This window comes from Microbacterium sp. NPDC056234, from assembly GCF_042267585.1.
GTDB lineage: Bacteria > Actinomycetota > Actinomycetes > Actinomycetales > Microbacteriaceae > Microbacterium.
In genome coordinates this window covers 336,120-392,652 of the sequence record NZ_JBHJTE010000002.1, presented here as the reverse complement: position 1 = coordinate 392,652, position 56,533 = coordinate 336,120, and the positions used below count along the sequence as shown (strand labels likewise).

The following is a 56,533-nucleotide window of genomic DNA, read 5'->3' as shown; positions in this document are numbered from 1 at the left end:
CGAGGGTCTCGACGAGATCGATCTGACCAGCCAGGACGTCGCGATCGAGATCATGCGCGGCCTCGAGAAGGACCGCTGGTTCCTCGTCGCCCACGTCGCCGCGTAACCACTGACTCGAATGCCCCGGGGATGCTCCCCGGGGCATTCGTCGTATCGGGCCGCGGGCGCACCTGTCAGCGGACGTGCGTGATCCGGCCGCCCAGAAGCGTGGCCTGCACCGGCATGCGGCGCAGATCCGGGCCGTCCGCCGTGCGCGGGTCGGCGCCGCACACCACGAGGTCGGCGGGGTCGCCAGGCCGCACGGCCGAGCGCACGCTCGCATCGATCGCCTCATCGACGTTCAGTCGTTCGTCCGGCTGCCAGGGTTCCCGATCATCATCCGTTCGCGTCACGGCGGCGGCGATCGCCGCCCACGGCTCCAGCGGCGATACGGGAGCATCGGACCCGAGGCGCACCTCGATACCGGCGCGCACAAGCGACGCCATCGGGTAGGCGAGCGCGGTCTGCTCGGCCCAGAGGCGCGCGACCATGTCGCGGTCGTCCAGCGCGTGCTGCGGCTGGATGCTGGCGGCCAGGCCGAGCCGTGCCATGCGCGAGAGGTCCGCGTGGCGCAGAAGCTGCGCGTGCTCGATCGTCCCGGCGGCTCCCGCGTGCGAGAAGGCCTCCAGCGCCGACGACGCCGCACGATCACCGATCGCATGCACTGATGCTTCGAGTCCCGCCCCGGCCGCGCGCGCGAGCAACTCGATCAGTTCAGGCTGCTCCACCGTCATCACGCCGCGCCCCTCCCCAGGGTACGGGTGCGAGCAGGCCGCCGTCCTGGTGCCCAGCGACCCGTCGCTGATGACCTTCAGCCGCCCCACCTTCGCGAGGCCGCTGGAGCCGACCGCATCGCCGGTCCGCAGGCCGGTCGCTGTCGCGCGCTCGAGGTCCGAGGGATAGATGGCGAACTCGACGCGGTGGGCGTCGAATCCCGCTGAGAGCCGCCGCGCCCAGGCATCCGCGTTCCACGCCATGTCGAAATCGACGATGCCGGTGATTCCCCGCGCGGCCGCCTGTTCCCCCGCAGCGCGCACAGCCCTGTCGGCGTGGGCGGGGTCGACGGCGTTGAGTCGCCGGGAGATCTCGAACGCATCCTCCTCGCGGAGCACCCCGTCGGGCGCCCGGAATCCTTCACGAGCGAGCGCCGCCGAGTTCAGCCACACACTGTGCACGTCCGCGTTGATGAGATACGTCGGAACGCCGGCGGTCGCCGAGTCCAGAATCTCGAGGTCCGGCGCGTCCGACCAGAGCGCGTCGCGGAATCCTGTGCCGATGCGGCGTCCGTCGGGACGCGTCGGCACGGCCGACATGAACGCTGCGGCCTCCCGCGCCGATCCCGCATCCCCCAGCCAGGTCCGCTCGGACGCCAGCGCCCATTGCACGGCGTGCACATGATGGTCCCAGAGCCCGGGAACGACCCAGGCCCCCTGCGCATCCAGAACCTCTCCGTCCAGCGCGACCGCACCCGTCGGCGCGATGTCGGCGATCCGGCCGTCGCGGATCAGCACATCGACCGGTTCGTCGTCGAAAAGGAACTCGCGCCCCGGCCCGGCGATCCGCACCGCTCGCAGCGCGTCGGCATGCGCCCCGATCACGAGACCGCCCTGATTCGAGCATCCTGCGCCCGGCGCATCTCGGCGGCCAGCGCCGGGTTGGCGTACGCGCCGTCGCCCTGCAGCTCGGCGATCACGTTCTCGATCGTCGCGGCATCCTTGTTCTGACTCAACTTCCGCTTCGCGACCACTCTGGTCGGTGTGAGGCGGAACCCCACGGTGCCCGCCTCCAGCCGGCGCACGAACGCCTCGTCATTGGGGCGCTGCCACATGAGACGAGGATCGGGCATCCGGGACTCGAAGCGTTCGACGAGCCTGTCCAGGATGCGGAGGTTCTCCTCGGTGCCGAGGATCTCCGGAACTCCTGAGAGGTGCACCGCTGTGTAGTTCCACGTCGGAACGCTCGCGGTCTCCTGGTCGTACCATCCCGGTGAGATGTACCCGTGCGGGCCCTGGAAGGCGACCAGGAGTTCGCGTTCGCCCATGCCGTGGATCATGTCATCGGGCCGGCCGACGTGTCCGACGACGGTCAGGTCGTCGCGGTCCTCGTCCAGCATCACGGCGTAGTGCGACGCGACGAGTCCGGCATCGCCTGCGCTGACGAGGGTCGCCCACGGGTTGAGCTCGATCACGCGTCGCATCTCGACGATATCGGCGAGGGTGAAGCTGGGGTTCTGACGCATACGACCAGACTACGACCGGGTGGCCGGACCGACGGCCGACCCCCCTCGCGGCTACTTCGTCCCGACGACCGGGATGGCCTGGGTCTTCCACTCCTCGAAGCCCTTGTCGCCGGCCATGAAGGCGTTGACCTCTGCCGTGCTGGCTCGAAGCTTCGGATCGTTCGCGAGGTACTTCTTCGTCTCGCGGGCGATGAGGCCGGAAAGCACGAGAAGGCCGATGAGGTTCGGCAACGCCATCAGACCGTTCATGACGTCCGAGAACGCCCAGACGACGCCCAGCTGGACCGTGCAGCCTATGAACACCACCAGGGAGAACACGACCCGGAAGGGCATCACGGCCTTGCGCCCGAGAAGGCGTTCGATGCAGCGCTCGCCGTAGTACGACCACCCGAGGATCGTCGACCCCGCGAACATCACGAGGCCGATCGTGACGATGTAGTGGCCCCATTCGCCCGGAAGCCCGTGCGAGAAGGCCTCGCCGGTCATCAGCGCCGGGCTGATCGGCTCGCCGGTCTCCGGGTCGGTCATGTTCCACACGCCCGTGGTGATGATCACGAGCCCGGTGCAGGTGACGACGATGATCGTGTCGATGAATGTCTGCGTCATGGAGACCAACCCCTGCCGCACCGGATGGCTGGTCTTCGCGGCGGCGGCCGCGATGGCCGCCGAGCCCATGCCCGACTCGTTCGAGAAGATGCCGCGGGCGACGCCGAACTGGACGGCGATGATGATCGCGGATCCGGCGAATCCGCCGATAGGCGCGGTTCCCGTGAACGCGTCGGTGAAGATCTGCGCGAAGGCTGCGGGGACATCGGCGATGTTCACGATGAGGATGTAGAGGGCGCCCAGCACGTAGAAGATGATCATGATCGGCACGAGACCGGCGGTCACCCGCCCGATCGACTTGATGCCGCCGACCAGGACGACCAGGGCGAAGGCGGTGAGCACCAGCCCCGTGACCCAGGTCGGCACAGCGAAGCTGTTCTCCATGTTGGAGGCGATCGAGTTGCCCTGCGTCATATTGCCGATGCCGAACGACGCGATCACCGCGGCGATCGCGAAGAACAGCGCGAGGAACTTGCCGAACCGGTTCGGAATCCCTCGTTCGAGGTAGTACTGGGGTCCACCGGACTTCTCACCGGCGGCATCCGTCTTGCGGAACCGGACGCCGAGGAAGGCTTCGGAGTACTTGGAGGCCATGCCCAGCAGACCGGTGATCCACATCCAGAACAGGGCGCCGGGCCCTCCGATGCCGATCGCGGTCGCCACGCCGACGATGTTGCCCGTGCCGACCGTCGCCGCCAGGGCGGTTGTCAGCGCCTGGAACTGCGAGATGTCACCGTCCGAATCGGGGTCCTTACGGGTGAACAGGCCGAGGCGCAGGGCAGAGCCGAGCTTCAGGAACTGAAGCCCGCCCAGACGGATCGTGAGGTACAGGCCGGTGCCCAGCAGCAACGGGATGAGGACGAACGGCCCCCAGATGATCCCGCTGAGCCAGGAGAGGAATCCTTCGACTCCGGTGAGGTCCATGGAAGCTCCTATCGTGCGTCGGTGCACGAAATAGTCGCACAGCGAACGCTCAGGGTCGAGTACGACCTGCCGTCGCGTCGACAATCAGGCCTGGCAGGACGGACACCAGTACAGCTTGCGCGCGCCGATCTCCTCGAGGGCGATCTCGGTACCGCAGATCCGGCACGGCAGCCCTGCACGGTGGTACACCCAGTGCCGATCGTCCCGACTCGCCATCGCCGCACGGTACTGCTCGGAGGACAGATCGTCCATCGTCATCATCTGGCCGGTCTCGACCCCGATCGCCAGCAGACGCACCCAATCACGCCACAGTTCGCGCACCAGCTCCTCGGGCACCGCGCGGCCCGGCGTGTGCGGATTCAGACGAGCGCGGAAGAGCATCTCAGCCCGGTACACGTTGCCGATGCCGCTGACCACGGCCTGGTCCATGAGCAGCAGCGCGATCGCCGTCGATTTCCTGCCCACGGCCCGCACGAACCGCTCCTCGCCCTCATCCGGGTCTCCGACGAGCGGGTCGGGGCCGAGTTTCGCGACGGTGGCGAGCATCTCCTCCGGCGTCTGCAGCACGCACGCGGTCGGACCGCGGAGGTCGGCGCACGTGATGTCGGTCATCAGCCGGAGCCGCACCTGCCCCACCACGGGAGGTGGCCATTCGGCCCCGTCGTCGGCGAGCCCCCTGGTCTGCTCGGACATCCGCACGTGCACGCGGGCGCGCCGAGGCGCGCCGATCGACGCCAGCGAATTCTCCCCCGCATCATCGAGGATGGCGTCGTCTTGCGCTGCTTCGCCGAGCTCGGTGCCTCGCTGATTGGTCTGGCCCATCCGACCGTTCGCCGATGCGATCGTCGGATCGACCAGGATCTCCCCGGCGAAATCCCACGCGCCGTACAGACCGAGGTGCACACGCAGCCAGACATCGCCCTCGGCTTCGAGGAACATCTGCTTGCCGACGGCCTGGACGCTCAGCGCCTCACGTCCGTCGAGCACGGCTGCGCCATCGGCGAAGCGCCCCTGAGGGCTCGACGCTGTCAGCCGCTTGCCGACGAAGTTCCGAGCGAACTGGCGCGCGATCCGGTGGACGGAATGCCCCTCGGGCATGTCAGCCCCTCGGGTCCGGAAGCAGCGACCCGTCGCGCTCGTAGTCCGCGATCTGCCCGATACGGCGGACGTGGCGCTCATCGTTCGAGAACGGGGTGGCGACGAAACGATCGATGAAGCTCACGACCTCGTCGAAGGAGTGCTGACGCGCGCCGATCGAGATGACGTTCGCATCGTTGTGCTCGCGGGCGAGCTCGGCCGTCGACAGGTTCCACACCAGCGCGGCTCGGATCCCCTCGACCTTGTTCGCAGCGATCTGCTCACCGTTGCCCGAGCCGCCGAAGACGACACCGAGCGCCTCGACGCCGTCACGCTGGTCGCTCACCACGGCCTGCGCCGCCCGGATGCAGAAGGCGGGGTAGTCATCCAGTGCGTCGTACTCGACGGGCCCGTGGTCCACGACCTCGTGACCGGCACCGCGGAGATGGTCCTGCAGCTGGGTGGAGAAGTCGAGACCCGCGTGATCGGTGGCGATATGGATGCGCATGGTTCCCATCCTATTGACGGCCCGAAGGCGCTGAGGATGCGCGTTACGGGACGAGACCGGCGGCCGCCGGCTTGAAACCGGCGCGGATGTTCTCACAGCATCCTGGGCGGCAGACGTCGTACCAGGGTCCGAGCTCCGTCACGTGCGCACGATCGGCCGCAGCGCGCCCCTCGAGGCGCTCCTGCACGAGGTCGACGATGCCCTCCACGAATGCGGGCGAGACACCCGGGGTCGGTGTCCGCACGAATGCGAGACCGGCCTCTTCAGCGGCCTCGGCCGCCTCCGTGTCGAGGTCCCACAGCACCTCCATGTGGTCGCTCATGAATCCGAGGGGCACCACGATGACGGCGGTCTTGCCGCGTCCGGGCAGTTCGCCGATCACGTCGCAGACGTCGGGCTCGAGCCACGGCTGCGTCGGCGGCCCGGAGCGGGACTGGTAGACGAGTTCCCATGCCACGGCCCCGGCGCTGGGAGCCTCCGCCTCGATGCGGTCCATCACCCACGCTCCGACGGCTTCGTGCTGCGCGGCGTACGCGCCACCGGGCCCCCAGTCGACATCCCTCGGGCCGGAGCGCACGGCGTCATCCGTCGGCACGCTGTGAGTCGAGAACAGGACCTGGATCGCGTCGGCGGCGATGCCATCGGCGAGGAACGTCTCGATCGCCGAGCGCACGCCCACGAGGAACGCCTCGACGAAGCCGGGATGGTCGAAGAAGGGCCGGATCTTGTCGATCGTCACCGTCTCGCCCAGCTCTGTCTCCTCGAGCACCCTGGCGAAGTCCTCGCGGTACTGCCGGCAGCTGGAGAACGAGCTGTAGGCGCTCGTCGCGAACGCGAGCAACGAGGTGTCCCCCGCCGCGGCCGCGTCGCGGACGGCATCCGCCAGGTAGGGCGTCCAGTTCCTATTGCCCCAGTAGACCGGAAGATCGATCCCCCGGCGATCCAATTCCGCCTCGAGTGCCGCCTTCAGCTCTCGATTCTGGGCATTGATCGGGCTTATCCCGCCGAAGTGCCGATAATGATGGGCGACTTCTTCGAGACGCTCGTCGGGGATGCCCCGGCCGCGGGTGACGTTGCGCAGGAACGGGATGACGTCGTCCTGGCCCTCAGGCCCACCGAACCCGGCGAGCAGAATGCCGTCGTACGCGACGGCGGTCTCGACGAACGGGACGCCACCGGCCGCAGCAGGCGAAGCGAAGGGAACAGGAGAAGAGGCGCTCGCAGTCACCCCTCCATCCTTGCACCTCCGGGCGTTCGCCTCGGCCGTGTCCTGGCGTAGGCTGTCATGGTTGCCGTCGGCGCCAGCAGCGTCGTGGAGCGGTCGCACCCCCTGACCCCTGGGAGAAAAGCTGTGCCTGGAGAGAATCTCACCCGTATCGAAGCGCAGGAGCGTCGAGCCCTCATCGACACGCAGTCGTATCAGGTCTCGTTGGACCTGACCAAGGGCGAGGAGGTGTTCGGATCGCGCAGCGTGGTGCGATTCACCGCCCAGCCCGGCAGCTACACCTTCATCGATCTGATCGCGCGCGAGGTCCGCGAGATCTCGCTGAACGGTGAGCAGCTCGACCCGAGCGAGGTCTTCGCCGAGTCGCGCATCGCCCTGGCCGACCTTCAGGACGAGAACGTGCTCGTCGTCGACGCCGATTGCGAGTACACCAACACCGGCGAGGGCCTTCACCGTTTCGTCGACCCGGTGGACGGCGAGGTCTACCTCTACTCCCAGTTCGAGGTGCCGGACTCCCGCCGCGTGTTCGCCGTGTTCGAGCAGCCGGACCTCAAAGCGACGTTCCAGTTCACGGTCACCGCGCCGGGCGCATGGAAGGTCGTCTCGAACTCCCCCACTCCTGAGCCGATCGTCCACGACGACAAGGGCACCGCGACCTGGGGGTTCGAGCCCACCCCGCGGATCTCGTCGTACATCACCGCACTGGTCGCGGGTCCTTACGAGGCGACGTTCTCCGAACTGACGAGCGCGTCGGGTCGCGTCATCCCGCTCGGCGTGTACGGGCGCAAGAGCCTCTGGCAGCACCTGGACGCGGACTACATCTTCGAGAAGACGCGCCAGGGCTTCGAGTACTTCGAATCGAAGTTCGGCGTGCCGTATCCGTTCGCGAAGTACGACCAGCTCTTCGTCCCCGAGTTCAACGCGGGCGCGATGGAGAACGCGGGCGCCGTGACGTTCACCGAGACCTATGTCTTCCGCAGCAAGGTGACGGATGCCGTCAAGGAGCGTCGCGTCGTCACGATCCTGCATGAGCTCGCGCACATGTGGTTCGGCGACCTCGTCACCATGAAGTGGTGGAACGACCTGTGGCTGAACGAGTCGTTCGCCGAGTGGGCGTCGACCATCGCCACGGCCGAGGCCACCGAGTGGACCGAAGCCTGGACGACTTTCAACGCGATGGAGAAGACCTGGGCGTACCGCCAGGACCAGCTGCCCTCCACGCACCCGATCGTCGCCGAGATCAACGACCTCGAGGATGTCCAGGTCAACTTCGACGGCATCACGTACGCGAAGGGCGGGTCCGTCCTCAAGCAGCTCGCCGCCTGGGTGGGAATCGAGGCGTTCTTCGCCGGCGTCTCCCAATACTTCCAGAAGCACTCGTGGGGCAACACCGAGCTGAGCGATCTGCTCACGGAGCTCGAGGCGACCAGCGGCCGCGAGCTCAGCACCTGGTCGAAGAAGTGGCTGGAGACGGCCGGCGTCAACACGCTCGCGCCGATCGTCGAAGAGGATGTCGACGGCAAGATCAGCCGTTTCGCCGTCACCCAGACCGCACCGGCCGATTACCCGACGATCCGCCCGCACCGCCTGGGCATCGGATTCTACGACCTCGTCGACGGATTCCTCACTCGCACGCACTTCATCGAGATCGATGTCGACGGCGACCGCACCGAGGTGCCCGAGCTCAAGGGCATCAAGCGTCCGGATCTCGTGCTGCTCAACGACAACGACCTCGCGTATGCGAAGATCCGCCTCGACGACCGCTCGCTCGCCACCGCTGTGGCGCACCTCGCCGACATCGCGGACCCGCTCGCGCGTTCGCTGGTCTGGGGTGCCGCCTGGGATCAGACCCGCGACGCCGAGAGCGCTGCGTCCGACTACATCGACCTCGTCCTGGGCAACATCGGCCGTGAGACCGAGTCGACGACGGTACGCACAACGCTCGCCCAGCTGCGCACGGCCGCGACCCTGTACGTCGCGCCGGCTGACCGCGCCGCCGCGCGTCAGAAGGTCGCCGACGGTCTGTGGGAACTCGCGCAGAACGCGCAGGGCGGCAGCGACAGTCAGCTGCAGTTCGTCACCGCCTTCGCCGGCAACCTCGTCACGGGCGAGCACGCCGGCATCGTCGGTCGCCTGCGCTCGGGTGAGGAGACCCTGCCAGGTCTCGAGATCGACACCGACCTGTCGTGGCAGCTGCTCGTCGGACTCGCGACGATCGGTGCGACGGATGCCGCATCCGTCGACGCCGCTCTCGCCGCCGACAACACGTCCAAGGGCGCCGAGTTCGCCGCTCAGGCACGGGCTGCACTGCCGACCGTCGCCGACAAGAAGGCCGCGTGGGCTTCGCTGGTCGAATCGGATGACGCGCCGAACACGATCATCCGCGCCACCGCGCTCGGATTCGTGCACCCGGCCGGCGTCGAGGTGCTCGGCGAATTCGTGCCGGCCTACTTCGACATGCTGCTGCCGATCTGGGAGTCGCGCACCTACCAGATCGCGAACTACCTGGTCGTCGGGCTGTACCCGACCGCTCTCGCGAGCCGCGAGCTGCGCGACGCCACGCGTGCGTGGCTGTCCGCCAATGCCGATGCCGCGCCGGCGCTGCGACGCCTCGTCAACGAGAATCTCGCGGACGTCGAACGCTCGCTCGCGGCTCAGAGCCGCGACGAGGAGCGCTGAGCGCGACCTGCTCGAATCGGGCCTCTGCATCGCTGATCCAGCCGATGCAGAGGCCCGATCGGTAGGATCGGGAGGTGCCTCTGCTCCCTCTCCAAACCGCCCCTGAACCGGCCTCAGACGCCTGGAGCGCCTTCCTCGCGTTTCTGATGCCGATCGGTGAGAAGGCGCTCGGCGTCGGCATCATCGTGGTGGTCGCGCTGCTCATCGGCCTCGCTCTCCGGTTCGTCGTCCACCGTGTCGTCAGCCGCATCGTCGACAGCGCGAAATCCAAGGCGAACGTCGATGACACGCAGGCGCTCGAGCGCTCGCCGTTGGCGGACATGCGGCTCGTGCAGCGCACCCGCACACTCGGCTCGATCCTGCAGAACATCATCAACGTCGCGGTGACGATCATCGCGCTGCTGATGATCGTCTCCGTCATCTCGCCTGATCTCATCGGCTCGCTCACTCTGCTCACCGCCGCGCTCGGTGCCGGGCTCGGCTTCGGGGCGCAGAACATCGTCAAGGACGTCCTCAACGGCCTGTTCATCGTCGCCGAGGACCAGATCGGCATCGGCGACGTGGTCGACCTCGGACTCGCTTCGGGAGTCGTCGAGTACGTCAGCGTGCGCATCACGCAGGTGCGCGATGTCAACGGCACGCTCTGGTACGTCCGCAACGGCGAGGTCACCCGCATCGGCAACATGTCGCAGGGGTGGGCGCGCGCGATCATCGACCTCGGTGTCGCACCGGATGCCGACCTCGAGGCCGTCGAGAAGGCGATGCTGGAGACCGCGCAGGAGCTCGCCAAAGACCCGAAGTGGCGCACCAGGATCGTCGAGCGCCCCGAGATCTGGGGCCTGGAGTCGATCACCGGAGATGCTCTCGTCGTCCGCGTCGTGATGAAGACGCGCGCCAATGCCAAGGACGATGTCGCGCAGGAGCTGCGCGCGCGGCTGAAGAAGAGCCTCGACGCGCTCGAGATCGGCGTGCCGAGCATGACGACGGTGACCCCGACCGGGCTCGACGGCGCGCGACGCGTCCGCGGCGCCAATCCCCCTCGGACGCGTCCGAACGCGGTGACCGGAGTGCCACCGGTCGCCGAACGAGGCATCTGGCGACGCAAGAAGTCCGGCGGATCAGACGGAACGACCGGCCGGGAAGGCGAGAAGAAGTGACGTTCTACGACGAGGTCGGCGGCATGCCGACGTTCGAGAAACTGGTAGGGGCGTTCTACCGCGAGGTCGCCATCGACCCTGTGCTGAAGCCGATGTACCCCGAGGAGGACCTCGGCCCGGCGGCCGAGCGCCTGACCCTCTTCCTCGCGCAGTACTGGGGCGGACCGACCACGTACGGCGACACACGAGGGCATCCGCGACTGCGCATGCGCCACGTCGCGTTCCATGTGGATCCCGATGCCAGAGATCGTTGGTTGCGCTGCATGCGCCTCGCCGTGGATGAGGTGCAGTTGTCGCCTCTGCACGAATCCACGCTCTGGGACTATCTGGAGCGCGCCGCTTATGCCATGGTGAACACATTCGAGTCGTCCGGCATCGGCGCCGCACCGGCCGGACGACCGACGCTCGAGACCCGCAGTCAGGATTCGACGGAGAACTGATGACGACCACGCCCCTGTCCGCAGACGTCCTGGTGATCGGATGGGGGCTGGCCGGTCTGGTCGCCGCCTCGGAGGCCGCTGCCGCAGGAGCGCGCGTCGTCCTGATCGATCAGGAGCCGCTCTCGAACGTGGGTGGGCAGGCGTGGTGGTCGTTCGGAGGCCTCTTCTTCGTCGACTCCCCCGAGCAGCGCCGCATGGGGATCAAGGACTCGCTCGAGCTCGCCACGCAGGACTGGTTCGGCAATGCCGGCTTCGACCGGCCGGAGGACGCGTGGCCGAAGAAATGGGCCGAAGCGTATCTGGCGTTCGCCGCAGGTGAGAAGCGCGCCTGGCTGCGCGAGAAAGGCGTCGGATTCTTCCCCGTGGTCGGCTGGGCGGAGCGCGGTGGCTACGGCGCACTCGGCCCCGGCAACTCGGTCCCCCGATTCCACATCACCTGGGGCACGGGCCCCGGGATCGTCGGCCCCTTCACCACGGCCGTCCGTGCGGCCGAGGATGCCGGGACCCTGACGATCCTTCCTCGACACCGTGTGAGCGAGCTCGTCGTGTCGGGCGGTGCGGTCACCGGCGCGCGTGGAGACATCCTCGAGCCCACCTCTGAGCCACGTGGCGTGGCGAGCAGCCGTGACGTCATCGGAACGTTCGAGATCGCGGCCGGCGCCACGATCGTCGCCTCCGGAGGCATCGGCGGCAACCACGACCTCGTGCGCGCTGCGTGGCCGGCGCGGCTGGGGGAACCGCCATCGCACATGCTCTCCGGGGTACCCGCCTACGTCGACGGATCCATGCACGCCGTGTCGGCTGCCGCCGGTGCGCACCTGATCAACGGCGACCGGATGTGGCACTACGTCGAGGGCATCACGAACTGGGACCCGGTCTGGCCCGGCCACGGCATCCGCATCCTGCCGGGCCCGTCGTCACTGTGGCTCGACGCCACGGGGAAGCGGCTGCCCGTTCCGCTGTTCCCCGGGTTCGACACGCTCGGCACGCTCGCGCACCTGCGGAAGACGGGGCACGACCATTCGTGGTTCATCACGACGCGCCAGATCGTGGAGAAGGAGTTCGCGCTCTCCGGCAGCGAGCAGAACCCCGATCTGACCGGTAAGGACGTGCCGCTGCTCCTGAAATCCCGGCTCGCCAAGGGCCCGACCGGCCCCGTGCAGGCGTTTCTGGATGAGGGCGAGGACTTCATCGTCGAGAACGACCTCGAAACGCTGCTCGAGCAGCTTCGTCGAGCGCCCGACGGCGATCTGCTCGATCTCGCGCACGTCCGACGGGAGATCGTCGCCCGTGACCGCGAGATCGACAACGACTTCACCAAGGACGCGCAGATCGGGATGCTGCGCTCGATGCGCTCCTATCGCGGCGACAAGCTCATCCGCACCGCCGCCCCGCACCGGTTGCAGGATCCGGCGGCCGGTCCGTTGATCGCCGTGAAGCTGCACGTCCTGACCCGCAAGTCGCTGGGCGGCATCCAGACCGATCTCGACGGGCGGGCGCTCGGTGCCGACGGCTCACCCATCACCGGCCTGTACGCCGCCGGTGAGGCGAGCGGATTCGGCGGCGGCGGGGTGCACGGCTATCGCGCCTTGGAGGGGACGTTCCTCGGCGGATGCCTGTTCTCCGGCCGCCAGGCCGGCCGCGCCGCCGGGCGGAGCGTCTAGACCGCGGTACCTGTTGCGCGAATCGGGGTCAGGCCGGAGGCCACGGGTCCGCGGGCCAGCACATGCCCGCGTCGGAAGGCGATCCTCGTCCATCGCCCCGAGCGCATCACGGGGATCTCCTCTTCGCCGGAGATGAAGCCGAGAGCGTCCGCGGCGAAAGCCATCCCTCGGGGCAGGCCGCCGAGATCGGGGTCCGGTTCGCCCCAGATCGCCGCCCGCAGTGCGCGGACCGCCTCCTCCCCTGCACCGGGTGTCGTCCCATGCGCGACGGCGCTGATGCCCCACTGCGCACGCTGCGCGATGCCGGATGCCGTGAGCGATGCCTCGCGCTCCCAATCGCCTCGCGGCGGAGCGATGCCCGCCCAGGACGGCGACAGAGCGGTCTCCGGCAGCTCCAGCATCCGATCGTCGTCGGTCGCGGCCAGGGAGGACACCACCAGGTCGCACTCGAGTTCCGGGTCGGCGCTGACGATCCGCATCGCGAGAACCGTGGGCGTCTGGTCGAACAGTCCGTGCGGGGCGAGCACGGCGGTCGTGAGCGCGAGGACACCGCTGCGAGCCTGCAGCCGCACACCCTCGTCGGAGATGCGGGTGGCGCGACCGACGAAGGTCAGGACGTCTCTGGCGGTTTCGGGATCGGCGAGCACGAGGCGGGGAGGCACGCGCTCTAGACTACCGAGGTGCGGCGTCGGGCCGCGGGAAGGACCGTCATGAGCGAAGACGCGCGCGCCGAGGCATCCGTCGACCTGCTGCTGGACGTGCTCGATCTGGACGAGAGTTCGGCGCGCACGACGGAGGACATCTTCACTGGTCGTTCCCACGCGATGCCCACCGGCCGCATCTACGGCGGGCAGGTGCTGGCGCAGTCCCTGATCGCGGCAGAGCGGACCATGCCGCCGGAGCGCGCGGTGCACTCGATGCACGGCTACTTCCTGCGGCCGGGCGACGCGTCTCAGGGATTGACGATCGCCGTCGATCGGATCCACGATGGCCGGTCGTTCTCGACGCGGCGTTCGCAGGCGTACCAGAACGGTGTGCCGATCTTCTCCATGATCGCGTCCTTCCAGGACGAGAGCCCTGGCGTGGAGCACGCGGAAGCGATGCCCGGCGGCATCCCCGCCCCTGAGGACGTCGCGCCGGATGAAGAGCTCGTCGCCGGCGTGCATCCGCTGTCGATGCGGATGCTGCGCGACCGCCCGGCCGATGTCCGCCACGTCGAAGGGCCGCTCTATCTCACGGTCGAGGGCGAGCGGCGCCCGCACCAGGCGGTCTGGATGCGCATCCGGTCGCAGATGCCGGACGATGAGCGTCTGCACCGGGCCGCGCTGGCGTACCTCAGCGACATGACGATCCAGGAGTCGATCCTCCGAGCGCACGGAGTGTCCTGGGCGCTCACCGGACTCAAGGTCGCGAGTCTCGACCATGCCATGTGGTGGCACCGTCCCGCGCGCGCGGACGAGTGGCTGCTCTACGTCCAGGAGTCGCCGAACGCCCGTGGCGGACGCGGGCTCGCGTCCGGGCGCATCTACACGCGGGACGGCGCGCTCGTGGCGAGCGTCGCGCAGGAGATCATGATCCGCGTGCCAGAAGGTGGCGCCGCGAACTGACCGGCGTCAGCGTTTCGGGTCAGCGGTGCGCGTAGACGATCGATTCGCCGGTGTACGGCTCCCACGCGGTTCGCATCTCCGGCGTGAGGCGCGTCGGACGGCCGGTCTGCGCGTCCACGAGGACGATCACCGCGGTGGAGCGCGCGTAGATCACGCGCTCCGCTGACGCGGGGTCGTTGTGGACCTCGTAGCAGACCTCGACGCTCGATCCGCCGAGTCGACCGAACCACATCTGCACTTCGAGCGGATGCCGCTGGTACGGCACCGGCGCGAGGTACTCGATCTCCTGTCGTGCGATGAGCGTGAGCACTCCCTGCTCGATCCCGGAGTCCAGCACCGCCGTGGCTGGTGCCTGTTCGCCCGGACCCGGCTTCCAGAAGGCGCGCACGCGCGCCTCCTCGAGAAGCTTCAGCATCGACGTGTTGTTCACGTGGTTGAACGCGTCGAGATCGCCCCACCGGAGGTGGATGGGGATGTGCAGCCGCATGCTCCGGCCGGGATCAGTCACGCGTGAGCTTGCGGTGGGTCGTGCGGTGCGGGCGCGCGGCATCCGGGCCGAGGCGCTCGATCTTGTTCGCCTCGTACGCCTCGAAGTTGCCCTCGAACCAGTACCACTTCGCCGGGTTCTCGTCCGTGCCCTCGTACGCGAGGATGTGCGTGGCGATGCGGTCGAGGAACCACCGGTCGTGCGTGATGACCACGGCGCATCCGGGGAACTCCAGCAGCGCGTTCTCGAGCGAGCTCAGGGTCTCGACGTCGAGGTCGTTGGTCGGCTCGTCGAGCAGCAGCAGGTTGCCGCCCTCCTTGAGCGTCAGGGCGAGGTTCAGTCGGTTGCGCTCGCCACCGGAGAGGACTCCGGCCTTCTTCTGCTGGTCCGGTCCCTTGAAACCGAACTTCGACACGTAGGCACGCGACGGGATCTCGGTCTTGCCGACCGTGATGATGTCCAGGCCGTCCGAGACGACCTCCCACAGGGTCTTGTTCGGGTCGATGCTCGCGCGGGACTGGTCGACGTAGCTGATCTTGACCGTCTCGCCGACCTTGAGGTCACCGCCGTTGAGCGGCTCGAGGCCGACGATGGTCTTGAACAGTGTGGTCTTTCCGACGCCGTTGGGGCCGATGACGCCGACGATGCCGTTCGGCGGCAGGCTGAAGCTGAGACCGTCGATGAGGGTGCGGTCACCGAAGCCCTTCTGCAGCTTCTTCGCCTCGATCACGACGCTGCCCAGACGCGGGCCTGCGGGGATCTGGATCTCCTCGAAGTCGAGCTTCCTGGTGCGCTCGGCCTCCGTGGCCATCTCCTCGTAGCGGGCCAGACGCGCCTTCGACTTGGTCTGGCGGCCCTTCGCGCTGGAGCGGACCCACTCGAGCTCTTCCTTCAGACGCTTGGCGAGCTTCGCGTCCTTCTTGCCCTGGATCTCGAGGCGCTCGCCCTTCTTCTCGAGGTAGGTCGAGTAGTTGCCCTCGTAGCCGATCAGGCGTCCGCGGTCGACCTCGGCGATCCACTCGGCGACGTGGTCCAGGAAGTACCGGTCGTGCGTGATCGCGATGACGGCGCCCTTGTAGGCCTGCAGGTGCTGCTCGAGCCAGAGCACGCTCTCGGCGTCGAGGTGGTTGGTCGGCTCGTCGAGCAGGAGCAGGTCGGGCTTCTGCAGCAGCAGCTTCGCCAGAGCGACGCGGCGGCGCTCACCACCCGAGAGAGGTGCGATCTCGGCGTCCGCCGGCGGAGTGCGCAGAGCATCCATGGCCTGCTCGAGCTGCGAGTCGAGGTCCCAGCCGTCCGCGGCGTCGATCTCCTCCTGCAGTGTGCCCATCTCGGCGAGGAGAGAGTCGAAATCCGCATCGGGGTCGGCCATCTGCGCCGAGATCTCGTTGAAGCGGTCGACCTTCGCCTTGATCGCGATGCCGTCCTGGATGTTCTCGAGGACCGTCTTCGACTCATCCAGTTCGGGCTCCTGCATGAGGATGCCGACGGAGAACCCCGGGCTGAGCTTGGCCTCACCGTTGGACGGAGTGTCGAGCCCCGCCATGATCTTGAGGATCGTCGACTTACCTGCACCGTTCGGGCCGACCATGCCGATCTTCGCGCCGGGGAGGAACGCCATCGTGACGTCATCGAGGATGAGCTTGTCGCCCACCGCCTTGCGTGCACGGACCATCGAGTAGATGTACTCTGCCACGGAAAACCGCTCCTTCTGTTGGCGTCGTGAATCGACACTCCAGCCTACCGGCTGAGCGCTGTGCGGTTTCCGGTCACCAATCGATCGGACGCGTCGTGCCGATCAGGCAGCGCCCTTCGGCGAGCTGGTCCGTCACGGTCGTCACCGGATCCCCCGTCGACGGACCCACCTGTCCGACCAAGCACTCCGCCTCACCCCAGCGGACAGAGAACTGCAGGCTCTCGACAGGATTGCCCACCGTCGTCTCATCCGCGGTCACCTGCATGGCTGTCCTGTCGAAGCCTGCGGCGACCAACGCGTCGACGTAGGCACGCCCCAGCGCGCGCTGCTCGGACGCCCACACCTGCGCCGTCACCGCAGCGAACAGAGGCAGGTTGTCGGCCGCTGTGCCGTCGGGCGTGAGAACGGGTGCGTCGGGCTCGCTCGCCTCCCCCGTCGACTCGGGCGCCGGAGCAGCTGAGGCCGACGTCGGCGGCGTCACGGGCTCCGTGGGCTGCGGGAAGCAGGCCGCGAGCGGGAGCGCGAGAAGTGCTGCAGCAGAGAACGCGAAGGCGCGCGCTGCGAGAGCGGCAGGTCGGCGAGGCACAGCTCGAGTCTAGGGGCATGCATCGCCGACCCCCCGAGTGACGTCAAGCGGCGCTGTGGGTCGGTTCGAGCCCCCAGGCAGGGTCGACCTCCTCCGCATCCCCCTCCCGAACAGGCACGTCGTCGAGATCCGATTCCGATGCCGGGTCGCCTTCCTCGGGCATGGACTCCACTGCGTCGCCGCTGGATGCACGGGTGGCCGCCGGCCGGTTGCGGACGAAGGCGCTGGTCCCCCAGCGCAGATCGTGCCCGATGGCTTCCGCGTCGATGTCCAGGCTGGTGCCGCGTGCGGTGCCGTTGTCCCAGTCGCGGGCGCGAAGCCGCCCCGTCACGATTACCGGATGCCCCTTCTGCAGCGAGGCCCGCGCCTGCACGGCGAGCTGCCGATAGGCCGACACGTTGTACCAGTTGGTCCCTGTGTCGATCCATGTCTGAGTCTTCGCGTCGTATCGGCTCTGGCTGCTGCCGACCCGGAAGTTCACCACGGGCACACCGCTCGCCGTGGTGTTGCCGCCCGGATCGTTCCCGATGAATCCCATGATGGTGATGGTGTCGTTCAACGCATTCTCCTCGCGTTCCCGGGACTCGCCCGGCTGTCGAACAGCGTGCCCCGAACGCAACGGCCTGCGCACAACGGTTCGCCCCGGTTCGACGGGATCGGTGGAGAACTCGTCCACCCCACTCGCGTGTGCAGGACGAGTGCTCCCGCGGCGGCTCCACCGGAAGGGCGCAATGTCGGTGGTCGGTCATATGTTCGATAACGAGAGGAGATACCGATGCACACTCACACGATCACCGCCGTTCCCGACATCCCGTACGCAACCCCGAAACTGTCCTCCAGCCGCGAGAACCTCATCCGAGCGGGCGATCATCTGTGGCGCGTGCAGGATGGCGCCGGACGCATCCTCGGCCACCTCCGCATCGCCGCAGAGCCGCTCGGGTTGCGATACCGGGCCGAACGCCTTCACCTCGCATCCGGGGCGTTTCGCCTGATCGGCGAATTCTGGACGGTTGATGAAGCCGTGCAGACGCTGCGCTATCTGAGGTGATCAGCTGCGCACGGCGGCCGGGCTCGAAGAAGCGATTCGAGATCGGACGTGCGGTCGGCGCGCCCAGGCACTCGTGGAAACGCATCCGGGCGACCACCACCGATGATCAACCGCGACGGGTTGCGCATGGGCGCGACGCGAGGGTCGGTGCGATGTCGGTACTCTTGTAGACGACCCTCAGTAGCTCAGCGGAAGAGCATCGATCTTCTAAGTCGCCGGTCGCAGGTTCGAATCCTGCCTGAGGGGCCAATGTCCGTGCGCTCATTAGGATGCCTATATGGCAACTGCGTCTGAGAACGATCGACTCGTCTGGATCGACTGCGAGATGACGGGACTCGATCTTCAGATCGACGAGCTCGTCGAGATCGCCGTCGTCATCACCGATTTCGAGCTGAGACCGCTCGATTCCGGCTTTCAGATCGTGATCAGGCCGAGCGATGCCGCCTTGGCGAACATGAACGACTTCGTCACGAACATGCACCGCTCTTCCGGTCTGATCGACGAGATTCCCACGGGTGTCAGCCTCGAAGACGCTCAGGCGCAGACGCTGGCCTACATCAAGCGCTTCGTCCCCCTCGAGCGCAAGGCTCCCCTCGCCGGCAACACCATCGGCACGGATCGCATGTTCCTCGCCAAGTACATGCCGCAGATCGATCAGTGGCTGCATTACCGCAACGTCGACGTGTCGAGCATCAAAGAGCTGTCACGGCGCTGGTATCCGCGTGTCTTCTTCCAGGCTCCGGCGAAAGACGGAGGACATCGCGCGCTCGCCGACATCCTCGAGTCGATCCGGGAACTGCGCTATTACCGCCAGGCGGTCTTCGTCGCAGAGCCAGGGCCCACGAGCGATGAAGCCCGCGACATCGCGACCGCCACGGTCTCGACGTTCGCCGCAGACATCTGACGCCGATGTCATTCGCACCCTCAGACGTGTATTAGAATCGTCTGGTTGCCTGCTCACAGCGGGCACATGGTGGCTATAGCTCAGTTGGTAGAGCACCGCGTTGTGGTCGCGGGGGTCGCGGGTTCAAGCCCCGTTAGCCACCCCAACAGCGAGGTGTTCGCGGTCGGTCCATCCGGCCGTGAACACCTCGCTCTCGTTTCCCGTCCTCGGTAGGATCATCACACGCGTCCGCCGATGAAGAGGAGTGCATTGTGAAAGCCGTCCGGTTCACCGCTTGGAAGACGTTCCCGACCATCGAAGACGTGCCTCGCCCGACGCCGGGGCCGGGTGAGGTCCTCCTCAAGATCGCGGGAGCCGGCGCCTGCCACTCCGATGTCGCCGTCTTCGAGCAATTCGACGCGAGCATGGGCGAGCAGTTGGCGCCGAGCTACACACTCGGCCATGAGAATTCCGGTTGGATCGAGGAGCTCGGCGAGGGCGTCACAGGGCTGGCGATCGGCGATGCCTTCCTGTCTTATGGCCCGATAGGCTGCGGCCACTGTCCCGCGTGCTCGCGAGGGCAGGACACGTACTGCTACAACGCCGCGACTCAGCCGTATCTGGCCACCGGACTCGGACGAGACGGCGGCATGGCAGAGTACATGACCGTTCCCGCGCGCAATCTCGTGCCGCTCGGAGATGCCGACCCTGTCATCGCCGCGCCGCTGTCCGACGCCGGCCTGACGCCCTACCACGCCATCAAGCTCGCGCTCCCGAAGCTCCAGGGCGGTGGAAAGTCCGCACTGGTGATCGGCCTGGGCGGGCTCGGCCAGATCGCCGTGCAGATCCTCACGGCGATCACCGGCGCGACCGTCTACGCGACCGACACGAAGCCCGAGGCCATGGCCGAGGCCGAAAAGGCCGGCGCCGTGACCGTCGAGGGCGGCGATGGCCAGGCGGATCGCATCCGCGAAGCCACCGGCGGGCAGGGTGTCGACGCCGTCTTCGACTTCGTCGGCATCACTCCCACGATCAGACTCGCCCAGCAGGTCATCGCACGTCGTGGGCGCATCACCGTCGTCGGCGTCGCCGGCGGTCCCGTCGACTGGAACTTCTACTCGAACCCCTACGAGGCGGAACTCACCAACACCTACTGGGGCACGATCGAGGAGCTGTTCGAAGTGGTCGACCTCTACCGCGCGGGCAAGGTCACCCCGCAGGTGAAGACCTACTCGATGGATGAGGCACTCCAGGCCTACCACGATCTGCACGACGGGAAGCTCAGCGGACGCGCGGTCGTCACCCCGCACGTCTGAGCGGTCGGCCCGCTGCCCGGTTCGATCTGAGTCGGGCCGGCGCCGTAGAATCACCTGGTGTCGCTGACCGTCTGGCTCTCCCTCCTCGCAGCGTCGGTCGTCATCAGCTTCACGCCGGGCGCCGGCGCCATCAACACGATGTCCAACGCGCTCACCGAGGGCTGGCGCCGTGCCGTCTGGGGCGTGATCGGGCAGCAGCTGGCTCTGATCGTGCACGTCATCATCGTCGCCGCGGGCGTCGGCCTGCTCGTCGCTCGATCTCCGTTGCTCTTCGACATCGTGCGGTACGCGGGCGCCGCGTACCTGGTGTTCCTCGGCATCCGGATGATGCTGACGAAGCCGATCTCCACGAACGACGATTTCGACACCGTGCGTCTGCCGGAGAGCCGTCTGTCGATGGTGCGCCGAGGATTCTGGGTGAACCTGTTGAATCCGAAGGCGGTCATCTTCTTCCTGGCGTTCATTCCCCAGTTCATCCGTCTCGACCAGCCGGCCCTCCCCCAGTATCTGATCCTGATCACCACGGTCGTGATCGTCGACGTCGCCGTGATGTGGTTCTTCTTCGCCGCCGCCGCGAAGCCGTTCCGGCGGCTCACGCGCACGCCCCGGGGGCAGCGCACCCTCAACATCGTCTTCGGTGCCCTGTTCCTCGCCGTCGCCGCGCTGCTGCTGTTCGTGCACTGAGTGCATCCGAGACGCTCATCGGCGCCCTAGGGTGGAAGGCGATGGAAATGGATGCCGTGGCCTTCGAGAAGCTCGTCGTCGACGAGCTGGATCTGCTGCCCGATGACATGGTGGACGGACTCGACAATGTCGTCTTCGTCGTCGAGGACCGCCCGGAGGACGGCAGCCTCGATCTGCTCGGGCTCTACGACGGCCTCGCCCTCACCGAACGCGGCCAGTACGGCCTGGGAGAGCTGCCGGATCGCATCATCGTGTACCGAGAGCCGCACCTGGATCAGTGCGACACCGAGGATGAGCTGCGCGACGAGATCCACACGACCCTCGTCCACGAGATCGCGCACTTCTACGGGATCGACGACTCGCAACTGCACGAGCTGGGGTGGGCATGAGCACCCCGATCTCCACGCCCGCGGTCGACGAGCACCTCGATCTGTCGGCAGCGCCGCTGGAACCATGGCAGGTCGTGGTGTGGAACGACCCGGTCAACCTCATGAGCTATGTCGTCCGCGTGTTCCGCACGTACTTCGGCTATTCACTCGATCGCGCCACCCAGCTGATGCTCGCGGTGCACCATGAGGGGCACGCGATCGTCGCCACCGGGCCACGCGAGACCATGGAGGTGCATGCTCAGGCCATGCACGACCACGGGCTGTGGGCCACCGTCCGGAAGGCTCCCCAATGAGTCCCACCTCCGTCCGACTCGAACTCGCCGCGATCGAGGGTGTTCATCTCGCGCATCTGCTGGACGAGTTCCAGGACATGCTCACCGCGGATGCGTCCGAGGGCATCGGAGATCCGGCGATAGCACGACTCACGCCGGATCCGTACCCGGAGGATGCCGAGGCGTCTCGAGCATTCTCGACGGCGGCGCGCGATGATCTGCTCGATCGGCGGATCGCCGAGGCCGCCGTCGTCCGAGCCGCCCTGTCCGGATTCGACGAGACGCACGATGTGCTCGACGAGCAGGAGTCGCTCGCCGCCCGGCCGATCCTGATCCCGACGGCCGAGGTCGACGCCTGGCTGCGTACGCTCACTGCTCTCCGGCTGGTTCTCGCGACTCGACTGGGCATCATCGACGAGGACAGCATGGACGAAGAAGACCCCCGCCGCGGCGTGTACGACTGGCTCGGCTACCGGCTCGAAGGACTGATCCAGTCGGCCGACGCACTCGGCTGACGCACTGGGCCCCGATCACGGGATCTGCACCTGCACGGTCGCGAGCCCGCGTGGATCGTCGCGGTCGAGGTGGACCTGCTCCTGCGCGGCCCACCGCTCCCAATGCGGACGGAACGCATCGCCGTCGCGCCGAAGCGCTCGGTGCTTGCGCGCGGCATCCGGAGATTCCACCCACACCAGCACATCCGCGATCCTGGCCGTCTGGGGGGTGATCGTGCCGCATCCCTCCAGGATCACACCGAGCGCCGGATCCACGGCGTGGCTCTCAGCGTCCGCGCCCTGCTCCCAGTCCCAGCGATGCCAGGTTCCGATGCGGCCACGCCCATGGGGACGGAGGATGCCGTCCAGAGCGCGCTGGACTCCGGCATCCAGCCCGTCCCAGCCCGGATAGAGCGAGTCCATCGCGATGAGCTGCGCACGCCCGGCCACCGGCCATCGCTCGGCCACGAGCCGCGCGAGCGTCGTCTTGCCCGCTCCGCTGCGACCGTCGATCAGCACGACCGGGTTCGCGGCGGACACGCCGGAGACCGCGTCGACGATCCGCGTCGCCGCGGCGTCCAGGGCTGCTGTGACCGGGTCGGCGCTACTTCCTGAGTGCACGGATGACACGCGCGAGCGCACGTGCGGTGACCCAGACGAAGGGAATCGCCACGGCGATCAGCGGGACGAGGTTCGGCTCGAAGCGCAATCCCTCTTCGCGCCGCACATACACGCCGAGCGGGATCGACACACCGCATCCTGCCCCGCCCTCGCCGCCGTCGGCGGTCCCGCCGCCGAAGGTCGACACCGTCAGAGCGACGGGCGTGATGCTCACGCCATCGACGTCCTGCGGCTCACCGTAAGCGCTCTTCACGCCGAGGTCGGCGACCTGCTTCCCAAGTTCCACTGCGATGTTCGGCATGCGTCAACGCTAGTCCACTCGGCCGCGCTCCGCGCCGTCAATCCACTCCGTGCGCCTTGGGATGCCTCGGTGCTCCTCGTCCGTCGCCGCGCCCCAGATGCCGTGCACGAGTGATGGTTCCGTTGCCGAAACGCGCGTGAGCACTGTCGAGCGCACCCTCGACGCGGCGCCAGTCCTCGTCGTCGTCCCACAGCGCGAAGGCGCCGCCTCCGGCGTGCTGGAGCTTTTCCGCCCGCACGCCGACCAACCGCACCGGGCTGCGGCGATCGATCTGCTCGAAAAGCTCCTGGGCGGCCGTGCCGATGCGCTGACCGACCGCCGTCGGTTCGGGCAGCGTCTGCGAACGGCTGAGTGTGGTGAAGTCATCGAACCGGATCTTGATCGCCACCGTGCGCGTCTCCCACTCGGCGCGCCTCAGCCGCGCCGCAACACGATCCGACAGCCGCAGCAGCTCGGAGCGCAGCATCTCGCGGTCGGTGACGTCGACCTCGAACGTCTCCTCATGACCCACGCTCTTCTCGACCCGTTCGGTTTCGACTCCGCGCGGGTCCTCCCCGCGCGCGAGCTCGGACAGGCGATGGCCCAGCGCCGGCCCCACCGCGCGATCGAGAGCATCCTGAGACGACTCGCGGATATCGCGGATGAGCCGGATGCCCCGGGCCTCCAGCGCTTCCGCCGCCTTGGGACCGACGCCCCACATCGAGCGCACGGGACGCGGACCGAGGAAGTCCAGCGTGTCCGCCGCCGCGACGATGAGAAAACCGTCGGGCTTCGACAACGTGGATGCCATCTTCGCGACATGCTTGGTCGCCGCCACCCCGACACTGCAGGTGATGCCGACCTCGGCGAACACGCGCTCGCGGACCAGCTGCGCGATGCGTCCGGGACTCCCCCAGAGCCGACGCACGCCACGGACATCCAGGAACGCCTCATCGACCGACAGCGGCTCGACCAGCGGCGTGAAGGACTCGAAGATCGCCATGACGTGGCGTGATATCTCCTGATACCGCGCGAAGTCCGGCAGCACGATACGCGCACCGGGACACAGACGCAGCGCCTGGGACACCGGCATGGCCGCGCGGACACCGTATCGGCGGGCCTCGTAGGAGGCACTGGAGACCACGGAGCGGCCGTCCGGGGCGCCGATGATCAGCGGCAGGCCTCGGAGGGACGGATCATCGAGGACGGCGACGGCCGCGTAGAACGCGTCCATGTCGACGTGCAGGATGCGCGTGCCCGCATCGTCGGCACCCTCGGGTGAGACGATGCGGCCCGAACCATCACCGCGCCCCATGAACCCATTCTCGCCGAGACCACCGACATCGAGCGCCTGCGGACGTCATCGAGAGGACGTCACTGTGCGGCGCGCTCCAGGATGAGCTCGCGCACGCGCGCCGCATCCGCCTGACCCTTCATGGCCTTCATGACGGCACCGATGACAGCACCGGCAGCCTGCACCTTGCCGTCCTTGATCTTCGCCATGACGTCCGGCTGCGAGGCCAGGGCGTCATCGATCGCGGCGATCAGCGCGCCATCGTCCGAGACGACGGCCAGGCCACGGGAGTCGACGACCTCCTGCGGCGTGCCCTCCCCCGCGATGACGCCTTCGAGCACCTGACGCGCGAGCTTGTCGGTGAGGGTGCCTGCGTCCACGAGTTTCTGCAGTGCGGCGACGTTCTCCGGGCTGATCAGCTCCGCAGCATCCTTGTCCGCAGCGTTCGCGAGACGCGAGATCTCGCCTGTCCACCACTTCCGCGCGGCGGCAGGTGCGGCACCGGCCGCGATCGTGGCCTCGACGACCTCCAGCAGTCCACCGTTGTGGACGTCCTGGAACTCCAGGTCGGTGAAACCCCATTCGGTCATCAGACGGCGGCGACGGGCGACGGGCTGCTCCGGCAGCGCCGCGCGCAGTTCCTCGATCAGCTCCGCGGTCGGCTGCACGGGCAGCAGATCGGGCTCCGGGAAGTACCGGTAGTCATCGGCATCGGACTTGGGGCGACCAGGCGAGGTCGTCCCGGTGTCTTCGTGCCAGTGGCGCGTCTCCTGCGTGATCGTTCCACCGTCGGCGAGGATCGCCGCCTGGCGCTGGATCTCGTAGCGGACGGCCCGCTCGACCGAGCGCATCGAATTGACGTTCTTCGTCTCCGTGCGCGTACCGAGCTTCTCCTGACCTCGCGGACGCAGGGAGACGTTGGCATCGCAGCGCAGGTTTCCGCGCTCCAGACGCGCCTCGGAGATGCCGAGCCCTCGGACGATGTCGCGGATCGCCGCGACGTACGCCTTCGCGATCTCCGGTGCGCGGTGCTCAGCGCCGAAGATCGGCTTCGTGACGATCTCGACGAGCGGGACGCCCGCACGGTTGTAGTCGACGAGCGAGTACTCCGCTCCCTGGATCCGTCCGGTCGCTCCGCCCATGTGCGTCAGCTTTCCGGCATCCTCCTCCATATGCGCGCGCTCGATCGGAACCGTGACGATCGTGCCGTCCTCGAGCTCCACCTCGACCGAGCCCTCGAACGCGATCGGCTCGTCGTATTGCGAGATCTGGTAGTTCTTGCCGAGGTCCGGGTAGAAGTAGTTCTTCCGCGCGAAGCGGCTGGACTCGGCGATCGAGCATCCGAGGGCCAGGCCCAGGCTGATCGAGGAGCGGATCGCCGTGGCGTTCACGACCGGAAGCGAACCGGGAAGACCCAGATCCACCGGCGCGATGAGTGTGTTCGGCTCGGCGGCGTGGTACTTCTCGTTCGCCGGGTTCGGCGCGTCCGAGAACATCTTGGTCTCGGTGTTGAGCTCGACGTGCACCTCGAAGCCGAGCACGGGCTCGAACAGCTCGAGCGCCTTGTCGAAGTCCATCAGCTTGGCAGCGGCCATCAGCGGTTCCCTCCAGCGAGCTCGGGGGCCCGGGTCAGCAGCGGTGCACCCCACGAATCGACGAGCAGCGTCTCCAACGCGGCGCCCACACGGTACAGACGGGCGTCCTCGTGCGCGGGTGCCAGGAACTGGATGCCGACGGGCAGGCCGTCTTCGGCCGCCAGTCCGGAGGGGATCGAGATCCCCGGGACGCCGGCGAGGTTCGCGGGGATCGTGGTGACGTCGTTCAGGTACATCTGCAGCGGGTCGTCGATGCGCTCACCGATCCTGAACGCGGTCGTCGGCGCCGAGGGCGTCGCGATGACGTCGACGTCGGCGAACGCGTTCGCGAAGTCCTGCTGGATGAGCGTGCGCACCTTCTGCGCGCTCCCGTAGTACGCGTCGTAATAGCCGGCGGACAGCGCGTAGGTGCCGAGGATGATGCGGCGCTTCACCTCGTCGCCGAAGCCGGCCTCGCGGGTCGCGGACATGACGTCCTCGACGGTCGCGCCCCCCTCGGGCGTCACGCGCAATCCGAAGCGGACAGAGTCGAATTTGGCCAGGTTGCTGGACGCCTCGGCCGGCAGGATCAGGTAATAGGCCGCGACGCCGTACTCGAAGTGCGGCGTGGAGATCTCGACGATCTCGGCCCCGTGCGACTCGAGCAGCGCGAGCGACTCGCGGAAGGAGGCCGCGACGCCTGGCTGGAAGCCGGAGTCGGGCAGTTCCTTGATCACGCCGACCTTGAGTCCCTTGAGCGCGTCACCGCGTGCGCCCTCACGAGCGGCCTCGGCGAACGACGGCCAGGCGTCGGTGAGCGACGTGGAGTCCTTCGGGTCGTGCCCGCCGATGACGTCGTGCAGCAGGCCGGCATCCAGAACCGTCCGCGTGACGGGGCCGACCTGGTCGAGGCTCGACGCCAGGGCGATCGCACCGTAGCGGCTCACGCCGCCGTAGGTGGGCTTGATACCGACCGTTCCGGTGACGTGGGCGGGCTGACGGATCGAACCGCCGGTGTCCGAGCCGAGCGCGAGCGGAGCCTCGAAGGCGGCGACGGCCGCCGCGGAGCCTCCGCCGGAGCCGCCGGGGATCCGATCGAGGTCCCACGGGTTGCGGGTCGGGCCGTACGCGGAGTGCTCGGTGGAGGAGCCCATCGCGAACTCGTCCATGTTGGTCTTGCCCAACGGGATGAGGCCTGCGGCGCGCGAGCGGGCGACGACCGTGGCGTCATAGGGCGAGAGGTAGCCCTCGAGGATCTTCGATCCGCTCGTGGTGGGCTGGTCGGTCGTGACGAGGACATCCTTGATCGCCAGCGGGACGCCGGCGAGCGGGTGCAGCTGCTCCCCCGCCGCACGTGCTGCGTCGATCGCGTCCGCGGCCGCCAGAGCGCCGTCGTTCACATGCAGGAACGCGTGCACGTCGCCGTCGACGGCCGCGATGCGGTCGAGGTGCGCCTGCGTGGCCTCGCGACTGGAGACCTCGCCGGCGGTCAGCTTGTCCGCGAGCTCAGCGGCGGTCCAGCGGATGATGTCGCTCACTGCTCTTCTCCCAGGATCGCGGTGACGCGGAAGCGTCCGTCGGCGGCATCCGGTGCGTTCTGCAGCACCTGCTCGTGCGTCAGCGTCTGTCCGACCACGTCGGGGCGGAAGACGTTCGCGAGCGGAATCGGGTGGCTCGTCGCCGCGACGTCGGGGGTCGCGACCTCTGAGACCTTCGCGATGTTGTCGACGATGGCATCGAGCTGGCCCGTGAGCCGCGTCACCTCGTCGTCGTTCAGCTGGATGCGCGCGAGCACGCCGAGATGGCGTACGAGTTCGGGGGTGATTTCAGACACCCGTCCAGTCTAGTTCGCGGCGGCCGATCCCCTGTGACGCTCCCGCGCCGCAATAGGCTGTTGCGCATGACGACGTTCGATCCTCCTCGTCCCTGGGTCGCCAGCTATGCCGCCGGCGTCCCCGAGGACCTCGTACCGGTGCAGGGCTCCCTCATCGACATCGTCGCGGCCTCGGCGCGCGACTACCCGGATGCCCCTGCCCTGCAGTTCTTCGGCCGCGAGACGACGTATGCCGAGCTCCAGCAGGCGATCGATCGCGCCGCCGCCGGCCTGCGCGAGCTGGGGGTGAAGGCCGGAGACCCGGTGGCGATCGTTCTGCCGAACTGTCCGCAGCACATCGTCGCCTTCTACGCCGTCCTGCGCCTGGGCGCCGTCGTCGTCGAACACAATCCGCTCTACACACCGCGTGAGCTGCGCAAGCAGTTCGAGGACCACGGCGCCGCACACGCCATCGTCTGGAACAAGGTCGTCGGAACCGTTCAGGAGTTCCCGGCCGATCTGGCCGTGTCGACGCTGATCTCGGTCGATGTCACCAAGGGGATGCCGCGACTCACGCAGCTCGCTCTGAGGCTGCCGATCGCGAAGGCGCGCGAGTCGCGCGAGGCGCTGACCGAGAAGGTCCGCGGGACCGTGCCGTGGGAGCGCGTGGTCTCGACCGTTCCGCTGCCCGCATCCCACCCCAAGCCGCAGACGGACGACCTGGCGATCATCCAGTACACCTCCGGCACGACGGGCACGCCGAAGGGCGCGGCGCTCACGCACCGCAACCTTCTCGCCAACGCTGCGCAGTCGCAGGCCTGGACACCGTCCATCCAGCGCGGCAAGGGCTGCGTGGTGTACGCCGTGCTGCCCATGTTCCACGCGTACGGGCTGACGCTCTGCCTGACCTTCGCGATGTCGATGGGGGCCCGTCTCGTGCTGTTCCCGAAGTTCGACCCCGACCTCGTGCTGGACGTGATCAAGAAGCACCCGGCGACGTTCCTGCCGCTCGTGCCGCCGATCGCCGACCGTCTCCTCAGCGCGGCGAAGGCGAAGGGGGTGTCGCTGCGCGGCATCGAGGTCGCGATCTCCGGGGCGATGGCGCTGCCGCACGAACTGGTGGTGCCGTTCGAGGAGGCGACCGGAGGCTACCTGGTCGAGGGATACGGCCTCAGCGAATGCTCGCCGGTCCTGATGGCGAACCCGGTGGCCGACAACCGTGTCCCCGGCACGGTCGGGCTCCCGCTCCCTGGGACGGAATGCCGTGTGGTCGACCCGGACGAGCCGACGAAGGACGTCGAACCGGGTTCGGCCGGCGAACTCGTCGTCCGCGGCCCGCAGGTGTTCTCGGGTTACTACGGGAAGCCGGAAGCCACCGAGGAGGTCTTCGTCGACGGCTGGTACCGCACCGGCGACATCGTCACGATCGACGACGCCGGATTCGTCCGCATCGTCGATCGCATCAAGGAGCTGATCATCACCGGCGGCTTCAATGTGGCGCCCACGGAGGTCGAGAACGCTCTGCGCCAGCATCCGCTGGTGTCGGATGCCGCGGTCGTCGGCCTGCCCAGCGATCACTCCGGCGAGGAAGTCGTCGCCGCCATCGTCGTGGACGGCGACAGCGACGTGGATGTCGAGGCGATCCGCGAGTTCGCCCGCGGCATCCTGACGCCGTACAAGGTGCCGCGGCGCGTGTTCGTCGTCGACGAGCTGCCCAAGTCCCTCATCGGCAAGGTGCTGCGTCGCCAGGTGAAAGAGAAGCTTCTCGCCCTGACCAGCGGGTCCTGACCGACGATCTCACAGACACGAGGGCCCGCGGGGCGCTACCTTTAGGTAGTGACCCCTGAAGACGCAGTGCTGACCGACGCCCCCGAGGAATCCCCCGCAACCCCAGGATTCGAGGAGCTCGGCATCACCGGGCCCGTTCTCAAAGCCATCCGTGACCTCGGATACGAGACCCCTTCGCCCATCCAGGCCGAGACCATCCCGACCCTCCTGAACGGCCGCGATGTCGTCGGCATGGCGCAGACCGGCACGGGAAAGACCGCGGCCTTCGCGCTGCCCGTGCTCGAGCGCCTCGACATCTCGCAGAAGACGCCTCAGGCACTCGTGCTCGCTCCGACGCGCGAACTCGCGCTGCAGGTGTGCGAGGCCTTCGAGTCGTACGCCTCGAGGATGAAGGGCGTCCACGTCCTCCCGGTATACGGCGGACAGGGCTACGGCGTCCAGCTGTCGGCGCTGCGCCGCGGTGTCCACGTCGTCGTCGGCACACCAGGGCGCATCATGGACCATCTCGCCAAGGGCACGCTGGACCTCTCCGAACTGAAGTACCTCGTGCTCGATGAGGCCGACGAGATGCTCAAGATGGGCTTTGCCGAGGACGTCGAGCAGATCCTCGCCCAGACTCCGGAGGAGAAGCAGGTCGCGCTGTTCTCCGCCACGATGCCTCCCCAGATCCGCCGGCTCGCGCAGCAGTACCTGCGCGATCCCGAAGAGATCAGCATCAAGTCGAAGACCGCGACAGGAACGAACATCACGCAGCGCTACCTCGTGGTCTCGTACCAGCAGAAGGTCGACGCGCTCACGCGCATCCTCGAGGTCGAGAACTTCGACGGCATGATCGTCTTCGTCCGCACGAAGAACGAGACCGAGACGCTCGCCGAGAAGCTGCGCGCCCGCGGATACTCGGCCGCCGCCATCAACGGCGACGTCCCGCAGGTCCAGCGCGAGCGCAGCGTGAACCAGCTGAAGGACGGCAAGCTCGACATCCTGGTCGCCACCGACGTCGCCGCCCGTGGTCTGGATGTCGAGCGCATCAGCCACGTGATCAACTTCGACATCCCCACCGACACCGAGTCGTACGTGCACCGCATCGGCCGCACCGGCCGCGCCGGCCGCACCGGAGACGCGATCAGCTTCATCACCCCGCGCGAGCGCTACCTGCTCAAGCACATCGAGAAGGCGACGCGTCAGCAGCCGGCCCAGATGCAGTTGCCGAGCACCGAGGACATCAACACGACGCGCCTGACGCGCTTCGACGACGCCATCACGACTGCGCTGTCCGAGACCAGCCGCATCGAGGCGTTCCGCGACATCGTCGCGCACTACGTCCGCAACCACGACGTCCCCGAGGGCGATGTGGCCGCCGCGCTGGCCGTCGTCGCACAGGGCGAGACGCCCCTGCTGCTCGATCCCCAGAACGACCCGCTGGCGCGTGCCGTCGCGGCGGACAACCGACCGCCGCGCGAGTCCGGGTCCCGTCCGGAGCGCGGTGAGCGTCCCCCGCGCACCGAGCGCCGTGGGCGCGGCGACTACGCCGCGTACCGCATCGAGGTCGGCCGCCGCCACCGCGTGGAGCCCCGCCAGATCGTCGGTGCACTCGCGAACGAAGGCGGCCTCGGTCGCGACGACTTCGGTGCGATCAAGATCAACCCGGACTTCTCGATCGTCGAGCTGCCCGCGAACCTGGATCCCTCGGTGCTGGACAAGCTGAAGGACACCCGCATCTCGGGACGTCTGATCGAGATCGCGCCCGACCGTGGACCCGGAGCGCGCCGCCCCCGCGACAGCGGTGACCGTCGCGACGACCGCCCGCGATACGACCGCGACAACCGGCCGCCGCGCGGCGACCGCGACGAGAAGCCGTTCCGCAAGCCCCGTCACAAGGGCTGACCCTCCGCGAAACTCGTTCACGGGGTGAGCCCGAGCCTGACTGGCTCGGGCTCACCCCGTGATGTACGTTTCGCGGTCCCTGCGGCGTTTCGGATACGGTGACGGCATGCTGAAGGTGCGATGGGCGCGGGTCGAGGATGCCACAGGTGTGGCCGAGGTGCATGTGGACGCGTGGCGCTCGGCGTATCCGGGGCTCATCGACCAGACGGTCCTCGACGGACTGGACGTCGACCGGCGGACGACCATGTGGGCGAGCTTCATCACGCGGTCATTGCAAGGACTCCCGCCCGAGGGCTACGACGAGCCGGCGCATCGACTGCTCGTCGCCGAGGACGATGAACGGATCCTGGGCTGGGTCACGTTCGGTCCGGGGAGGGATGAGGGTGAATCCCACCGCGGTGAGATCGCCGGCCTGTACGCGCATCCGTCCGTGTGGTCGCACGGCGTCGGACATGCCCTGATATCTCGGGTCGACGGCGAGCTGCGCGAAGCCGGATACCCGGATGCCTATCTGTGGGTACTCGCCGGGAACGCACGCGCGATCCGGTTCTACGAGACGCACGGCTGGATCGCCGACGGCGGTGAGAAGTACGGAGATGCCGGTGGCGCAACGGCGCTTCACGAGCTGCGCCACGTCCGAGAACTGCCATGACGTCCGTGAAGGTCATCGTCAGCGGCCGCGTGCAGGGCGTCGGCTACCGCTGGTTCGTGCACGGTCTCGCCGCGGAGAACGGCATCACGGGGTGGGTGCGCAACCGTCGAGACGGTACGGTCGAGGCCGAACTGCACGGCGATCAGGTGCGGATCGACCGTGTCGTTCACGCGATGCGGACGGGCCCCTGTCACGCACGGATCGAAGCCATCGAGGTCCTCGAGCTCCCCGAGGCCGCCGTCGAGGGCTTCGAGATCCGCGCCACGGCGTGATCGACCCGCTCAGGACGCGCCTCATCCCCTCGCACCGAAGCCGCGCGCAGAGATGAGGGCGGCGACAACTCGTACGTCAACGTTGGCTTCCGTGTCGACCTCGATCACCGGGAATCCCGTCATCGGGCCGGCGACGAGCGCGGCGGCATTCCATTCGTCGAGGCGCCCGTGGTCGTCGTGCACTCGGTGGCGCGGACGCGTCAGATAACGCTCGCGCATGACATCGCGTGGAGCCTGGCACCACAGCTCGACACCGACCGGTGAGCCGGCGGACTCCCAACCGCGGCGGAACCAGCGTTCGTCGCGCCCGGCGAGCCAGACGGACTCGACGAGGACGGTGCCGTCCAGCATCCCGACGACCCGCCAGAGCGCATCAGCGGCCAGGGCTCCGACCTCACGAGTCGGGAGAACCGCGTCGACGGCATCGCCCAGCGCTTCCTTGATGGCGTCCTTGGACACGAAGGGAACCCCGAGCTCGCGCGCCAGCGGTCCGGCGAGGGTCGTCTTGCCTGCGCCGGCCATGCCGTTGAGGACGATGAGCCGATCAGCCACCGACGTCCGCCCCTGATCGTGCCAGCTTGGCGGCGATGTCGATCAGGGGCTCCGGGTGCTCGAGCAGTGCCCTCTGCGCCGGTGTGCGGATGAGGTGGGTCAGCAGGCGGTGCGCGCCGTCCACCGTCGGCGCCCAGTAGCCGCCCACGTGATGCCTGCTCAAGGGTGTCGTCGTCGACTCGCCGTCCACGATCAGCTCGACGGACCCGTCATCCGGATCGAGGTCGAGCATGTCGGCGGTGACCACCGTGACCGCGCCGATCACGACCGTGCTCACCAGACCTGGCAGCCGGAATCTCGTCGTCGGAACGTCGAGGGTCACCCGCTCGATCGCGTCCCATGCGAGCACTCCGCGACCCTCGGAGCCGTCGCGGATGATCACCGCGTCCGGCGTGAGCCGGAGATGGTGCCGCCCGGGGTCGCCGATCGCCAGGGCGCCGGGAACGGCGATCAGCGGGCCGTAACGCCTCATGCGAGCGCGTCCGGGCCTTCCGTGACGAGGATGTGGAATTGCGCGGCGTCCAGAATCCGGATGCCGAGATCCTCCGCCTTCGCGAGCTTGGACCCTGCTCCCGGTCCTGCGGCGACGAAGTCGGTCTTCTTCGAGACGCTGGATGCGGCCTTGCCACCGGCCTTGATGATCGCCTCCTGCGCGCCGTCGCGCGTGTAGCCGTCCAGGCTGCCCGTCGCGACGATCGTCAGGCCGTCGAGGACGCCGCCCTCGGCGACGGCAGCGCCGGGGCCCGGATGCCCTGGCGTCGCCCACTGCACCCCCGCCTGTGCCCACCGTTCGACGATCTCGCGATGCCAGTCGATCTCGAACCAGTCCAGCAGCGAGTCCGCGATGATGCCGCCGACGCCCTCCACTGCCGCGAGTTCCTCGCGGGAGGCCGCGCGGATCGCGTCCAGCGACCCGAACCACTGCGCGAGCGCACGAGCAGCGACGGGTCCGACATGGCGGATGTTGAGCGACACGAGCAGTCTCCACAGCTCCTTCGTCTTCGCCTTCTCGAGCTCGGCGAGCAGCTTCACGGCCGCCGACGAGGGCTGGGGCCCGTCGACACCCGACTTCCGCTCCGCCGATGTCGGGTTCCGCCGGAACGGCGACCTGGTCTTCACCACGCCGTCATCGTCCTGCTTCGGCAGCCCCGTCTCGCTGTCGCGGACGATCACAGAGATGGGCACGAGATCATCGAGCGCGAGGGAGAACAGCCCGGCCTCGGTATCGAGCGGTGCATCAGCGGGCGGCTCGGCCTGGGTGAGTGCCGCCGCCGTCACCTCGCCGAGCACCTCGATATCGAGGGCACCGCGGGATCCGATGTGTTCGACGCGTCCCCGCACCTGCGCGGGGCACGAACGCGCATTCGGGCACCGCAGATCGATGTCGCCCTCCTTCATCGGGCGCAGCGGCGTGTCGCATTCCGGGCAGCGCTCCGGCATCACGAACTCGCGCTCGGTGCCAACGCGCTTGTCGACCACCGGCCCGAGCACCTCGGGGATCACATCCCCCGCCTTGCGGAGGACGACCGTGTCGCCGATCAGGACGCCCTTGGCCTTGACCACATCCTTGTTGTGCAGGGTGGCCTGCCGCACGACGGACCCCGCGACGTGCGCCGGCGCCATGACGGCGAACGGCGTCGCCCGGCCCGTGCGTCCGACCGACACCACGATGTCGAGCAGCTTCGTCTGCACCTCTTCCGGGGGGTACTTGTAGGCGATCGCCCATCGCGGTGCCCGACTGGTCATGCCCAGTTCATCGTGCAGGGCGAGTTCGTCGACCTTGACGACGATGCCGTCGAGCTCGTGCTCGATGTCGTGCCGGTGCTCGCCGAAGTGCTCGACGAAGGCGACGACATCATCGACACCCTCGCACACCCGGAAATGCGGGCTCGTGGGAAGCCCCCAGCCCGCGAGCAGGTCGTACACCTCGCTCTGCGCCGCGACCGGAGGGTTCTGCCAGGCGCCGATGCCGTGCACGTACATCGCGAGGGACTCGATGCGCAGGAGGCCGGCCTCGAGCTCCAGCCCGTCCTTCTTGTCGAGCTGCTGACGCAGCCCGCCGCTGGCTGCATTGCGGGGATTCGCGAACGCGGGGAATCGGCGCGCCGCGGCGGCACGGGCCTTGTCCTCCTCGAACGGCTTCTTGGCACCACCGCGGCCCTCCCACCGCGCATGAGCATCGGCATATGCGCGCTCTCGGAACGCCGCCTGCGCTGCATTCAGCCGCTCGAAAGCGGCGACGGGGATGAAGACCTCACCGCGGACCTCGACGATGTCGGGGTGGCCGTCGCCGCTCAGGCGCGCGGGGATCTCGGGCAGCCGGAGCGCGTTCTCGGTGACGATCTCGCCGACGCGTCCGTCGCCACGGGTCGCCGCCGATGTCAGCACGCCCTTCTCGTAGCGAAGGTTGATCGCCAGCCCGTCGATCTTGAGCTCGGTGAGCCACGCGACGGAGCGTCCGGCAGCCGCCTGCGTCTTGGCAGCCCAGTCACGCAGCTCCTCGACGGAGAAGACGTTGTCCAGGCTCAGCATCCGCTCGGCGTGCTCGATCGTCGCAAGCCCGGTGGCGTCGGCAGCACCGACCATCTGCGTGGGCGAGTCCTGCCCCTGAAGCTCGGGGTGCAGCCGCTCCAGCTCCTCCAGCCGACGCATCCACGTGTCGTACGTCGCGTCGTCGACGAGCGAGGTGTCGCGCCCGTAGTACGCGTCCTTCGCCTCGAGGATGCGGGTCGTCAGCTCTTCGGCTTCGAGGCGGGCGTCTTCCAGCGAGATGTTCTCCGGCACAGGACGAGTCTACGAGCGGGCGCCGACATCCACCCGGCAATCGGGCAGCTACGCGCCGACCGGAACTGCGGAGACCGTCGTGTCGATCGTGAACTGTCCGAGCACGCGGGTTCCGACGTACAGCACGGCGGTCTGTCCTGGGGCCACTCCGTTCAACGGCCGCTCCGGCACGACGCGGACCCCGGCATCAGACACGAAGGCCACGGCGGGCTCCGGCTCGGCGTGCGCTCTGATCTGCACGTGGCAGGAGAACTCGGACTCCGTCGGTGCCGCGCCGGCCCAGCTGAACCGCTCCCCCGAGATCTCGGCGATCGCGAGTGCCTCCTTGGGACCGACGACCACCGTGTTCGACACCGGCCGCACCTCGAGCACGAAGCGCGGCTTGCCGTCGGGCGCGGGGACTCCGAGGTGCAGGCCGCGCCGCTGGCCGACCGTGTAGCCGTGCGCGCCCTCGTGCGAGCCGACCACGGCGCCGGAACGATCCACGATCTCGCCGGTCGCAGTGCCGACCTTCTCCGCGAGCCACCCGCGGGTGTCGCCATCGGGGATGAAGCAGATGTCGTGGCTGTCCGGCTTCTGCGCGACACTGAGACCGCGCTCGGCGGCCTCCGCCCGAACGAGCGCCTTGGACGGCGTGGAGCCGAGCGGGAAATAGGTGTGCGCGAGCTGCTCCGCGGTCAGCACGCCCAGGACGTACGACTGGTCCTTCGCGTTGTCGGAGGCCCGGTGCAGCTCCAGTCCCTCATCGGTCGAGACCAGCGTCGCGTAGTGCCCGGTGCAGACCGCGTCGAATCCGAGCTCCAGCGCACGCTCCAGAAGCGCGGCGAACTTGATCTTCTCGTTGCAGCGCATGCACGGATTCGGCGTTCGACCGGCCTGGTACTCGTTGATGAAGTCATCGATCACGTCGTCGCGGAACCGCTCGGAGAAGTCCCACACGTAGAACGGGATGCCCAGGCGATCCGCCGCACGGCGGGCATCCATGGCGTCCTCGATCGTGCAGCAACCGCGGCTGCCGGTGCGCAGGGTTTCTCCGGCGCGTGAGAGCGCCAGGTGCACGCCGACGACCTCGTGGCCCGCCTCGACGGCTCGTGCTGCCGCGACGGCGGAGTCCACGCCACCGCTCATGGCCGCCAGAATTCGCATGCGTCCAGTCTACGAGCCGCTGGCTGAACCGGAGCCGGATGCCCGCGCGTACACGTCGGCGATGACGGCGAGGACGGCATCCACGTCGTCTTCGGTGGAGGTGCGACCGAGTGTGAAGCGCAGCACGCTGCGTGCGTCCTGCTCTGTTCGGCCCATCGCCATCACGACGTGCGACGGCTCCGCGACGCCGGCCTGGCACGCGGAACCGGTCGAAGCAGCGATGCCTGCGACGTCCAGCAGGAATAGCAGGCTCTCCCCCACGGCACCGGGGAACAGCATGTGAGCATTGCCCGGCAGCCTGTCGACGGGGTCGCCGAGGAGCTCGGCATCCGGGACGCGGTCCAGGATGCCGGTGACCAGCCGATCCCGCAGGCGCGAGAGTCGACTCGTCTCGCTCTCGCGCTCGGACTCGGCGACCTCGAGCGCCACGGCGAACGCAGCTGCTCCTGCGACGTCCTGCGTCCCTGCCCGCAACCCGCGCTGCTGCGCCCCACCGTGCATCAGGGCGCTCACACGGGCGGTGCGCGCGACGACGAGCGCGCCGACGCCGACAGGAGCTCCGATCTTGTGCCCGGCAAGGCTCATGGCGACCAGCCCGGCACCGGCCGGCGCGTCGCCTCGAAGCCTGCGGAATGACAGTGGCACGTGACCGAGCGCCCCGACGGCATCCAGGTGCAGCGGTGTCGCCGTGTCCCCCGCCGCCTGTGCGAGAGCGGCCGCGTCGTTGACCGTGCCCGACTCGTTGTTGGCGACCAGCGCCGTCGCGAGGGCAGCGCCGCGAAGCGCTGCGGCGAACGCCGCGGCATCGATGCGCGCCCGACCGTTCACGCCCACGGCACGCACCTCGGCGCCCTCCCGTGTCAGGGCCGCCACCGTGTCGACGGTGGCGTGATGCTCGGCATCCGGAAGCACGATCGCGCTCGTCCCCTGCGGGCGAGAGGCCCACATCCCCCGCAGCGCCGTGTTGATCGACTCCGTTCCACCAGAGGTGAGAACGACCTCGATCGGATCGCACTGCAGCACCGCGGCGATGCGCTCGCGCGATTCCTCCAGCAGACGACGGGCATCCTGCCCCGCGCCATGCGTCGACGACGCGTTGCCGATCACGGACGTCGCCGCCAGCCACGCATCCCGGGATTCCGCGCGCAGCGGCGTGGTCGCCGCGTGATCAAGATAGTGCCGCATGCTTCGATTCTCCCCCGGATCCGCTGCGACGGCGGTGGAACCGAGTGCAGTCTGAGATGAGACTGCAACACAAGCGGCTTAGGGTGTTACTCATGTCCGCGACCCGTGCGTTCGCCGCCCCCGGCGGAACCAACCTCGATGATCTCGGTGTCCGTCTGCATGACGGCACCGCGACGCTGCGCGTCTGGTCTCAGAACGCGTCCTCCGTCGAGCTCGTCATCTTCGATGAAACCGACCTGGACTGGGTCACCGACACCGTCCAGCTCGAGCGTCGCCCCGGCAGCGTGTGGGAGGTCACGACGGACCTGCTGCAGCCGGGCACACGCTACGCGCTGCGCGCGGGAGGCCCGCACGGACCCGGCAACACGTTCAACCCCGAGACGCTGCTGCTCGATCCGTATGCCAGAGGTCTCGCCCAGGGCGATGGCTATGAGGAATGGCGATCGGTCGTCATCGCGGACGGATTCGACTGGGGAGGCGTGACGAAGCCGCGCATCCCGCTGGACCGCACGGTCATCTACGAGGGCCACCTCAAGGGGATGACCAAGCGCCACCCCGGCGTCACACCCGCCCTGCACGGCACCTATGCCGGACTCGCGCACCCGGCCATGATCGAGTACCTCCATTCGATCGGCGTCACGACGATCGAATTGCTGCCCATCCACGCATTCGTCCCCGAGCCGCGCCTCCTCGAGCGCGGTCTGACGAACTACTGGGGATACAACACCCTGAACTTCTTCACCCCGCACGCCGCGTACGCGAGCGACGACGCGCGCAAAGAGGGGCCTGAGGCGGTCCTGTCCGAGTTCAAGGGCATGGTCCGGCTACTGCACGAGGCCGGTCTCGAGGTCGTGCTCGACGTCGTCTACAACCACACCTCGGAAGAGGGCATCGGCGGCCCTCGCTCGAGTCTGCGCGGCATCGACAACGCCGGGTACTACCGCCAGCAGGCCGACGGCGCGTACATCGACACCACCGGTTGCGGGAACACTCTCAACACCTCGACGGATGCCGCGGCGCGCCTGGTCCTGGACTCGCTGCGCTACTGGGCGACCGAAATGCAGATCGACGGCTTCCGGTTCGACCTCGCCACCGCTCTCGGACGCAATGCCCGTCACGAGTACGACCGCGAGCATCCGTTGCTGCGGGCGATCCAGGACGACCCGATCCTCGCCGACGTCAAGCTCATCGCCGAGCCGTGGGACGTCGGCCTCGGTGGCTGGCAGACCGGAAACTTCCCCGACGGGTTCCTGGAATGGAACGACCGCTACCGCGACCGCGTCCGCAACTTCTGGCTCAGCGACATCGACTACGCCAGGCGCGCATCGGCCCCGGTCGGCATCGGCGGTTTCGCCACGCGCCTGGCCGGATCATCCAACACCTTCGCCGACGAGCGCGGTCCGCTCGCGAGCGTGAACTTCGTCACGGCGCACGACGGATTCACGCTGCACGACCTCGTGTCGTACGACGTCAAGCACAACGAGGCCAACGGCGAGAACAATCACGACGGCGCCGATCTGAACCGCTCGTTCAACCACGGCGCCGAAGGGCCGACCGACGATCAGGCGATCCTCGCCGCCCGCAGGAAGGCGATGCGCAACCTCCTCGGGACGGTGCTGCTCTCCGCCGGCATTCCGATGCTCACCGCAGGGGACGAGACGGGGCGCACCCAGCGCGGCAACAACAACGCGTACGCGCACGACTCCGCGCTGACCTGGCTGAGCTGGGAGTTCGAGCCGTGGCAGGAGGATCTGCGCGCCCACGTGGCGACGCTGACCCGGCTGCGGCGCGAGAATCCCGCGCTGCGTCCCTCCCGGTATGCGCGCCTGGGCGAGCACATCCCCAACGCGAGCGTCATGGACTGGTACGACCAGGACGGCGGGACGATGGAGCAGCAGCAGTGGACGGATCCGGGTAACCGGACGCTCCAGTACGTCGCGGCCTCGACCCCTGAGAGCGAGGACTTCAACCGCATCCTCCTGATCGTGCACGGCACCGAGACTCCCATCGACGTCACACTTCCCGAGGCCGTCGAGGGGGCGACGCGGTTCGTCTCGCTGTGGTCGAGCGCCGACGAGCATCCGGATGCCGAGGAACGCATCTTCGCCCCCGGCGATGTCCTGCCGGTGCCTGGGACGTCCATGCACCTGTTCCGCGTCGAGTGACGCGAGAACCGCGTCGCGCGCGGGTGTCACCGGAGGCGCGGGAGCGGTAGATTCGGGACATGGCCGCACGCACGGTATCCCGTTCCGAGGCTCTGAGGAGCCCCGTCCAGATTCCTCTGCGGTCCGCTCCGGCGACCGTCGTCACCGGCGCGACGCGCACGGGCCGGATCCCGCTGTCGGATCCGCGTCCTGACGTCCCCGGCGGATTCGACGCCAAGGCGTTCGCCGGCGAGGTCGTGCCCTTCAGCATCATCGCATTCCGTGAGGGACACGACCGCATCGGCGTGCACGTCCGCCTCACCGCGCCTGACGGATCGGAGAGCCTGCACCGGCTGACGCCGCGGGGCGACGGCACCGACCGGTGGGAGGCCGCCATCGCGCTCGATGCCCGGGGGCTGTGGCGCTACCGGTTCGAGGCGTTCTCGGACGACCACGCGACCTGGGCGCACGCCGCTGCCGTCAAGATCGCCGCCGGCGTCGACGTCGAGGTGATGACGGCCTCCGGTTCACAACTGCTCGCGCGCGCCGCCGCCGAGAAGGACAGGCCGGCGAACGAACGCCGCCGGCTGACCGCCGCGGCGCGCCAGCTCGACGCGGGCGGAGCAGCCGCGGCACTGGAGGCCGCCCGGAGTGCGGAATTCGCGAGGCTGTTCGCCGAGCGCCCTCTGCGGTCGCTCTTCGCGGCGTCGGACGAACGACGACTCCTCGTGGAGCGCACTCGCGCCGGCGTCGGCGCCTGGTACGAGTTCTTCCCCCGCTCGGAGGGCGCGAAGCGCGCCAAGGACGGCACGATCGTCAGCGGCACGTTCCGCACGGCGACCAAGCGGCTCGCCGCCGTCGCCGAGATGGGCTTCGACGTGCTCTATCTGCCGCCGATCCATCCGATCGGCCGCAGCCATCGCAAGGGTCCGAACAACACGCTCAACGCCGGCCCGAACGATCCTGGTTCGCCGTGGGCGATCGGCTCGGCTGACGGAGGCCATGACACCGTCCATCCCGACCTGGGTACGCCGGCCGACTTCCGTGCGTTCGTGCGCGCTGCGAACAAGGCGGGCCTGGAGATCGCCCTCGACCTGGCGCTGCAGGCCTCCCCCGACCACCCGTGGGTGACCGAGCACCCGGAGTGGTTCACGACCCTTCCGGATGGGACCATCGCCTACGCCGAGAACCCGCCCAAGAAATATCAGGACATCTATCCGATCAACTTCGACAACGATCCCGACGGGATCTGCGCCGAAGTGCTGCGTGTCGTCGAGCACTGGATCGCGCAGGGCGTGCAGATCTTCCGCGTCGACAACCCGCACACCAAACCCCTCTGGTTCTGGGAGTGGCTGATCGCCCGTGTCAACGAGGCCCACTCCGACGTCGTCTTCCTCGCCGAGGCGTTCACGCGCCCCGCTCCCCTGCGAGGACTCGCGGCCGTCGGTTTCCAGCAGAGCTACACCTACTTCACCTGGCGCAACAGCAAGACCGAGCTCGAGGACTTCCTCACGTCGCTCGCGACGGAGACCGCGGACTATCTGCGGCCCAACCTCTTCGTGAATACGCCGGACATCCTGACGGAGTACCTGCAGTTCGGTGGGCGCGCGGCGTACCGCGTCCGTGCGGCGATCGCTGCGACGGCCGCCCCCACGTACGGCGTCTATGCCGGCTACGAGCTTTACGAGAACATCGCACGGCCAGGCGCCGAGGAGAACATCGACAACGAGAAGTACGAGTACAAGATGCGGGACTTCGCCGGTGCCGAGGCTGCCGGCGAGTCGCTCGCGCCGTATCTGCGGCGACTGAACGAGATCCGGCGCGATCACCCCGCTCTGCGCCAGCTGCGCAACCTGTCCGTGCACTGGAGCGATGACGACGCGGTGCTGGTGTACTCGAAGCATCTGGATGCGGCGTTCACCGGCACAGGTGCCGCCGATACGGTCCTCGTGGTCGCCAATGTCGACCCGCACTCGGTCCGTGAGACCACGGTGCACCTCGACACCCGCCTCTGGGGGGTCGAACCGGGCGGGACGTTCGACGTCGAGGATCTCATCACCGGGCAGGTATGGACCTGGAGCGACCACGACTACGTGCGGCTCGACGCCTTCGCCGAGCCGGTGCACATCCTGGCAGTGAAGGAGCGATCATGAGCTACGTCGAGGACGTGACCGAGGCCGAGAGCTGGGAACAGATCGCCGCGGGCGCGCATCACGCTCCGCACGATCTCCTGGGCGCGCATCCGGCGACGGATGCGGCCGGACGTACGCACACGACCGTTCGCGTCCGACGCCCCCTCGCCGACGAGGTCAGCATCGTGTTCGCGGATGGACAACGGCTGGCGCTCGCGCATGCCGCACACGGCATATGGGAGGCGAGGCATGAGGGTCCACCCGTGGCCTACCGCGTCGCGACGGCATACGGCGACGACGATGAGATCTTCTCCGGCGACCCCTACCGGCATCTGCCGACGCTGGGCGACATGGACATGCACCTGATCGCCGAAGGCCGCCATGAGCGGCTGTGGGAGGTTCTCGGGGCGCATCCGAGGGCGCACGGCTCCGAGCTCGGCACCGCATTCGCGGTGTGGGCGCCGAACGCCCGTGCCGTTCGAGTGGTCGGCGACCACAACGGATGGGAAGGATCGGGGCACCCGATGCGGTCGCTCGGTTCGAGCGGCATCTGGGAGCTGTTCATCCCCGATGTCACCATCGGCACCCGCTACAAGTACGAGATCCTGACTCGCGACGGCCGCTGGATCCTCAAGGCCGACCCCATGGCGCAGGCCGCACAGCTCCCGCCGGAGACCGCGTCGGTCGTGACGGCATCCGCGTACGTCTGGCAGGACGGCGCCTGGATGACCCGCCGTGCCGCCACCCACGCCGTCGCACAGCCGATGTCGGTCTACGAAGTGCATCTGGGCTCGTGGCGGCACGGACTCGGATACCGGGACATGGCGGATCCGCTCATCGAGCACGTCAAGGCGACGGGATTCACGCACGTCGAGTTCATGCCGGTCGCCGAGCACCCGTTCGGCGGGTCCTGGGGCTATCAGGTCAGCGGCTACTACGCGCCGACCAGTCGCTTCGGCTCCCCCGACGATCTGCGCCACCTGATCGATCGCCTGCACGGCGCCGGGATCGGCGTCATCCTGGACTGGGTACCGGGTCACTTCCCCAAGGATGCTTTCGCCCTCGCCCGTTTCGACGGCGAAGCGCTGTACGAGCACCCCGACCCGCGGCGCGGCGAGCATCAGGACTGGGGCACGTTGATCTTCGATTACGGACGCCCCGAGGTCCGGGGGTTCCTCGTGGCCAACGCCCTCTACTGGTTCGAACAGTTCCACATCGACGGGCTGCGGGTGGATGCCGTCGCATCCATGCTCTACCTGGACTACTCGCGCAAGGACGGCGAGTGGGAGCCGAACATCCACGGCGGCCGCGAGAACCTGGAAGCGATCCGGTTCCTGCAGGAGGCGAACGCGACCGCGTACCGCCTCCATCCCGGCATCGTCATGATCGCCGAGGAGTCGACGAGCTTCCCCGGCGTCACCGCGCCGACCGAGCACGCCGGTCTCGGGTTCGGGTTCAAATGGAACATGGGTTGGATGAACGACTCGCTCGTCTACATCCAGCGCGATCCGGTGCACCGCTCGCACCATGAGGGCGAGATGACCTTCTCGTTCGTGTACGCGTTCGGGGAGAACTACGTCCTCCCGATCAGCCATGACGAAGTCGTGCACGGCAAGAAGAGCCTGGTCGCGAAGATGCCAGGAGACCACGCGCACCAGCTCGCGAACGCGCGCGCCTACCTCGCCTACATGTGGGGTCACCCCGGAAAGAATCTGCTCTTCATGGGCCAGGAGTTCGGTCAGCTCTCGGAATGGTCCGAAACCCGCGAGCTGGACTGGTGGCTGCTCGATCAGCCGGCGCATCGCCGGCTGATGGAATTCGTCGGCTCGCTGAACACCACCTACCGCGCGCAGGCACCCCTCTGGGAGCGCGACGGCGACGCGTCCTCGTTCACAAGGATGGGCGGTCCGTCATGGGATCCGAACGTGATCGCGTTCGAGCGACGCGACGCCCACGGCGGACGTCTGGCGGTCGTGTCCAACTTCTCGGGCGTGACGAGGACGGCCCTGCCGCTGACGTTCAGCGTGGAAGGAGTCTGGCAGGAGGTGCTGAACTCCGATGCCGCCGCTTACGGCGGCCACGACGTCGGAAATCTCGGCATGGTGGTCGCCCGCGCCGAATCGGATGCCGGGGCTCCGGTGGCCGCGGTCACACTGCCTGCGCTGTCGACCCTCTGGTTGCGGTATCAGCCGGAACCGCACGTTCCGACGGTGTCTCACGGCTGACGCCGCCGCCCCGGCGCCACGACGCCGGGTGGTCAGAAGAGCAGGGACGAGAGCCGTGTGCGGGCGCTGATCACGCGGGGGTCATCGGCCCCGATCAGGCCGAACAATTCGACCAGACGCTCGCGGACGGGTGTCCGCTCGTCCGGACCCAGGACGGCGAACAGATCGAGGAGACGTCCGAATGCATCCTCGACGTGGCCACCCGCGATGTCCAGGTCGGCCACGGCGAACTGCGCGTCGGCATCCTGCGGCGCTGCGGCGGCCGCCGCACGTGCCTCCTGGAGATCCAAGCCCTGGACGCGATCGAGAAGGCGCACCTGTCCGAGCCCTGCACGCGCCTCGTCATCCCTCGGGTTCTCTGCGAGGGCCTTCTCGTAAGCGCGGATCGCGGTCGCGTAGTCGCCGTTCTCGATCGCCGCGTACGCCTCCGCGTGCAGCGGGGGCAGCGGCGGCTCTTCAGCCGGTTCCTCGGGCTGCTCGTCCCCTACGGAGAGCGAGCCGGTGACGCCGTTCTGAGCGGCGAGCTGCAGAAGCTGGTCGAACACCTGGCGCACCTGCTCCTCCGGGACCGCGCCGTTGAACATCGGAACCGGCTGCCCGGCGACGAGCGCGACCACCATCGGGATCGACTGGGCCCTGAACCCCTGGGCGAGCTGCGGGTTGGCGTCGACGTCCACCTTGGCGAGGACGACGCGCCCTGCGAGTTCCTGCGTGATCTTCTCGAGGATCGGGCTCAGCTGCTTGCACGGTCCGCACCACTCGGCCCACAGGTCGATGACGACCGGTACGGTTCGGGACAGCTCGAGCACCTCGCCGAATGTCTCGTCCGTGATGTCGCGGATGAGTGCGCCTGTCGCCGCGGCGGCAGCGTCGGTGGGAGCAGCGTCGGTCTGATTCGCCGGGGTCGCAGGGCGGTTGCGCAAGGCGGACAGGTCGACGGCGCCGCGCAGTGCGGCCGGAGAGATGTCGGTCATTTGATCACTTCCACATTGAGGACGTCCTGGTGCACCGCCAGCAGCCTGACCTGCTCGCCGGAGACCTGCGTCGGAACCGAGAAGAACAGCTGCATGCTGTACGTCGTCTTCACGCCCTTGGCCGACTGGTCGACGCCGGTGAGCGCCTTCGCCACCGGGTCCTCGCCGAACTTGATGACGGCATCGGAGGACGTCGGAGTGATGGTCTCGCTGTCGAGCACGGACACCGAGACGATCGCGCCGCTGTCCAGGGTGGCCATGGAGACCGGCTGGTCGGTGGCGGGGTCCATGCCGAACTCGGCCTTCGACGTCTCGGCCGCCTTCTTCTCGGCGAGACTGTCGACGACGGACTGCCTGCTCGCCTGGATGGTCGCGGCGAGCTCGTGCGTTCCGTCGTCGAACAGGTCGTACGAGGCGCTCGTCTCACCGGCATCCACCACGTCCGAGAACGCCGTGGCGAGCTCGTTCGGGGCGATCGCGAGGAACGTCGTGTCCGGCGGGACGAGGGTCGTGCCGGCCCAGGCAGGCGCCAGTGCGGGCAGCTCGACGGACGCCTGCATCTCGGCGAGGTAGGAGATCTTGTAATTCGACCACGGGTCCTGCTGGCTCATGGTGAAGATCACAGGGGCCACGGATTCGTCCTCGTTGCTCTTGGAGAGCATCAGCACGGTACGCGGCCACGCGTCCGTCGCCTGCGGCAGGAGGATCTCGACGTCGTCAGCGGGGATGGTGGCCGGTGCCGGCCGATCCGCGATGGCGCCGCGCAGCGTGTAGTCGGTACGACGCGCGGTGAGAGCCGCCCCGTCGAGTCGAGTCGCGGCCAGATCGATGTCGAGCTCGGCATCTGCCGTCGCCACAGTGCCTGAGACGCTCTCCAGGATGCGCTTGGCCTGCGCCTCCGTCACCGCGGGCGGCTTCTGGTTGTCGGGGGCGATCACCGTCGGAGTCGGCGACGGTGTAGCCGTCTCGGCGCCGAACTGCGGCCAGGAATCAGCCGAGCAGCCGGTCGCCACCACAGCGACAAGTGCAAGCGCGGGGATCGCGAGCCTTCGGCGTCGGGGCGGCGCGACCCGCTTCGCAGTGCCCTGGGGATCCGCGCCCTGTTCGGTTTCGGTTTCGGTCTCCGACGAGGAGCTGTCGCCCGAGGGCTTCTGCTCGATCGCTTCCCTTTCGGGAACCCGGTCGATGGCGACGTCGATCGGCTCGGTGGCCGGAAGCGGACCAGGACCCTTGCGGCGCGGCCCTCGGCCACGGCGCTGGTGCCGGATCCCGAGGATGTACAGCACGATCCCGATCGCGAGCATCAATCCGCCGGCGGCCATGAGCGGACCGGCGAGGGGCGTGGAGTTGTCCAGAGGCCAGGAGACGACGATGTCATCCGGCGCCGGCTCGGTGCCGTCGCGCGCGATGAGGATGCTGGTGCCTTCCGGCAGCTGCATGTCGGTGATGATCTGGTCCTGTTCGCTGAACGAGTCCAGCCACAGGTCGGATCCCGCCGGGTTGCGGCCGGTCGTCGCCTGTGCCGCGTCCTCGGTCGGCGTGGGCGTCGGGGTGGCGGTCGCCCCCGCGGCATCGCCGTCGGCATCCTCGACGTCGTCCGGTTCGACCACCGTCGTGGCCGGGGAGCCTTCGTCGTCGAGTGTGATCGCGTTGTACGTGGTGTCCGAGAGCCACGCTTCCATGTCGGCAGTGCGACCGTAGGCCGCGAACAACTCGCCGTCGCCACGGATGATGAGGCTCTGAAGCCCGGGCTGCGTGCGCAGCACGGCCCCGTCGATGAGTGTGAACGGCTCCGGCTGCGAGGTCTCCAGAACGAGCTCCTCGCTGGAAGGGCCCATGAAAAGGGTGCGCTGAGCGATACCCGCACCGATCAGGAGCGTGGCCAGGACGAAGGCCACGACGGCCCATACGAATCGCACGAAAAGTTCTCCTTACGTGACCCGGAAACCGGAGTCGGATCATCGCTCGACGTTTCAGACTAGCGAAATCACCTGAGTGTTGTCTCAGGCGGATTGCCGCCGGGTCCGCGGCACGTCTTCATCGCAGGCCGCCTTCCGCTGGATACGCTGTCCTCACCCGTTCTGCAAGGAGCCGATATGAAGCTGCACAACCCGTTCCGCACGGCGCTGGTCGCGACGCTGGGCGTCGGTCTCGGCATCCTGCTCATCGGCAGTGTGCAGACGCTGTCCACCGTGCTGCTCTACCTCGGCACGGCACTGTTCATCAGCCTCGGTCTCGATCCCCTGATCTCCTGGCTCGAGCGTCAGAAACTCCCTCGCTGGCTCGCCGTGCTGGTCACGATCGTCGTGGTGCTCGGGGTGTTCACCGGGATCGTCCTGATCGTCCTGCCGATCATCATCTCGCAGGTCACACAGCTGGTCGAGCAGATCACCGCTCTCGTGCAGAGCAGCAACGACATCTGGGCCGACCTGCGGACCTGGCTGGGCGGCATCTTCCCCGCTCTGGACATCGACCGCGTCCTGACAGAGGCGCAGGACTGGCTCCTGGCGAACGTCGGCAGCATCACCGGCGGCGTGATCAACGCGAGCCTCGGCGTCGTCAACGGGCTCTTCGGCGCTTTCATCGTGCTGATCCTGACGATCTACCTCACCGCCTCGACGCCTTCGCTCAAGCGCGCGGTCTACCAGCTCGTGCCGGCGTCCAAGCGTCCGCGTTTCATCGACCTCGCCGACCAGATCACCGATTCCGTCGGCTACTACGTCATGGGTCAGGTCTCGCTCGGTGTGATCAACGGCGTGCTGAGCGCGATCTACCTGTCGATCATCCAGGCGCCGTTCCCCGCCGTCCTCGCGGTCGTCGCCTTCTTCTTCTCGCTCATCCCGCTGGTCGGAACCCTGACCGGTTCCACCATCATCGTGCTGGCGTGCCTGATCCCCGGCCTCGGCTCCCCCGCGACGGCTCTCGCCGCCGGTGTCTACTACCTGATCTACATGCAGATCGAAGCGTATGTGGTCTCCCCGCGCATCATGAGCAGGGCCGTTTCGGTGCCGGGTGCTGTGGTCGTCGTAGCAGCCCTCGCCGGCGGCTCGCTGCTCGGACTGCTCGGTGCGCTCATCGCGATTCCGGTCGCAGCCAGCATCCTGATCATCTACCGTCAGGTCGTCATCCCGCGCATGAACGAGCGCTGATCGGAGTCAGGATCCGAGTCTCCAGCAGTGCGTATGCCAGTGCCGCCGCGCTGCGAGGTCGGCGGCTTCGCCGAGAACTCCGTCCGCACGCCAGGCGACCAGATGCGCCAGCCCTGATGCGATGACCTGCGTGCACCCGGGACAGACGTAGTCCTTCTGCGCCTGCAGTGCCGAGACCGGCTGGACGACCCACTCCCGACCGCGTCGGGTCTCGGTGCGCTTCCAGCCGGCGAGAAGACGATCGAACGAGTCGTCTGTGCTCGAGCGCTCCGGGCGCCGCTTACGGGATCGTGGCATGGTGGAGCGGTGTCACCACCAGTGGTTGCTCCGCCAGAAGTTGTACGCGCCTTCCCAGCTGCCGTATCGACCCGTGGCGTAGCCGTTCGCCCAGCGCAGGTTGTCGACAGGGTCGAAGCAGTTGCCTGGAACCTTGCCGCACGGCAGCGCCTGCACCAAGCCGCTTGCGCCCGACGAGCGGTTCACCGCGTTCGGATTCCAGCCGCTCTCCTTCGAGACGATGTAGTCCACGAAGCCCCAGTCGCCTTCAGCGATGCCAGCGGCGGACATCCACTCGGCCGGGGAACCGCCGCCGGTGTACTGCGGTCGGCTGCCGCTGCCGCTGCTGCCCTTGCCCTTCGATCCTGATGATGCAGGCTTCGGAGTGGGTGTCGGCGTCGGCTTCGGCGTGACGTAGACCTCGTAGGTTCCGCGATCGACGGGCGCGAAAGCGGCACCGTCGACGGTCACCCGCAGATCCTGAGACTCTTCAGCGGCCAGCGAATAGACGGTCGTCTGCGCCTGGGCGGAGTCGGCTGTTTCGGCGAGGGCGAAGCCGGTCGGCGCCACGATGGCCGCGGCGAAGCCGACGACCGCGAGCGAAGCGAACGTGGCGACGACGCCACGTCGGCGCGACCAACGGGCGCGCGCCGGCGCCGGTCGCTTCGCGGTGAAGACGATATCTGCGCGGCCGGACGCGGGCGCGACGGCGATCTCTTCAGACTCGTGGGGTGAACTCACAATAGCCTCAGTGTAGACCAGAGCCCGCTGAGGAGACCATGAGAACTGTCACCGAACCGCGAGCATGACCTCGATCGTCGCGTCCAGCAGAGCATCGACCTGTTCCTCGCGGTAGCCGCCGCGCTGCATCCTGAACGCGGCCGATCGCAGCTGCTCCACCGAGAGCTCATCGCCGTCGCGGAGGTAGCGGACGATGCGACGCGCGACGTGATCGACCTCTTCGGCCCGGTAGCCGTACGTGAGCCAGCCGACGCGCGCGAATTTGTGCATCTTCGGACGTGCGAGATGATCCAGGATCACCTGCGCCTCTCCCCTGGCCTGCTCGACCCACGCGGTCGCACCCTCTGCGCGCACCGCACGGTCGCGGATCCGCGCCGCGAATGCGTCCTCGATGCGCCCGAGGGCCGCATCCACCTCCGCGACCGCGTAGCCACCGCGCACCATCGGGAACGACGCCACACGGACGTCCTCGGCCGACAGCGCATCGTCGTCGCGTTCGAAACTGGCCTTCGCGGCCGAGAGGAATGCATCGACCGCGGCCGGGTGGTACCCGCGGGCCCGGCCGCTCGTCAGGGTGAATGCCGACGGCGCCGGATTGGTCTGCAGATCTGTCACGTCAACCACCGTATCCGACCGTCATCAGAGCGCCGCCCAGGGCGACAGCAGGAAATAGAGGGTCAGTGCCGGGATCGTCGACGGCAGGATGCTGTCGAGACGGTCGAGCAGTCCGCCGTGGCCCGGCAACCACGAACTCATGTCCTTGATGCCGAGGTCGCGCTTGAGCATGGATTCGGCGAGATCGCCGAGCGTCGCGGACAGCAGCACAGCGGCACCGAGGATCGCGCCGGCCCACCATGGCATCTGAAGCAGGTACAACGCGAGGAGCACTCCGACACCGGTCGCGGCGACGACCGCACCGGCGAAGCCCTCCCAGGTCTTCTTCGGACTGATCCGCGGAGCCATCGGATGCTTGCCGAACGCCAAGCCGGATGCGTACGCCCCGGTGTCGGCTGCGACCGCGATCCCGATGAACGAGAGCACCCACCACTGCCCGCCTTCCTGCGACAGCAGGATCAGGGCGATGCTCGCGAGAAACGGGACGTACACCTGGACGAACCCGCCGCTGACGACGTCTCCCAGCACCGCGCCGTAGGTGCGACCGTCCTGAACCATCATCTGAGCGACCAGTCGCCACACGATCACGAAGGCCGCGGACGCGAACAACGCCACCCAGCACAACCAGGGCTCGGCGAAGTAGCCGGCCAGCACCAATGGCGTACCGGCCACCAGTTGCGGGACGATGTCGACGCGGCGTCCAGCCCCGCGCAGCGCCCGACCGAGCTCGTAGATGCTCAGCAACGCGATGGCCAGGACGATCGGCACGAAGAGCCACTTGATGAACAGCAGCGAGCCGAGCAGGACCGCACCCGCCGCGAGACCGATGAGGATCGCGACGATCAGGTCACGCCCTGTGCGCTCCTTGATGCGCTCGTTCGCCTGATCGAGCTGGTCCTTCGCGTGCGAGACATGGTTCTCGAACTCGCCGCGCCTGGCCCGCCACTGTTCGCGGATCGCGTTGTGCTCCCCCGTCGACATGCCGGGCGTCGCCTCAGGAGGCAGTTCCGGCTTCGGCGGCACGACCGCGGCGTCGAACCCGGGGAAGGCGCTGTCGCTCAGCGGGGACGGCCCCGCCCCATCGCGTCGCCGCTCGCTGCGCCTGGTCGGCGCATCGTTCGTCGGCGAGCCCCCGGAGTCGTCAGTCATTCCCGCTCACACCTCGAGCAGTTCTGCCTCTTTGCGCTTCAGCGCCTCGTCGATCAGGTCGACGTGCTGACGCGTCAGAGCGTCGAGATCCTTCTCGCCGCGGGCGATCTCATCCTCGCCGACGTCGCTCTTGAGCGCGTCGAGCTCGTCCTTCGCCTTGCGGCGGATGCCGCGGACATGGACCTTGGCATCCTCGCCCTTGGAGCGCACGAGCTTGACGTACTCCTTGCGGCGCTCCTCCGTGAGCTCCGGCATCGTCACGCGGACGATGTTTCCGTCGTTCGACGGGTTCGCACCCAGGTTCGGCATGTCGCGGATCGCCTGTTCGATCGCCTTCAGCGCCGACTTGTCGTACGGCGTGATGATGAGCGAACGCGCCTCGGGGTTGGCGAGCGACGCCAGCTGCGCGAGCGGCGTGGGCGACCCGTAGTAGTCGACCATGACCTTCTGGAAAAGCTGCGGGTTCGCACGCCCGGTGCGCACCGTGGCGAAATCCTCTTTCGCGGCTTCGACCGCCCTGGTCATCCGGGTGGTGGTTTCTGCGAGGACGTCCGCGATCACGGCGACTCCAATCGTCTGGGGTGTTCTGGCAATTCTATCGGGGCGGATGCCGCAGCACCCGCCCACGACGCTCAAGAGGTGACGAGCGTGCCGATGGTCTCTCCGAGCAGCGCGCGCGTGATGTTGCCCGACGGCTCCATCCCGAACACCCGCATGTCCATATTGTTGTCCATGCACAGGCTGAACGCCGTCGAATCGACGACCTTGAGACCGCGCTGCAGTGCTTCGCGGTAGGTCACCTGGTCGATGCGCGTCGCCGAGGCATCCTTGTGGGGATCCGCCGTGTAGATCGCGTCGACGCCGTTCTTGGCGACGAGCACCTCCTGCGCGCCGATCTCCAGTGCGCGCTGGGCCGCGACGGTATCGGTGGAGAAGTAGGGCAGGCCGGCGCCGGCTCCGAAGATCACGACGCGCCCCTTCTCCATGTGGCGCTCGGCGCGACGCGGAATGTAGGGCTCGGCGACCTGTGTCATCGCGATGGCGGACTGGACGCGCGTGGCTGCGCCCGCCTGCTCGAGGAAGTCCTGCAGCGCCAGGGCGTTCATCACTGTTCCGAGCATGCCCATGTAGTCGGCCCGCCCTCGGTCCATGCCGCGCTGGCTGAGCTCCGCACCGCGGAAGAAGTTTCCTCCTCCGACGACGACGGCGATCTCGACCTCATCGACGGCCGCGGCGATCTCGCGCGCGATCTGGCTGACCACGTCGGGGTTGACACCCAGCTGACCGGCACCGAATGCCTCGCCGGAGAGCTTGAGAAGGACGCGGCGGCGTCCTGTTCGTTCAGTCATGGGTGAATCCTCTCGTCCCGAAATCAAGATAGTGCCTTCTGGGCATGAAGAAGGGGTTCGGACCCTCGCGGATCCGAACCCCTTCGACGTCGTTACGCGCCGACCTTGAAGCGCGCGAAGTCCGTCACGGTGATACCGGCGTCCTGCGCGACCTTGGCCACGGACAGCTTGTTGTCCTTGGCGTAGTCCTGCTCGAGCAGTGCGACCTGCTTGATGAACGCGGTGACGCGGCCTTCGACGATCTTCGGCAGCGCCGCTTCCGGCTTGCCCTCGCTGCGGGAGATCTCGGTGACGATCTCGCGCTCCTTCTCTACTTCAGCCGCCGGAACGTCCTCACGGGACAGGTACGACGGGTTCGCGAACGAGATGTGCTGGGCGATGCTGCGCGCGGTCTCGGCGTCGTCACCCGAGTAGGCGACGACGACACCGATCTGCGGCGGCAGGTCCTTGCTGGTGCGATGCAGGTAGACCTCGAAGTGGTCGCCGGTCAGGGTGCGAACGCGACGCAGTTCGACCTTCTCGCCGATGATCGCCGCCTCATCCGAGATCAGCTGGTCGACGGTCTGGCCGGCGACGTCGGCTGCGAGAGCCTCTTCGACCGTGTTCGCCTTGACGGCGGCCACGGCGTCGGCGACCTTCTCGGACAGCGCGATGAAGCGATCGTTCTTCGCGACGAAGTCGGTCTCGCAGGCGAGCTCGACGAGCGTCACGGCGCCGTCCTGCTCGCGGGCGACGACCAGGCCCTCGCTGGTGGAACGGTCAGCGCGCTTCGCGTTGCCCTTCGCACCCTTCAGACGAAGGATCTCGACGGCCTTCTCGCGGTCGCCATCGGCTTCCTCGAGTGCCTTCTTCGTGTCGACCATTCCCGTGCCGAGCTGCTCACGCAGCGCCTTGATGTCAGCGATGGTGAAGTTGGCCATGTGTGGCGGCTCCTTGCTTCGTGATGTATGTTTCGCGGGCCGTTCAGCCCGATGGAATTACTTGGCGTCGGCGGCCGCAGCGTCCTCGGCCGGAGCCTCGGTCGCGTCGGCAGCGGGGGTCTCGACCGGAGCCTCAGCGGCTTCGGCAGGAGCCTCGGTGGACTCAGCGGCGGCCTCGGTCGACTCGGCAGGAGCCTCGGTCGTCTCAGCCGGCGTCTCGAGAAGTTCGCGCTCCCACTCGGCCAGCGGCTCGGCGTCGCCCTTCTCGGGGTTGTGCTTCTGCTGCAGGCCCTCAGCCGCGGCATCCGCGATGATTCGCGTGAGCAGCGAGACGGAACGGATCGCGTCGTCGTTGCCGGGGATCGGGTACTGGAAGTCGTCCGGGTCCGCGTTGGTGTCGAGGATGCCGATCACCGGGATGCCCAGCTTCTTCGCCTCGTCGATGGCGAGGTGCTCGCGCTTGGCGTCGACGACCCAGAGAGCGGACGGCGTCTTGGCGAGGTTGCGGATACCGCCGAGCGACTTGTGCAGCTTGTCGAGCTCGCGCTTCTTGAGCAGCAGCTCCTTCTTGGTGAAGCCGGAAGCGGCCGGGTTCTCGTAGTCCAGCTCCTCGAGCTCCTTCATGCGGGCGAGGCGCTTCGCGATGGTCTGGAAGTTGGTGAGGAGGCCACCGAGCCAGCGCTGGTTCACGAAGGGCTGGCCGACGCGGGTCGCCTGCTCGGCGAGGACTTCCTGAGCCTGCTTCTTCGTACCGACGAAGAGGATGGTGCCGCCGTGGGCGACCGTCTCCTTGACGAAGTCGTATGCCTTGTCGATGTAGCCCAGCGACTGCTGCAGATCGATGATGTGGATGCCGCTGCGCTCGGTGAGGATGAAGCGCTTCACCTTCGGGTTCCACCGACGGGTCTGGTGTCCGAAGTGCACGCCGCTGTCGAGCAGCTGGCGGATGGTGACCACAGCCATGGTCGTCTCCTTGTTCTGGCGCTCACGCGCCGTTGAGGTTGTTTTCGACGATCGACCGATCGTCGAGCCTGGTGCCCGGCGCACACCCGCCCGTTCGTCGAACAGGACCTGTGGGAGTGGATGCCGCGACCGAGGTCGCTTTGGGCACGCGTAGTCACCCCGGAATCGAGGTGCAAGAGTCAGTGTACCCGATCCGTCCGGCCACTCGCCCTGCACCGAAGGGCCTGTTTCACGAACTCTCCGCCGATGCCGGGAAGAGACGCCGCCGTATCCGGCGGCCCCGAGCACGATGGAGACATGTCCGCTCGCTTCACACGCCTCGTTCGCTCCCTGGTCGCTGCTCTGGTCCTCGGCGGATTCTGGGCTGGTCCGCCCCAGGCAGAATCCGCGGAGGGCGATTGGCAGTGGCCGGTCTCCGGCCGTCGGCACGTGGTGGAGCCGTTCATCGCCCCTGCGCACGCGTACGCCTCCGGGCACCGCGGCATCGACATCGCCGTCGATACCGGTGGAGAAGTTCGGGCGCCGGCTGCCGGGGTGGTCGCGTTCGTCGGCACGGTGGTCGATCGTCCGCTCCTGACGATCGATCACGGCGGCGGGCTCGTCACGACGTTCGAGCCGGTGATGTCGACGTTGCGCTCGGGCGAGGACGTCTCCGCCGGTGACACGATCGGCACGCTTTCATCAGGAGGGCATGCAGCGGGCGGCACTCTGCATGTCGGGTTGCGGGTGCACGGCGTCTACGTGGATCCGATGATGATGTTCGGCCCGGTGGAAAGAGCGGTGCTGCTGCCGTGCTGCGCGCCGCTGTGAATCGGCGAGGGCCTCACGCGCGGGGGTGCGCCAAGCGGTAGGTCGCCGTCAGCCGCTCGGCCGAGACGTGGGTGTAGATCTGCGTGGTCCCCAGACTCGCATGGCCGAGGATCTCCTGCACTGCGCGGAGGTCTGCACCGCCATCGAGAAGATGCGTCGCGGCGGAGTGGCGCAGGGCGTGTGGTCCGACGTTCTCCGCACCCACGACGGGTCCGAGCGTGCGCGCGACGAGCGCATACACCAGCCGCGGCGCGATCCGCCCGCCGCGTGCGCCGAGGAAGGCTGCGGGACCGGCGGCTGCCGCGCGGGCCGCGAGGGACGGCCGACCACGCGTCGTCCAGGCGGCGATCGCATCACGCGCCGGCCGCCCGTAGGGGACGACCCGCTCCTTCGAGCCCTTGCCGAGCACGCGGGCTGTGGCGCGATCCTGGTCGAGATCGTCGATGTCGAGGCCGCAGAGTTCCGACACGCGCATTCCGGATGCGTAGAGCAGTTCGAGGATGGCGTGGTCACGAAGATCCACCGGGTCGCCGCTCGCGGCGATGGCGCGCTGCGCGTCGAGAAGCACCCGTATGCCTTCTCGCGAGGCGACCGTGGGCAGGGTGCGTCCGCGCTTCGGCGTGACCAGCCGCTGACTCGGATCCACAGAGATGAACTCCTCATCCTTCGCCCAGGCGAAGAACGATCGCGCGGCGGCCGCCCGTCTGGCGAGGGTGCTGCGCGCGTCGCCGCGCTGGGTCGCGCTCCAGAGCCAGTCCCGCAACGACTCGAGGTCCACGTCCGCGATCGAGACGTCCCCGACCGACGCCGCGAGGTCGCGCAGGTCAGACCGATACGCGCGCGCCGTGGCCGGCGACAGTCGGCGAACCGTCGCGATGTGCGTCGTGAACGCCTCGGTGGCGGCGGACAGGTCCATGCCTCAAGGATGACCCCGCCCGAGCACGGCGGCCGCTCGCCTCGCCGATCCTCCGCGACCGGCCGCGTCGATCACCGCGTCACCTGCACCTGCCTCAGCCACCCGTCGTCGCGCCGCGCGGCGACGCCGTCGAGCTCGAGCATCCCGAGAAGTCCCCTGACGCGGTCGACGGCCAGCCCGGCCCGTCGGGCGACCTCGTGCGGAGGCAGCGCTGTGCGGGTGCTCAAGGCGTCCAACAGACGGGTGGTGTCGGGATCTATCCGGTCGTGCGCTGCCCTGTCATCGGGCAGTTCCTCACCCCACAGTTC

55 protein-coding genes, 2 tRNA genes and 1 pseudogene (2 of these 58 only partly in view) are annotated in these 56,533 nt (G+C 68.1%); 24 read left to right on the top strand and 34 right to left on the bottom strand.

Annotated elements, in window-relative coordinates; all coding sequences use genetic code 11:
* Window positions 1–106, top strand: the final stretch of a protein-coding gene (locus ACFCYE_RS07750; RefSeq protein WP_376177704.1) for a Dps family protein. 380 nt of this gene lie to the left of the window's left edge; the window shows 106 of its 486 coding nt (coding positions 381–486); the start codon falls outside the window, past its left edge; its stop codon occupies window positions 104–106.
* Between the two features lie 67 nt (window positions 107–173).
* Here ACFCYE_RS07750 and ACFCYE_RS07745 read toward each other — a convergent pair whose 3' ends face one another.
* From ACFCYE_RS07745 to ACFCYE_RS07720, 6 genes are all read right to left on the bottom strand, one after another.
* On the bottom strand, window positions 174–1,637 hold the full coding sequence (locus ACFCYE_RS07745; RefSeq protein ID WP_376177703.1) for an amidohydrolase: 1,464 nt from the start codon (window positions 1,635–1,637) through the stop codon (window positions 174–176).
* Entirely contained in the window at window positions 1,634–2,278 is a 645-nt protein-coding gene (locus tag ACFCYE_RS07740; RefSeq protein WP_376177702.1) for an FMN-binding negative transcriptional regulator, read from the bottom strand. The genes ACFCYE_RS07745 and ACFCYE_RS07740 overlap by 4 nt, the downstream gene beginning before the upstream one ends.
* A gap of 51 nt (window positions 2,279–2,329) precedes the next feature.
* On the bottom strand, window positions 2,330–3,808 hold the full coding sequence (locus ACFCYE_RS07735) for an alanine/glycine:cation symporter family protein (protein ID WP_376177701.1): 1,479 nt from the start codon (window positions 3,806–3,808) through the stop codon (window positions 2,330–2,332).
* A gap of 84 nt (window positions 3,809–3,892) precedes the next feature.
* Complete coding sequence (locus ACFCYE_RS07730) at window positions 3,893–4,906, bottom strand: Fpg/Nei family DNA glycosylase (protein WP_376177700.1); 1,014 nt, start codon at window positions 4,904–4,906, stop codon at window positions 3,893–3,895.
* A gap of 1 nt (window position 4,907) precedes the next feature.
* Window positions 4,908–5,393: a ribose-5-phosphate isomerase gene (locus ACFCYE_RS07725; RefSeq protein WP_376177698.1), complete on the bottom strand. Its 486-nt coding sequence runs from the start codon at window positions 5,391–5,393 to the stop codon at window positions 4,908–4,910.
* Between the two features lie 43 nt (window positions 5,394–5,436).
* A complete protein-coding gene (locus ACFCYE_RS07720; protein ID WP_376177697.1) occupies window positions 5,437–6,621 on the bottom strand; it encodes a ferrochelatase in 1,185 nt (394 codons plus the stop codon).
* Window positions 6,622–6,744: 123 nt separating this feature from the next.
* On the opposite strand from ACFCYE_RS07720, the gene pepN reads away from it, so the two are divergent.
* The 4 genes from pepN (at window position 6,745) to ACFCYE_RS07700 (ending at window position 12,558) form a co-directional block, all read left to right on the top strand.
* Window positions 6,745–9,297, top strand: a complete 2,553-nt coding sequence (gene pepN, locus ACFCYE_RS07715) for an aminopeptidase N (RefSeq protein ID WP_376177696.1) — start codon at window positions 6,745–6,747, stop codon at window positions 9,295–9,297.
* A gap of 146 nt (window positions 9,298–9,443) precedes the next feature.
* Window positions 9,444–10,454 (top strand): mechanosensitive ion channel family protein, encoded by a 1,011-nt coding sequence (locus ACFCYE_RS07710; protein WP_376178149.1) that lies wholly within the window; start codon window positions 9,444–9,446, stop codon window positions 10,452–10,454.
* Window positions 10,451–10,894, top strand: a complete 444-nt coding sequence (locus tag ACFCYE_RS07705; protein WP_376177695.1) for a globin — start codon at window positions 10,451–10,453, stop codon at window positions 10,892–10,894. Before ACFCYE_RS07710 ends, ACFCYE_RS07705 begins: the two co-directional genes overlap by 4 nt.
* Complete coding sequence (locus ACFCYE_RS07700) at window positions 10,894–12,558, top strand: FAD-binding dehydrogenase (RefSeq protein WP_376177693.1); 1,665 nt, start codon at window positions 10,894–10,896, stop codon at window positions 12,556–12,558. Before ACFCYE_RS07705 ends, ACFCYE_RS07700 begins: the two co-directional genes overlap by 1 nt.
* On the opposite strand, the gene ACFCYE_RS07695 is transcribed toward ACFCYE_RS07700, so the two are convergent.
* Entirely contained in the window at window positions 12,555–13,220 is a 666-nt protein-coding gene (locus ACFCYE_RS07695; RefSeq protein WP_376177691.1) for a hypothetical protein, read from the bottom strand. The genes ACFCYE_RS07700 and ACFCYE_RS07695 overlap by 4 nt on opposite strands.
* A 48-nt stretch (window positions 13,221–13,268) precedes the next feature.
* Between ACFCYE_RS07695 and ACFCYE_RS07690 the strand changes: the two genes are divergently transcribed.
* Window positions 13,269–14,165: an acyl-CoA thioesterase gene (locus ACFCYE_RS07690; RefSeq protein ID WP_376177690.1), complete on the top strand. Its 897-nt coding sequence runs from the start codon at window positions 13,269–13,271 to the stop codon at window positions 14,163–14,165.
* A gap of 19 nt (window positions 14,166–14,184) precedes the next feature.
* Here ACFCYE_RS07690 and ACFCYE_RS07685 read toward each other — a convergent pair whose 3' ends face one another.
* The 4 genes from ACFCYE_RS07685 to ACFCYE_RS07670 form a co-directional block, all read right to left on the bottom strand.
* Entirely contained in the window at window positions 14,185–14,652 is a 468-nt protein-coding gene (locus ACFCYE_RS07685; RefSeq protein ID WP_376178148.1) for an acyl-CoA thioesterase, read from the bottom strand.
* Between the two features lie 13 nt (window positions 14,653–14,665).
* Complete coding sequence (gene ettA / locus ACFCYE_RS07680) at window positions 14,666–16,345, bottom strand: energy-dependent translational throttle protein EttA (RefSeq protein ID WP_376177689.1); 1,680 nt, start codon at window positions 16,343–16,345, stop codon at window positions 14,666–14,668.
* 73 nt (window positions 16,346–16,418) lie between these two features.
* A complete protein-coding gene (locus tag ACFCYE_RS07675; protein WP_376177688.1) occupies window positions 16,419–16,931 on the bottom strand; it encodes a DUF6993 domain-containing protein in 513 nt (170 codons plus the stop codon).
* Window positions 16,932–16,974: 43 nt separating this feature from the next.
* Window positions 16,975–17,490, bottom strand: a complete 516-nt coding sequence (locus tag ACFCYE_RS07670) for a single-stranded DNA-binding protein (RefSeq protein ID WP_376177686.1) — start codon at window positions 17,488–17,490, stop codon at window positions 16,975–16,977.
* Between the two features lie 216 nt (window positions 17,491–17,706).
* Between ACFCYE_RS07670 and ACFCYE_RS07665 the strand changes: the two genes are divergently transcribed.
* The 9 genes from ACFCYE_RS07665 to ACFCYE_RS07625 all read left to right on the top strand — a co-directional run bounded on the left by ACFCYE_RS07665 (window position 17,707) and on the right by ACFCYE_RS07625 (window position 22,038).
* Complete coding sequence (locus ACFCYE_RS07665) at window positions 17,707–17,979, top strand: hypothetical protein (protein ID WP_376177685.1); 273 nt, start codon at window positions 17,707–17,709, stop codon at window positions 17,977–17,979.
* 174 nt (window positions 17,980–18,153) lie between these two features.
* Window positions 18,154–18,228, top strand: a tRNA-Arg gene (locus tag ACFCYE_RS07660).
* 28 nt (window positions 18,229–18,256) lie between these two features.
* Window positions 18,257–18,883, top strand: a complete 627-nt coding sequence (gene orn, locus ACFCYE_RS07655) for an oligoribonuclease (protein ID WP_376177683.1) — start codon at window positions 18,257–18,259, stop codon at window positions 18,881–18,883.
* Window positions 18,884–18,952: 69 nt separating this feature from the next.
* Window positions 18,953–19,028, top strand: a tRNA-His gene (locus ACFCYE_RS07650).
* Between the two features lie 106 nt (window positions 19,029–19,134).
* Entirely contained in the window at window positions 19,135–20,178 is a 1,044-nt protein-coding gene (locus ACFCYE_RS07645) for an NAD(P)-dependent alcohol dehydrogenase (protein WP_376177682.1), read from the top strand.
* A 57-nt stretch (window positions 20,179–20,235) separates the two neighbouring features.
* The gene (locus tag ACFCYE_RS07640) at window positions 20,236–20,862 is read left to right on the top strand and encodes a LysE family transporter (RefSeq protein ID WP_376177681.1); all 627 of its coding nucleotides are present in this window, start codon (window positions 20,236–20,238) and stop codon (window positions 20,860–20,862) included.
* Window positions 20,863–20,903: 41 nt separating this feature from the next.
* Entirely contained in the window at window positions 20,904–21,251 is a 348-nt protein-coding gene (locus ACFCYE_RS07635; RefSeq protein WP_376177680.1) for a metallopeptidase family protein, read from the top strand.
* Window positions 21,248–21,544, top strand: coding sequence for an ATP-dependent Clp protease adapter ClpS (gene clpS, locus ACFCYE_RS07630; protein WP_376177679.1), 297 nt, complete (start codon window positions 21,248–21,250; stop codon window positions 21,542–21,544). The genes ACFCYE_RS07635 and clpS overlap by 4 nt, the downstream gene beginning before the upstream one ends.
* Window positions 21,541–22,038 carry a DUF2017 family protein gene (locus tag ACFCYE_RS07625; protein ID WP_376177678.1) on the top strand — a complete coding sequence of 166 codons (498 nt, stop codon included), beginning with the start codon at window positions 21,541–21,543 and terminating at the stop codon, window positions 22,036–22,038. The genes clpS and ACFCYE_RS07625 overlap by 4 nt, the downstream gene beginning before the upstream one ends.
* Window positions 22,039–22,053: 15 nt before the next feature.
* On the opposite strand, the gene ACFCYE_RS07620 is transcribed toward ACFCYE_RS07625, so the two are convergent.
* Genes ACFCYE_RS07620 through gatC form a run of 6 tightly spaced genes read right to left on the bottom strand, consistent with a single transcriptional unit; the run spans window position 22,054 to window position 27,620 of the window.
* The gene (locus ACFCYE_RS07620) at window positions 22,054–22,638 is read right to left on the bottom strand and encodes a hypothetical protein (RefSeq protein WP_376177677.1); all 585 of its coding nucleotides are present in this window, start codon (window positions 22,636–22,638) and stop codon (window positions 22,054–22,056) included.
* A complete protein-coding gene (locus tag ACFCYE_RS07615) occupies window positions 22,622–22,939 on the bottom strand; it encodes a hypothetical protein (protein WP_376177675.1) in 318 nt (105 codons plus the stop codon). Before ACFCYE_RS07615 ends, ACFCYE_RS07620 begins: the two co-directional genes overlap by 17 nt.
* A gap of 37 nt (window positions 22,940–22,976) precedes the next feature.
* The gene (gene dinB, locus ACFCYE_RS07610) at window positions 22,977–24,233 is read right to left on the bottom strand and encodes a DNA polymerase IV (protein ID WP_376177674.1); all 1,257 of its coding nucleotides are present in this window, start codon (window positions 24,231–24,233) and stop codon (window positions 22,977–22,979) included.
* Between the two features lie 59 nt (window positions 24,234–24,292).
* On the bottom strand, window positions 24,293–25,807 hold the full coding sequence (gatB, locus tag ACFCYE_RS07605; RefSeq protein ID WP_376177672.1) for an Asp-tRNA(Asn)/Glu-tRNA(Gln) amidotransferase subunit GatB: 1,515 nt from the start codon (window positions 25,805–25,807) through the stop codon (window positions 24,293–24,295).
* Window positions 25,807–27,324 carry an Asp-tRNA(Asn)/Glu-tRNA(Gln) amidotransferase subunit GatA gene (gatA, locus tag ACFCYE_RS07600; protein ID WP_376177671.1) on the bottom strand — a complete coding sequence of 506 codons (1,518 nt, stop codon included), beginning with the start codon at window positions 27,322–27,324 and terminating at the stop codon, window positions 25,807–25,809. Before gatA ends, gatB begins: the two co-directional genes overlap by 1 nt.
* Window positions 27,321–27,620, bottom strand: a complete 300-nt coding sequence (gatC, locus tag ACFCYE_RS07595; RefSeq protein ID WP_376177670.1) for an Asp-tRNA(Asn)/Glu-tRNA(Gln) amidotransferase subunit GatC — start codon at window positions 27,618–27,620, stop codon at window positions 27,321–27,323. The genes gatA and gatC overlap by 4 nt, the downstream gene beginning before the upstream one ends.
* A gap of 66 nt (window positions 27,621–27,686) precedes the next feature.
* Here gatC and ACFCYE_RS07590 point away from each other — a divergent pair, with 66 nt between their 5' ends.
* The 4 genes from ACFCYE_RS07590 (at window position 27,687) to ACFCYE_RS07575 (ending at window position 32,195) form a co-directional block, all read left to right on the top strand.
* Entirely contained in the window at window positions 27,687–29,387 is a 1,701-nt protein-coding gene (locus ACFCYE_RS07590) for a long-chain-fatty-acid--CoA ligase (RefSeq protein ID WP_376177668.1), read from the top strand.
* Between the two features lie 66 nt (window positions 29,388–29,453).
* A complete protein-coding gene (locus ACFCYE_RS07585) occupies window positions 29,454–31,271 on the top strand; it encodes a DEAD/DEAH box helicase (RefSeq protein ID WP_376178147.1) in 1,818 nt (605 codons plus the stop codon).
* A gap of 106 nt (window positions 31,272–31,377) precedes the next feature.
* Window positions 31,378–31,923 (top strand): GNAT family N-acetyltransferase, encoded by a 546-nt coding sequence (locus ACFCYE_RS07580; RefSeq protein ID WP_376177667.1) that lies wholly within the window; start codon window positions 31,378–31,380, stop codon window positions 31,921–31,923.
* Window positions 31,920–32,195 (top strand): acylphosphatase, encoded by a 276-nt coding sequence (locus ACFCYE_RS07575; protein ID WP_376177666.1) that lies wholly within the window; start codon window positions 31,920–31,922, stop codon window positions 32,193–32,195. The genes ACFCYE_RS07580 and ACFCYE_RS07575 overlap by 4 nt, the downstream gene beginning before the upstream one ends.
* A gap of 21 nt (window positions 32,196–32,216) precedes the next feature.
* Here ACFCYE_RS07575 and ACFCYE_RS07570 read toward each other — a convergent pair whose 3' ends face one another.
* From ACFCYE_RS07570 to ACFCYE_RS07550, 5 genes are read right to left on the bottom strand one after another with little or no spacing between them, the layout of a single operon-like run.
* A complete protein-coding gene (locus ACFCYE_RS07570; protein WP_376177665.1) occupies window positions 32,217–32,747 on the bottom strand; it encodes an AAA family ATPase in 531 nt (176 codons plus the stop codon).
* Entirely contained in the window at window positions 32,740–33,219 is a 480-nt protein-coding gene (locus ACFCYE_RS07565; protein ID WP_376177663.1) for a hypothetical protein, read from the bottom strand. The genes ACFCYE_RS07570 and ACFCYE_RS07565 overlap by 8 nt, the downstream gene beginning before the upstream one ends.
* Complete coding sequence (gene ligA, locus ACFCYE_RS07560) at window positions 33,216–35,531, bottom strand: NAD-dependent DNA ligase LigA (RefSeq protein ID WP_376177662.1); 2,316 nt, start codon at window positions 35,529–35,531, stop codon at window positions 33,216–33,218. Before ligA ends, ACFCYE_RS07565 begins: the two co-directional genes overlap by 4 nt.
* A gap of 48 nt (window positions 35,532–35,579) precedes the next feature.
* On the bottom strand, window positions 35,580–36,677 hold the full coding sequence (mnmA, locus tag ACFCYE_RS07555) for a tRNA 2-thiouridine(34) synthase MnmA (RefSeq protein ID WP_376177661.1): 1,098 nt from the start codon (window positions 36,675–36,677) through the stop codon (window positions 35,580–35,582).
* 9 nt (window positions 36,678–36,686) lie between these two features.
* Window positions 36,687–37,862 carry a cysteine desulfurase family protein gene (locus ACFCYE_RS07550; protein WP_376177660.1) on the bottom strand — a complete coding sequence of 392 codons (1,176 nt, stop codon included), beginning with the start codon at window positions 37,860–37,862 and terminating at the stop codon, window positions 36,687–36,689.
* A gap of 92 nt (window positions 37,863–37,954) precedes the next feature.
* Between ACFCYE_RS07550 and glgX the strand changes: the two genes are divergently transcribed.
* Genes glgX through glgB form a run of 3 tightly spaced genes read left to right on the top strand, consistent with a single transcriptional unit; the run spans window position 37,955 to window position 44,363 of the window.
* Complete coding sequence (glgX, locus tag ACFCYE_RS07545; RefSeq protein ID WP_376177659.1) at window positions 37,955–40,027, top strand: glycogen debranching protein GlgX; 2,073 nt, start codon at window positions 37,955–37,957, stop codon at window positions 40,025–40,027.
* Window positions 40,028–40,086: 59 nt separating this feature from the next.
* Complete coding sequence (locus ACFCYE_RS07540) at window positions 40,087–42,159, top strand: maltotransferase domain-containing protein (RefSeq protein ID WP_376177657.1); 2,073 nt, start codon at window positions 40,087–40,089, stop codon at window positions 42,157–42,159.
* Window positions 42,156–44,363, top strand: a complete 2,208-nt coding sequence (gene glgB / locus ACFCYE_RS07535; protein WP_376177655.1) for a 1,4-alpha-glucan branching protein GlgB — start codon at window positions 42,156–42,158, stop codon at window positions 44,361–44,363. The genes ACFCYE_RS07540 and glgB overlap by 4 nt, the downstream gene beginning before the upstream one ends.
* A 32-nt stretch (window positions 44,364–44,395) precedes the next feature.
* On the opposite strand, the gene ACFCYE_RS07530 is transcribed toward glgB, so the two are convergent.
* Both ACFCYE_RS07530 and ACFCYE_RS07525 read right to left on the bottom strand, forming a co-directional pair.
* A complete protein-coding gene (locus tag ACFCYE_RS07530; protein ID WP_376177653.1) occupies window positions 44,396–45,337 on the bottom strand; it encodes a tetratricopeptide repeat protein in 942 nt (313 codons plus the stop codon).
* Complete coding sequence (locus ACFCYE_RS07525) at window positions 45,334–47,256, bottom strand: glycosyl transferase (protein WP_376177652.1); 1,923 nt, start codon at window positions 47,254–47,256, stop codon at window positions 45,334–45,336. Before ACFCYE_RS07525 ends, ACFCYE_RS07530 begins: the two co-directional genes overlap by 4 nt.
* A 177-nt stretch (window positions 47,257–47,433) precedes the next feature.
* Between ACFCYE_RS07525 and ACFCYE_RS07520 the strand changes: the two genes are divergently transcribed.
* The gene (locus ACFCYE_RS07520; protein ID WP_376177650.1) at window positions 47,434–48,486 is read left to right on the top strand and encodes an AI-2E family transporter; all 1,053 of its coding nucleotides are present in this window, start codon (window positions 47,434–47,436) and stop codon (window positions 48,484–48,486) included.
* Between the two features lie 6 nt (window positions 48,487–48,492).
* Here the strand turns inward: ACFCYE_RS07520 and ACFCYE_RS07515 are convergent, their stop codons facing one another.
* The 8 genes from ACFCYE_RS07515 to rpsB all read right to left on the bottom strand — a co-directional run bounded on the left by ACFCYE_RS07515 (window position 48,493) and on the right by rpsB (window position 54,499).
* Window positions 48,493–48,783 (bottom strand): hypothetical protein, encoded by a 291-nt coding sequence (locus tag ACFCYE_RS07515; protein ID WP_376177648.1) that lies wholly within the window; start codon window positions 48,781–48,783, stop codon window positions 48,493–48,495.
* A 12-nt stretch (window positions 48,784–48,795) separates the two neighbouring features.
* Window positions 48,796–49,503: a transglycosylase SLT domain-containing protein gene (locus tag ACFCYE_RS07510; protein WP_376177647.1), complete on the bottom strand. Its 708-nt coding sequence runs from the start codon at window positions 49,501–49,503 to the stop codon at window positions 48,796–48,798.
* A 48-nt stretch (window positions 49,504–49,551) separates the two neighbouring features.
* Entirely contained in the window at window positions 49,552–50,118 is a 567-nt protein-coding gene (locus ACFCYE_RS07505; protein ID WP_376177646.1) for a DivIVA domain-containing protein, read from the bottom strand.
* Window positions 50,119–50,142: 24 nt separating this feature from the next.
* Window positions 50,143–51,267: a phosphatidate cytidylyltransferase gene (locus ACFCYE_RS07500; protein WP_376177645.1), complete on the bottom strand. Its 1,125-nt coding sequence runs from the start codon at window positions 51,265–51,267 to the stop codon at window positions 50,143–50,145.
* 6 nt (window positions 51,268–51,273) lie between these two features.
* Complete coding sequence (gene frr / locus ACFCYE_RS07495; protein WP_376177644.1) at window positions 51,274–51,828, bottom strand: ribosome recycling factor; 555 nt, start codon at window positions 51,826–51,828, stop codon at window positions 51,274–51,276.
* A 71-nt stretch (window positions 51,829–51,899) separates the two neighbouring features.
* A complete protein-coding gene (gene pyrH / locus ACFCYE_RS07490; protein WP_376177643.1) occupies window positions 51,900–52,616 on the bottom strand; it encodes a UMP kinase in 717 nt (238 codons plus the stop codon).
* A gap of 92 nt (window positions 52,617–52,708) precedes the next feature.
* A complete protein-coding gene (gene tsf, locus ACFCYE_RS07485) occupies window positions 52,709–53,536 on the bottom strand; it encodes a translation elongation factor Ts (RefSeq protein WP_376177642.1) in 828 nt (275 codons plus the stop codon).
* A 57-nt stretch (window positions 53,537–53,593) separates the two neighbouring features.
* Window positions 53,594–54,499, bottom strand: coding sequence for a 30S ribosomal protein S2 (gene rpsB, locus ACFCYE_RS07480; protein WP_376177641.1), 906 nt, complete (start codon window positions 54,497–54,499; stop codon window positions 53,594–53,596).
* Window positions 54,500–54,796: 297 nt separating this feature from the next.
* Between rpsB and ACFCYE_RS07475 the strand changes: the two genes are divergently transcribed.
* The gene (locus tag ACFCYE_RS07475) at window positions 54,797–55,309 is read left to right on the top strand and encodes a murein hydrolase activator EnvC family protein (protein WP_376177640.1); all 513 of its coding nucleotides are present in this window, start codon (window positions 54,797–54,799) and stop codon (window positions 55,307–55,309) included.
* A 13-nt stretch (window positions 55,310–55,322) separates the two neighbouring features.
* Here the strand turns inward: ACFCYE_RS07475 and ACFCYE_RS07470 are convergent, their stop codons facing one another.
* A complete protein-coding gene (locus ACFCYE_RS07470; RefSeq protein ID WP_376177638.1) occupies window positions 55,323–56,225 on the bottom strand; it encodes a tyrosine-type recombinase/integrase in 903 nt (300 codons plus the stop codon).
* A gap of 71 nt (window positions 56,226–56,296) precedes the next feature.
* Window positions 56,297–56,533: pseudogene (locus ACFCYE_RS07465) on the bottom strand (DNA-processing protein DprA); its annotated part runs 213 nt beyond the window's last position; the annotation flags it as partial.

Excerpts from the sequence above, each read along its gene's own strand:
- ACFCYE_RS07730 (WP_376177700.1), bottom strand. The coding sequence starts at position 4,906 with ATGCCCGAGGGGCATTCCGTCCACCGGATCGCGCGCCAGTTCGCTCGG.
- dinB (WP_376177674.1), bottom strand. The coding sequence starts at position 24,233 with ATGGGGCGCGGTGATGGTTCGGGCCGCATCGTCTCACCCGAGGGTGCC.
- mnmA (WP_376177661.1), bottom strand. The coding sequence starts at position 36,677 with ATGCGAATTCTGGCGGCCATGAGCGGTGGCGTGGACTCCGCCGTCGCG.
- orn (WP_376177683.1), top strand. The coding sequence starts at position 18,257 with ATGGCAACTGCGTCTGAGAACGATCGACTCGTCTGGATCGACTGCGAG.
- rpsB (WP_376177641.1), bottom strand. The coding sequence starts at position 54,499 with ATGGCTGTGGTCACCATCCGCCAGCTGCTCGACAGCGGCGTGCACTTC.
- ACFCYE_RS07500 (WP_376177645.1), bottom strand. The coding sequence starts at position 51,267 with ATGACTGACGACTCCGGGGGCTCGCCGACGAACGATGCGCCGACCAGG.
- ACFCYE_RS07515 (WP_376177648.1), bottom strand. The coding sequence starts at position 48,783 with ATGCCACGATCCCGTAAGCGGCGCCCGGAGCGCTCGAGCACAGACGAC.
- ACFCYE_RS07710 (WP_376178149.1), top strand. The coding sequence starts at position 9,444 with ATGCCGATCGGTGAGAAGGCGCTCGGCGTCGGCATCATCGTGGTGGTC.
- ACFCYE_RS07625 (WP_376177678.1), top strand. The coding sequence starts at position 21,541 with ATGAGTCCCACCTCCGTCCGACTCGAACTCGCCGCGATCGAGGGTGTT.
- tsf (WP_376177642.1), bottom strand. The coding sequence starts at position 53,536 with ATGGCCAACTTCACCATCGCTGACATCAAGGCGCTGCGTGAGCAGCTC.
- ACFCYE_RS07685 (WP_376178148.1), bottom strand. The coding sequence starts at position 14,652 with ATGCGGCTGCACATCCCCATCCACCTCCGGTGGGGCGATCTCGACGCG.
- ACFCYE_RS07475 (WP_376177640.1), top strand. The coding sequence starts at position 54,797 with ATGTCCGCTCGCTTCACACGCCTCGTTCGCTCCCTGGTCGCTGCTCTG.
- ACFCYE_RS07575 (WP_376177666.1), top strand. The coding sequence starts at position 31,920 with ATGACGTCCGTGAAGGTCATCGTCAGCGGCCGCGTGCAGGGCGTCGGC.
- ACFCYE_RS07520 (WP_376177650.1), top strand. The coding sequence starts at position 47,434 with ATGAAGCTGCACAACCCGTTCCGCACGGCGCTGGTCGCGACGCTGGGC.
- ACFCYE_RS07700 (WP_376177693.1), top strand. The coding sequence starts at position 10,894 with ATGACGACCACGCCCCTGTCCGCAGACGTCCTGGTGATCGGATGGGGG.
- ACFCYE_RS07470 (WP_376177638.1), bottom strand. The coding sequence starts at position 56,225 with ATGGACCTGTCCGCCGCCACCGAGGCGTTCACGACGCACATCGCGACG.
- ACFCYE_RS07665 (WP_376177685.1), top strand. The coding sequence starts at position 17,707 with ATGCACACTCACACGATCACCGCCGTTCCCGACATCCCGTACGCAACC.
- ACFCYE_RS07530 (WP_376177653.1), bottom strand. The coding sequence starts at position 45,337 with ATGACCGACATCTCTCCGGCCGCACTGCGCGGCGCCGTCGACCTGTCC.
- ACFCYE_RS07540 (WP_376177657.1), top strand. The coding sequence starts at position 40,087 with ATGGCCGCACGCACGGTATCCCGTTCCGAGGCTCTGAGGAGCCCCGTC.
- ACFCYE_RS07590 (WP_376177668.1), top strand. The coding sequence starts at position 27,687 with ATGACGACGTTCGATCCTCCTCGTCCCTGGGTCGCCAGCTATGCCGCC.
- ACFCYE_RS07580 (WP_376177667.1), top strand. The coding sequence starts at position 31,378 with ATGCTGAAGGTGCGATGGGCGCGGGTCGAGGATGCCACAGGTGTGGCC.
- ACFCYE_RS07615 (WP_376177675.1), bottom strand. The coding sequence starts at position 22,939 with ATGCCGAACATCGCAGTGGAACTTGGGAAGCAGGTCGCCGACCTCGGC.
- clpS (WP_376177679.1), top strand. The coding sequence starts at position 21,248 with ATGAGCACCCCGATCTCCACGCCCGCGGTCGACGAGCACCTCGATCTG.
- ACFCYE_RS07725 (WP_376177698.1), bottom strand. The coding sequence starts at position 5,393 with ATGCGCATCCATATCGCCACCGATCACGCGGGTCTCGACTTCTCCACC.
- ACFCYE_RS07550 (WP_376177660.1), bottom strand. The coding sequence starts at position 37,862 with ATGCGGCACTATCTTGATCACGCGGCGACCACGCCGCTGCGCGCGGAA.
- ACFCYE_RS07690 (WP_376177690.1), top strand. The coding sequence starts at position 13,269 with ATGAGCGAAGACGCGCGCGCCGAGGCATCCGTCGACCTGCTGCTGGAC.
- ACFCYE_RS07635 (WP_376177680.1), top strand. The coding sequence starts at position 20,904 with ATGGAAATGGATGCCGTGGCCTTCGAGAAGCTCGTCGTCGACGAGCTG.
- ACFCYE_RS07740 (WP_376177702.1), bottom strand. The coding sequence starts at position 2,278 with ATGCGTCAGAACCCCAGCTTCACCCTCGCCGATATCGTCGAGATGCGA.
- ACFCYE_RS07735 (WP_376177701.1), bottom strand. The coding sequence starts at position 3,808 with ATGGACCTCACCGGAGTCGAAGGATTCCTCTCCTGGCTCAGCGGGATC.
- gatB (WP_376177672.1), bottom strand. The coding sequence starts at position 25,807 with ATGGCCGCTGCCAAGCTGATGGACTTCGACAAGGCGCTCGAGCTGTTC.
- glgB (WP_376177655.1), top strand. The coding sequence starts at position 42,156 with ATGAGCTACGTCGAGGACGTGACCGAGGCCGAGAGCTGGGAACAGATC.
- glgX (WP_376177659.1), top strand. The coding sequence starts at position 37,955 with ATGTCCGCGACCCGTGCGTTCGCCGCCCCCGGCGGAACCAACCTCGAT.
- ACFCYE_RS07565 (WP_376177663.1), bottom strand. The coding sequence starts at position 33,219 with ATGAGGCGTTACGGCCCGCTGATCGCCGTTCCCGGCGCCCTGGCGATC.
- pyrH (WP_376177643.1), bottom strand. The coding sequence starts at position 52,616 with ATGACTGAACGAACAGGACGCCGCCGCGTCCTTCTCAAGCTCTCCGGC.